A 43,827-nucleotide genomic window follows, 5' to 3' on the forward strand; every position below is an offset into this window, starting at 1 on the left:
AGCTCGCGGGTGGCGGCCATGGCCGGCCTGCGCCTGCCGATCGAGAGCCATGTGCTGCAGGCCTTCGTCTCGGAGGCGATCAAACCGCTCATTCCCGGCGTCATCACCTTCGGCGCCGGCCATTTCTACGTCAGCCAGTCGGACAAGGGCGGCCTGGTGTTCGGCGGCGACATCGACGGCTACAACTCCTACGCCCAGCGCGGCAACATGCCGGTCATGGAGGACGTCTGCGAGGGCGGCATGGCGCTGATGCCGATGATCGGCCGGGTGCGGCTGCTGCGCCAGTGGGGCGGCATCATGGACATGTCGATGGACGGCACGCCGATCATCGACCGGACGCCGGTCGACGGCCTCTACGTCAATGCCGGCTGGTGTTACGGCGGCTTCAAGGCGACGCCGGCCTCCGGCCTGGTCTTCGCCCATCTGCTCGCCCGCGACGAGCCGCACGAGGAGGCGAAACGCTTCCGGCTCGACCGCTTCCGGCGTGGCGCCATGATCGACGAGAAGGGCCAGGGCGCCCAACCCAATCTGCATTGAGAGAAGCGCCATGCGCATAGCCTGCCTGTTCTGCGGAGAGCGCGAGCTCGGCGAGTTCACCTATCTCGGCGACGCCGCGCCAAAACGGCCCGCCGGCTTTGCCGCCGACGGCGGCGAACTGCCCTCCGCGCAGGACGATTTTTTCGACTACGTCTACCTGCGCGACAATCTTGCCGGCGACATGACCGAGCACTGGTACCACGGCGGCGGCTGCCGCTCATGGCTGGCCGTCACCCGCAGCACGACGACGCATGAGATCAAGGCCGTCACGCCAGCCCCGGGTGCCGGAGCGTCGAGGGCGGGATGATGCAACCAACGAGCTTTGCCCCCCACCCCCACCCCCACCCTCTCCCCTCGATCCTTCGACAAGTTCGGGACGGGGAGAGGGAAGCGGCACCGTTGCGGCCGGCCCCCTTCTCTCCGCTCGCGGCAGGGCTATCGCATATGGGTTCACCCCCACCCCTAACCCCTCCCCACAAGGGGGAGGGGGACTGGCTGGCCTCTCCGCTAGGCGCCAATCGTCGACGGTTTCGTGCGACATGGCAGCCACAAAGTCCCTCTCCCCCTTGTGGGGAGGGGTTAGGAGTGGGGGCACGAAGCGGCGAAATTCATCGCTGTTTGCCATATGCGATTGCCCTGCCGCTGGCGGGGGGAAGGTCCCCGCAGGGGGATGAGGGACGGATACGGTCTTCGGTGCGCACGCCTCTTGTCGCCTCAAGCAGGGAGTTTCCCAATGGCTGAGGCCGTGCAAACCGACCGGCTGCGGCGCGTCGACGCCGCCGGCCAGGCCGCGTCGGCGGCGACCGCGCAGTCGCATCGCCTCGCATCGGGCGGGCTGGTCGACCGCGCAGAACCGCTGTCCTTCAGCTTCGACGGCAAGATCATGACCGGCTTCGCCGGCGACACGCTCGCCTCGGCGCTGGTGGCCAACGGCGTAAGACTGGTCGGCCGCTCGTTCAAGTACCACCGGCCGCGCGGCATCCTGACCGCCGGCGCGGAGGAGCCCAACGCGCTGGTCGAGCTGCGCACCGGCGCGCGGCGCGAGGCCAACACGCGGGCGACCACGATCGAGCTTTATGACGGGCTCAGCGCGCAGAGCCAGAACCGCTGGCCATCGCTGCGCCACGATGTCATGGCGGTGAACTCGCTGCTGTCGCCGATCTTCGTCGCCGGCTTCTACTACAAGACCTTCATGTGGCCGGCGAAGCTTTGGGAAAAGCTGTACGAGCCGGCGATCCGCCGCGCCGCCGGCCTCGGCAGGACGGCGGGCGTCGCCGATCCCGATCACTACGAGAAGGCGTGGGCGCATTGCGACGTGCTGGTGGTCGGCAGCGGCCCGGCCGGCCTGTCGGCAGCACTTGCCGCGGCCAGAGCCGGCGCGCGCGTCATCCTCGCCGAGGAGGACAGCCGCCTCGGCGGCCGCCTGCTCTCCGACGGCGGCGAGATCGACGGCAAGCCGGCGGCCGAGTGGCTGGCCGCGGCACTCGGCGAGCTTTCCGGCCTGCCCAACGTCCGCATCATGAGCCGCACCGCCGTGTTCGGCGTCTATGACGGCGGCACCTACGGCGCGCTCGAGCGCGTCAACGACCATGTCGCGGAGCCGCCCCAGCACCAGCCGCGCCAGCGGGTCTGGCGTATCGTCGCCAGGCGCGCCGTGGTGGCGGCCGGTGCGCTGGAGCGGCCGATCGTCTTTCCGGGCAACGATAAGCCCGGCGTGATGATGGCGTCGGCCGTGCGCACCTATCTCAACCGCTTCGCTGCCCTGCCGGGCAAACGCATCGCGCTGTTCACCAACAATGACGACGGCTGGCGCACCGTCGCGGCCCTGCGCCAGGCAGGCGTCCACGTCGCCGCGGTGGTCGACCCGCGCGGCGCTGCGCCTGACCGGTACAGGGAGGCGGCCGCGGGTGTGCCGCTGATCGCCGGCCAGGTCGTGGATGTGAAGGGCGGCGTCGACGGCGTCTCCAAGGTCGTGGTTGCGCCATTGAGCGGCGGCCGGCACGAGATCGAGGCGGACTGCCTGGCGATGTCCGGCGGCTGGAACCCCAACGTGGCGCTGTCCTCCTTCCATCGCGGCCGGCCCGTCTGGCGCGACGACATCGCCGCCTTCGGGCCCGGCCAGTGCCCGCCCGGCATGGCGATGGCCGGTGCCGCCAATGGCGATTTCTCGCTGGCCGCGTGCCTGCGCGACGGCCATGCCGCCGGAGCACAGGCCGCCGCGGACGCAGGCTTCTCGGGCGAAACCGGCGCTGCCGCGACGGCGGACGACGAGCCCTTCGCGATCAGGCCGCTCTGGCATGTCAAGGGCGGCAAGGCTTTCGTCGACTTCCAGCACGACGTGACAGCGTCCGACGTGACGCTGGCGCAGCGCGAGGGTTTCGAATCCGTCGAGCACCTGAAGCGCTACACCACGCTCGGCATGGCGACCGACCAGGGCAAGCTATCCAACGTCAACGGCCTCGCCATCATGGCCGAGGCGACCGGGCGCGCCATCGCCGACACCGGCACCACCATCTACCGGCCGCCTTATGCGCCGGTGGCGATCGGCGCGCTCGCCGGCCACCACCGCGACGAGAATTTCCACGCCTGGCGGCTGACCCCGTCGCATCACTGGGCGGCCGAGCGCGGCGCCGTCTTCGTCGACACCGGCCTGTGGAAGCGCGCGCAATGGTATCCGCTGCCAGGCGAGAAGGACTGGCTGGACTCGGTCAACCGCGAGGTGAAGGCGGTGCGGGGCGGCGTCGGCTTCTGCGACGTCTCCACGCTCGGCAAGGTCGACGTGCAGGGGCGCGACGCCGGCATCTTCCTCGACCGCGTCTACATCAATTCCTTCTCGACGCTTGCCGTCGGCAAGGCACGCTACGGCCTGATGCTGCGCGAGGATGGCCTCGTCATGGACGACGGCACCACCGCGCGGCTGGCCGAGGACCACTATTTCCTCACCACCACCACCGCCAAGGCCGGGCCGGTCATGCAGCATCTCGAATTCTGCCGGCAGGTGCTGTGGCCGGAGCTCGACGTGCAACTGACCTCGGTCACCGACCAGTGGGCGCAGTTCTCGATCGCCGGGCCGATGACCCGCGACCTGCTGCGCGAGCTGGTCGACCCTGCCGAAGACCTTTCCAACGAGGCTTTCCCGTTCATGGGCGCGCGCGCGGTGGTGCTGAGGGGCGGCATGCGGGCGCGGCTCTACCGCATCTCCTTCTCCGGCGAACTCGCCTTCGAGATCGGCGTGCCCGCGCAGTATGGCGAGGCGATGGCGCGCAATCTGATGCAGGCCGGCGAGCGATACGGCGTGACGCCCTACGGCACCGAGGCGCTCGGCGTCATGCGCATCGAGAAGGGCCATGTCGCCGGTCCCGAACTTAACGGCACGACGACGGCCGGTGATCTCGGCCTCGGCAAGATGGCCTCGAAGAAGAAGGATTTTATCGGCCGCGCCATGGCCGGGCGCGAGGCGCTGAACGCTCCCGACCGGCAGGTCGTGGTCGGCATCAAGCCTGTGAACCCGGCGAGCCGCCTGCGCTCCGGCGCGCACATTGTTCCGAAAGACGCCATTCCCGGCCCCGACACCGACCAGGGCTACGTCACATCCGTCTGCTTCTCGCCGATGCTCGGCCAGTGGATCGGCCTGGGGCTGGTCGAGCGCGGCCGCGAGCGTCTTGGCGAGATCGTGCGCGCCCACGACCCGCTGCGCGGCGAGGACATGGACGTCGAAATCTGCAGCCCGGTCTTCTACGATCCCGAGGGAGGGCGCCAGCGTGGCTGATTATCTCTGGAGCGCGGGCTCGCCGCTGCGGAAGGCTTTCGTGCCGGGCCGCCAAGGCGTTCTCTCCGGCGAGGCCGGCGTTCTTCTGGCCGAGCTGACCGGTTTCAGCCTGGTCCAGGTGATGGCGCGCCGCGGCCGCTGGGCCGACACGGCGAAAGCCGCCAAGGCGTATTACGGCGTCGCCGCGCCGGACCACCCGACCGCGCTGTTCGGTAAGCAGGCCACGCTGGTCTGGTCCGGTCCCGACCAGTTCTTCGCGTTGACACCCGCCGACGGCCTGGCCGATCCACTGGCTCCGTTGCGCGGCGTTTTTGCCGGAATAGCGTCGCTGTCCGACCAGTCGGGCGGCCGCTGCCTGATCCGGATATCAGGAGCGCGCGCCCGCGACGCGCTTGCCAAGGTCTCGTCGCTCGACTTCCACGACACGGCGTTTCCGGTGGGCACAGCGGCGGCGACATCGATCGACCACACCAATGTCGGCCTGTGGCGCGCCGCGGATGCGGCCGACGGCAGCCCGGTCTACCACCTGCTCGTCTTCACCAGCTTCGCCGACAGCCTTTGGCACACCATCCTGGATGCCGCCGCCGAATACGGCGTGGACGCGTCGCGGGCGGGCGTCTTCGCATAGACAGATCGTGCGTTCGCCGATGTGACGGCGCTTTGCGGGGGCGCCCGGTCGTGTCGCACCATATCGTCGGCGCCTTGCCGGCGGAAACGGGCGTCGGAGGCGCCCCGCCGGTCAAATCACGCATCTCCCGGCACATGCTCTGGCCCGCGCGTGCGGCGATGCTGGATGAAGCTGTAGATCTTCGGCGCGAGCAGGGCGAGCAGCGCAAGCAGCAGCAGCGTCAGCGACAGCGGGTGCGTGTAGAACACCGACCAGTCGCCGGCGGAGATCGTCATGGCGCGGCGGAACTGCTGCTCCGCCAGCGGCCCGAGGATCATGCCGATGATGACCGGTGCCGTCGGGAAGTCGAAGCGCCGCATCAGGAAACCCATGGCGCCGAGCACGTAGAGCAGCACCAGGTCGATCGGCGACTGCGAGATGCCGTAGGTGCCGACGGTGGCGAACACCAGGATGCCGGCATAGAGCTGCGGCGCCGGGATCCTGAGCAGCCTGACCCACAGCCCGATCAGCGGCAGGTTGAGGATGACCAGGATGACGTTGGCGATGAACAGGCTGGCGATCAGCCCCCAGACCAGGCTCGACTGCGTGGTGAGCAGCAGCGGTCCGGGGTTGATGCCGTAGCTCTGGAAGGCCGACAGCATGATCGCGGCGGTCGCCGAGGTCGGCAGGCCGAGGGTCAGCATCGGCACCAGCACGCCGGCTGCCGAGGCGTTGTTGGCGGCTTCCGGCCCGGCGACGCCCTCGATGGCACCGGTGGTGCCGAACTCCTCCTTGTGCTTCGACAGCTTCTTCTCGACGGCGTAGGACAGGAAGGTCGGGATCTCGGCGCCGCCGGCCGGCATGGCGCCGATGGGGAAGCCGATGAGAGCGCCGCGGAACCACGCCTTCCACGAGCGCGCCCATTCCTGGGCGGACATATAGAGCGAGCCCTTGAGCGGGATGATCTCGTCGCGGCCCGTGTAGCGCCGCGCCGCGACGTAGAGCGTCTCGCCGACGGCGAACAGGCCGACCGCTGCGATGATGACGTCGATGCCGTCCAGCAGCTCCGGCACGCCGAAGGTGAAGCGCGCCTGGCCGGTCTGCAGGTCGATGCCGACCATGCCGATGAAGAAGCCGACGAACAGGCTGGTCAGGCCGCGCACCGAAGACGAGCCGAGCACCGCCGAGACCATGACGAAGGCGAGCACCATCAGCGAAAAATACTCGGCCGGCCCGAAGGCGAGCGCGAGGCCGACCACCACCGGCGCCAGGAAGGCGATGCCGGCGGTGCCGATCGTACCCGCGACGAAGGAGCCGATCGCCGACGTCGCAAGCGCGGCCCCGGCGCGGCCGTTGCGGGCCATCCTGTTGCCCTCGAGCGCGGTGACGATGGTGGCGCTCTCGCCCGGCGTGTTGAGCAGGATCGATGTGGTCGAGCCGCCATACATGGCGCCGTAGTAGATGCCGGCGAACAGGATGAACGAGGCTTCGGCGGGGACCTGGAAGGTGATGGGCAGCAGCAGCGCGATGGTGAGCGCCGGCCCGAGGCCCGGCAGCACGCCGATCGCCGTGCCGAGCGTGGTGCCGAGCAGGCACCACAGCAGGTTCATCGGGGTGAAGGCGATGGCGAAGCCGTTTGCGAGTTGCGACAGCGTATCCATGCATCAGGCTCCGAGCAGCCGTTCGATGACGCCGGCGCCGATATTGACCCCGAGCGCCTTGGCGAAGCCGAAATAGGCGGCGAGCGAGAGAACCAGGCCGATCGCCGCGTTGTGGAGCGGCTTGCGGCTGCCGAAGCCGTGCGTCACCAGCACGAACAGTACGGTGGAGGCGAAGGTGAAACCGAGCGGCTTGATCAGGAGGACGTTGGCGAGCAGCCCGGCGGCGACGAAGCCGGTCGAGCGCCAGTCGACGGCGACCTCCTTCTCGTCGTCCGGCTGCCAGCCGCCGCGCCAGGCCTGCACGATCAGCAGCACGGCGAACAGCGCCAGCCCGAACGCGGTCATGTAGGGGAAGACGGTCGGCCCGACCTTCGAATACATGGGCGAGACCGGCATGGTCGCGGTCTGCCACAGCACCACGGCCGCCACCAGCAGCAGGCCGGCGCCGATCGTCGCTTCCGGCACGGCGAATGGCTGGCTGGCGGGCGGTTGTTCGATGGACATGCTGCTCTTCCCCTGGCGTTTCTGTTCTTCGGAGCCCGGCTTGCAACGTTGCAGTGGCTTGGCCAGTTAGCAACTCGGCGGCGGGCGCCGCAGCGTCCGGCATCTACGCCCTGTCGACAGCAGGGCAATCGTATGCGGGATTACCCCCAGGGGGATATTGCTGCGGCTCCGCCAGACGCCAATCGTCGGCAATTTCGCTCCGCACGGCGGCCGCAAAGTCCCCTCCCCCTTGTGGGGAGGGGTTAGGGGTGGGGGTGAGAAGTTGCGCAATCCCTCATTGCTCGTCATCTGCGATTGCCCTGCTGCTCATAGAGAGAAGATGCCGGCAGGCGGATGAGGCGCGGAACCTTCAGAATGGGTGTCCTCCATCCGCCCCTGCGGCACCTTCTTCCCGTCCTTCGACAAGCTCAGGACGGGAAGGGAGCGGGGCCGTCGCGCCGGCCGCTCCGCCTTTACGCCAGGCCGAGATCCTTCAGGATGCCTTCGACCCGCGCGGCATCCTCGGCGAGGAATTTTGCGAAGTCGTCGCCGGTGAGCAGGATCGGCGTCCAGTTGCGCTTGCCGAGCTGCTCCTTCCAGGAGGCGCTGTCGGCCATGGACTGGACCAGCTTGATCATCGCGTCCTTGTCCTCGGCCGAGACCTCGGGCGGGGCGAACACGCCGCGCCAGTTGAACAGCTCGACGTCGATGCCCTGTTCCTTGAGCGTCGGCGCGTCGATGCCCTGCTGGCGCTCGCCGGCGGAGATCGCCAGCAGCCTGAGCGTGCCCGCCGCCACCTGCTCGGAAAACTCGCCGTAGCCGGAGATGCCGGCCGCCACCTGGTTGCCGAGCAGGGCCGCCAGCGCCTCGCCGCCGCCGGCATAAGGCACGTAGGAGATCGTCGTCGGGTCGACGCCCGCGCCCTTGGCGATCAGGCCGAACATGATGTGGTCAGTGCCGCCGGCCGAGCCGCCGGCCACCGGCACTTTTCCGGGATCGGCCTTCAGCGCGGCGACGAAGTCCTGCGCGGTCTTGAACGGCGAGGCGGCGGGCACCACCAGCGCCTCGAACTCGCCGGTCAGGCGGGCGATCGGCGTGGTCTGGGCAAGCGTGACCGGCGCCTTGTTGGCGATGATGGCGCCGACCATCACCATGCCGCCGACCATCAGCGAATTGCCCTTGCCCTTCCATTGGTTGACGAATTGCGGCAGGCCGACCGTGCCGCCGGCGCCGCCGACATTGGTGATCTGCGAGCCGGAGATCAGGCCTTCCTTGCGCAGCACCTCGTCCATGGTGCGCGCCGTCTGGTCCCAGCCGCCACCGGGGGCGGCCGGCACGAAGATGTTCAGTTGCGGCGCCTGCGCGAAGGCGGGCGTCTGCCAGCCGGCGAGGCCGGCGGCGCCGATCGCCGCGCCGCTCAAAAGAAGGCTGCGTCTGCTCAGCATGTGTTCTCCTCCAAGGGCACGTCCTCCGGTGCCTCGGGCGAACTCTGCCACAGAAAGAACGGGCTCGCACCCGGTAAAGCGAAATAAGGAAATCCCGCCGCCGACGCCTGCGCGCCGGTCTCGGCGGGGACGTCCGCCAGGCGGCCGGATCGCGCGCAACTTGCTATAAGGCGCGGGAAACCGCCGATTCGCAAAACGACCGGGAAGAGGACCGATGGCGACGATCATCTACGGCATCAAGACCTGCGACACGATGAAGAAGGCGTGGACCTGGCTCGACGGCCGCGGACACGCCTATCGCTTCCACGACTATCGGGTGGACGGCCTCGACGCAAAGACGCTCGACCGCTGGATCGGGCAGGTCGGCTGGGAAAAGCTGCTCAACAAGGGCAGCACCACCTTCCGCGAGCTGCCGGCCGCGGAGAAGGAGAACCTCGATGCCGGAAAGGCGGCGGCGCTGATGCTCAGGCAGCCGACCATGGTCAAGCGTCCGGTGCTGGACGTCGACGGAAAGCTGACGGTCGGCTTCAAGCCGGAGGTGTATGCGCAGGCCCTGGCGGGCTGAGTCCAGAGCCCTGGCTATCCCAGGCTCCCGGCAAAGCGCTCGGCGAGGCGCTCGCTACGAAGCACTCGACACGGCTGGAGATATTGCCATCGCTGGCTTGATACACAATGTGTATGCGTGCATTATGGACAGGAAGGAGCACGATCATGGCCAAGTCCGCAGCCCACGCCCGCGCCGTCAACCTGCGCATGCGCGAGGACGTGCGCGCGGTGATCGACCGCGCTGCCAAAATCCGCGGCAAGACACGCTCGGATTTCATGATCGACGCGGCCTATCGTGCCGCCGAGGATACGCTGCTCGACCAGACGCTCGTCAAGGTCGATGCTGAGAGCTACAGCCGCTACCTGGAAATCCTGGACCAGCCGCCCGGCGGGGCAGGCTTTGCCCGGCTGATGAATGCGCCAAAACCCTGGAAAGCGTGATGCTGTCCGCGCCGTCGCTGCTGGCCGACGCGCACGACCTGGACTCCTTCGACAGCGGCAACGGCGCGCTCGACCAGTGGCTGCGGCGGCGGGCGCGCGCCAATCAGCTGAGCGGGGCTTCGCGCACCTATGTCGTGGCCGAAGACCAGCGCGTGGTCGGCTACTACTGCCTGTCGTCCGGCGCGCTCGCGCTGGCCGAAGCGACCGGCTCGCTGCGGCGGAACATGCCGGATCCGATTCCGATGGCCGTTCTCGGTCGGCTGGCCGTCGATGCGAACTGGCAGGGGAGGGGCATCGGCGTCGCCTTGTTGCAGGATGCGGTGGTGCGCGTCGCTCAGGCCGCGATGATCGTCGGCATTCGCGGCGTGCTGGTCCACGCGATTTCCGGCGAAGCCAAGGCGTTTTATGAGCGATACGGCTTCACTGCGTCACCGGCCAACCCGATGACCCTGGTCCTGTCGTTGAAGGGCATGACCGCAGCGCAGGATAAATAGGCTTACGCCCATTCGCCCCTGCGCATCACCGGCACCCTCGTGCCGTCGGTGCGCAGGCCGTCGATGTCGATCCGGTCGGAGCCGATCATCCAGTCGATGTGGATCAAGCTCCGATTGCCGCCCTGCGCGGCGATCTGGTCGGGCGAGAGCTTGTCGCCGTCGACGAAGCATTTCGCGTAGCACTGGCCGAGCGCGATGTGGCTGGCGGCGTTCTCGTCGAACAGTGTGTTGTAGAACAAAAGCCCGCTCTTCGAGATCGGCGAGGAATGCGGCACCAGCGCCACTTCGCCCAGCCGGCGGGCGCCCTCGTCGGTATCGAGCACCTTGCTCAGCACCTCCTCGCCGCGCGAGGCCTTCGCCTCGACGATCCGGCCCTGCTCGAAGCGCACCTGGATGTCGTCGATCAGCGTGCCCTGGTGCGACAGCGGTTTCGTGCTGGCGACAAAACCCTCGACGCGGCGCGCATGCGGCGTGGTGAACACCTCCTCCGTCGGGATGTTGGGATTGCAGGTGATGCCGTTCCTGGCAGTCGAGGCGCCGCCGTTCCACTCGTGCCCGTCGGCGAGCCCGATGGTGAGGTCGGTGCCGGGCCCGGTATAGTGCAGCGCGTCGAAGCGCTCGCCGTTCAGCCAGGCGGTGCGCTCGGCCAGCGTCGCATTGTGCTCGCGCCAGGCGGCGACGGGATCGTCGACGTCGACCCGCGACGCCGCGAAGATGGCGTCGGCCAGCTTGGCGACGGCGACGTCCTCTGCGTCGTCCGGGAACACCAGCTTCGCCCAGGACGGGCCGGGATAGGCGACGATGTTCCAGTTGATGTCGAAGCCGGCGATCTTCTCCAGCGCCGGCTTGTAGGCGAGCGAGTTCGCCTTGTTGGCGCGCGCCACCTTGGCCGGGTCCTCGCCGGACAGCAGCATCGGATTGTCGCCGACGATGGCGAGCCGCGCCGTGTTGGCGTCGAACGCCTTGGCGATGCCGTCGTAGAGCCAGCCGGGCGCCTTGTCGAAGCTGGCATCCGCGGCATGGCGATAGCGCGCCAGCGTGATCTCCTCGTCGGCGAAGATCGGCGTGACCAGCCCGGCGCCCGCCTGATAGGCATGCGCGGCGATGCGGCGCACCAGCGGCAGCGCCGCCATCGGCGCCGTCAGCACCAGATCCTGCCCCGCCTGAAGCTGCAGGCCGATCTTAACCGCCACCTCGGCCAGCCGGTCGAGTTTTTCTGGATCGATCGAGGCGGAAAGCGAGCCGGGATGCGAGGTCATGGAGAAAATACCTTCAGAATCGGGATCGGGCCTTCCTAGATAGGGCAGTGTCGGGCGCCATTCCACGCCAAAAGCCATGCTCACTGCGCGCAGACCAGCGGCCCGAACTGCCTGACGGTCTGCTCGATCTCCTCGCGGATCCAGGCCTTGAACTGCGTCACCTTGCGCTGCTCCCGCTCCGACTGCGAGGAGACCAGCCAGTAGCCGAGGCCGCTGGTGGCGCGCACGCCGAAGGGCGCGACCAGCCGGCCGTCCGCAAGCGCGTCGGCGGCGAGCAATTGCCAGGCCAGCGTCACGCCATGGCCGGCGATCGCCGATTCGAGGCAGAGCATCGGATCGGTGAAGCGGGCGCCGCGATGCATCGTCACCGGCTCGGCGCCGGCCGCGCGGAACCATTGCTCCCAGGTGAACATCGCATTCTCGTCGGTGATCTCCCAGGCCCCGGCGAGGTCGGCGGGCGTCTTCAGCGTCGCCGCGACTGCGGGAGCGCAGACGGGAAAGATCTCCTGCGCGATCAGCAGCTCGGAGCGCGCGCCGGGCCAGGTGCCGTCGCCCATGCGGATGGCGATGTCGATGTCGGAATGGTCGATGTCGACCAGTTTCGTCGAGGCGTCGATGCGCAGGATCACCTCGGGATAGCGGGTGAAGTGGCGCGACAGCCGCGGCAGCAGCCATTTCGAGGCGAAGGCGGGCGCCACCGACACGGCGAGCACGCAGGCCTTCGCCCGCTCGGCCATGGCGACGGCGCCTTCCAGCTCGCGGAAGCCGGCGGTCAGCCGCGCCGTGAATTCGCGGCCGAAGGCGGTCGGCTGCAGGCCGCTCGGCGAACGCTCGAACACCGCCTGGCCGATCCGCGCCTCGGTGCGGCCGATCTGCTGGCTCACCGCGCTCGCCGACACGCCGAGCTCCTCGGCCGCCTTCTGCAGCGATCCGCGCCGCGCCACCGCTTCGACGGCGCGAAGCCCGTTGAGATGCACGGAATTGAGCGGCATGGGTTTAGATTCTCTAATGACGCCTATCCGCATTCTGGATTGCGGAAATGCCATCCTGGATCAGAATGGTCAAACGTGAAAGGCTTCGCAGGAGAGCCGAGATGAAGTTTTTCTCAAGAATACCGGCGGTCGGCCGCATCCTCTTCGAGCCGGCGGAACCGGAATTCGCCGGGGATGAGGACTGGCGGCGCGATCCGATCGCCCACCCGGCATTGGCGGCGATGTCGCCGCGCGAGCTCGCCGACCTGCCGTTCGACCGCTGCTATCGGCTGCCCCGGGGATTCGCCGAGGGCTGATCCTGTCTGCATCCGGGCGGCGTCCGCTCGGCTCGTGCCCGACACGCACGATCGCTGCTCCGGATCGACGCGCATGGATCGGCGAATGCTGACCGGCCCGGTTTGACATGCCGCGACGCGACGGAGACGACATATCTCCCGGAGGACTGGCCCAATCGAAGCCTGTTGTGTTGCGGCGCAGCAAACCTATCCTGCCGGCCATGCTCGCACCGCTGCCACCGCTCCGACTTGCCCTTGCCGGCATGGTGGCGATGGCGGTCGCCATGGGCATCGGCCGCTTCGTCTACACGCCGATCCTGCCCGGCATGATGGAGGAGGTCGGGCTGTCGGCACGCTATGCAGGACTGATCGCCTCGGCCAACTTTCTCGGCTATCTCCTCGGTGCCGTGGCGGCGGGCGGGAATTGGGCGCAGGGACGGGAGCGGACGATCATGATCGCCGGCCTGGTCGCCAACGCGCTGCTGTCGGCTGCGATGGCGGTCGGCACCGGCGTCCTCGCCTTCATCGTGCTGCGCTTCCTCGCGGGTCTGGCCAGCGCCTTCGTCATGATCTTCACCACCGGCATCGTCTTCAGCCATCTGGCGGCGGGCGGTCGCGACGATCTGCAGGCCTTCCATTTCGCCGGCGTCGGTCTCGGTATCGCCGCCTCCTCGGTCATGATGGCGGGGCTGATCGGCGTCCATGCCGGCTGGCAGGCGGGCTGGCTCGGCGCGGCGGCGCTGTCGGCGGCCGGTATCGCGGTAGCTGCCCTCGTCATCGACCGCGGGCCCGTCGCCACAGGTGGCAGCATCCGCCGCGAGCCGCCGCTGCCGGGCGGGCGGCCGATCGTCTTCACCATCCTCGCCTACGGACTGTTCGGCTTCGGCTATATCGTGACGGCGACCTTCCTGATCGCCATCGTGCGGGACGGCGGCGGCGGGCGCCTGTTCGAGACCGGCGTCTGGCTGGTGACCGGGCTCGCCGCCCTGCCGTCGGTCTTCCTGTGGAACGCGGTGGCGCGCCGCATCGGTCTGGCCGCCGCCTTCGTGCTCGGCTGCCTGGTCGAGGCCCTGGGCGTGGCGGCCAGCGTCGGCCTCGGCGGCTGGACCGGCCCGCTGCTGGGCGGCGTTCTGCTCGGCGGCACCTTCGTCGGCCTCACCGCGCTCGGCCTGCAGGCCGGCCGCGAGCTGGCGCCGGCGTCGCCGCGCCGCGTGCTGGCGGTGATGACCGCCGCCTTCGGCATCGGCCAGATCCTCGGGCCGATCGCCGCCGGCTTCATCGCCGAGCGGACCGGCGACTTCGTCCTGGCCTCGGTTTTGGCGGCCGTGGCGCTGCTTGCGGCGGGGTTGGCGAGCCTGATGTCGCGTGGCACGGCAAAATCGCCATAATTTGCTTCTTCCTGCGCGGAAATGGCGACCGGCGCGCATTCTCTTTCGCGCCGAACTGTGACTTCATGCCGCCAGACGCCGCCGCTCGGGCGAAATGCCGGGTGACGGCGGCCGTCCAACCATGCGCTCCCGCGCCCCGCCCAAGGAAACCGCCAACGTGTTCGTATCCTTCTTCCCGCGGCCGAAGCTGTTCTTTCTCTCGGCCGTCCTGTGGAGCGCGGTTCTGATTGCTCTGTGGTATCTGGGCGGCGCGCGCCTTGGCGGGCTTTTCGGGCTGCCGCCGGCCGCGCCCGACGCGCCGCCGATCATCGGCATCAGCGTGTTCTGGTCGCCGCCTTTCATATGGTTTTATCTGTATTTTATCGCCGGCGCCCTGATTTTCTACGCCTTCTGGCGCTGGTTTTCGCCCCATCCCTGGCTGGAATGGTCCATCCTCGTCACCTCCGTCATCCTTTTCCTGCTCTACTTCAACGTCCAGGTCAGCGTGGCGGTGAACAACTGGTACGGGCCATTCTTCGACTATGTCCAGGGCCTGATGGCCGGGACGCGCCAGTCTACCAACGCGGAGTTCTACGCGGGTGCATCCAGTTTCGCCTGGCTGGCGCTGATCGGCATGAACGTCTCCGTCGTCAACGCCTTCGTCGTCCAGCATTGGATATTCCGTTGGCGCACGGCCATGAACGACTACTTCATGGAGAATTGGGGCAAGCTTCGCCACATCGAAGGCGCCTCGCAGCGTATCCAGGAAGACACGATGCGCTTTTCGCAGATCATGGAGGATCTGGGATCCAGCTTCGTGACGTCCATCATGACGCTGATCGCCTTCGTTCCGGTGATGCTCGAATTGGAGAAACACATCAGCGAACTGCCGATCATCGGGGCGGTGCCGCATCCGCTCCTCGTGGCTGCGCTTGGCTGGTGCCTGTTCGGGACGCTGTCCGTCATGCTCGCCGGCATCAAGCTGCCGGGCCTGCAGTTCCGCAACCAGCGTGTCGAGGCGGCGTACCGCAAGGAACTGGTCTATGGCGAGGATCACGCCGACCGTGCCCAGCCGGCGACCACCACCGAGCTGTTCGGCAATGTGCGCCGGAACTATTTCCGCCTCTATGCCCACTACGTCTACTTCAACGTCGTCCGCTACACCTATTTGCAGGCCGACAACATCTTCTCCTTCATCATCCTCGGGCCCTCGCTGGTCGCGCACAAGATCACGTTCGGACCGCTCAACCAGATATCGAACGCCTTCGGGCGCGTGACGTCGTCGCTGCAGTTCCTGCTCAATTCCTGGTCGACCATCGTCGAGCTGCAATCGGTGCACAAGCGCCTGCGTGCCTTCGAGGCAACGCTCCGCGGCGAGCCGCTGCCCGACATCGACCAGCTTTACCTCGAACACCGGGCCAAGCTCGGCCAGGAGGCGGCCGGCGCCGAATGAGGCGGCGGGCCGACCGGGATCACAAGCTTGAGATGCAGCGTAGGCGTCGTCAGCCGCCGACGCCGCCCGCCGGCTTGTCCTTCTCCGTCTGCCGCGCCACGAAGTCGGCATAGCTGATGCAGTCGACGTCCGGCCGCGTGCAGACGTCACGGGCAAAGCGTTCCAGCGCGCGCCAGTAGGCGCCGCCGTTCATCAGCGTGAAATGGAAGCCGACCTGCAACGGGGTGCGGTCGCCGCGATATTCCTTGTCGAAGGCGGCGAGCAGCGCCTTCACCGTGCGCTCCTCGAATGCGCCGGTCTCGTCGCCCCGCTCGAAGCCGCCGGAATGGCGGACATAGAGGTTGTAGTCCATGGCGATCACCTTGCGGCCGGCCGGGCCTTCCGGGATCTGCGGCAGGGCGAAGGCGAGCAGCCCGCCCTTGCGCACCGGCTCGGCCGGACCGCGGGAGACGCCCGACGCGTCGTAGGCGAAGCCGGCTTCGGCGAGCGCCTGGTCGAGGTGGCGGCCGGTCGACAGGTAAGGCGCGCGAAAACCCTTCACCTCGGTCTCGGCGAAGTGCCGCCACCCCTGCGGCTCGCCGGCGAGGCCGTTGATGCGCCAGGCGTCGCGCAGGATGGCGGTGAAGGCGGAGAATTCGCGTCGCCAGTCGGCGGCACTCCATTTGGCGCCGTCGAAATGGCCGCAGCCATGGCTGGCGATCTCGTGGCCTTCGTTGCGCGCCAGCCGGATCTGGTCGAGCCGCGCCACGACGTCGGAGGTCGACGGCGCGAAGCCGACATTGGAGCGTCCGGCCTTCTCGCCGGGCGCCTGGTAGAGGCCGCGCGTGTCGCGCGTCAGCAGGAAGACGCAGGAGAGGAAATAGGTGAAGCGGGCGCCGGTGACCGCGGCGAGCGAGCGGCTGCGCTGCCACTGGGCGATGTCGTTGGCGCCGTCGAAGGAGACGATCACCACCTGCCGCGGCTTTGCCGGGAGGTTTTCCGCGGCTGCCGGGAAGGCGATCAGGCAGGCTGTCAGGGCGGCGGCGACGCGCGGATAAAGGGACATCGGCACTCGTGGACAAGGTACAAAGATGCCAGCTATGCCATGATTGTGGCACGGTTGGGAATGCGTCGAGGGTCCCCAACCAACATGTGAACCCCGCCGCAGCGCGCAAAAGCCCGATTCTGGGGCGCGCCCCTTCCATGCCGACAAAATTCCGCTACAAGGCGGTTCCAGGTCGCCCCGGCGGCGAAAACGGTTTTTGGAACGATGTCGGACGACAGCTTTATCCGCGAAGTCAATCAGGAGATCCGCCAGGAGCAGGCGAAGGCGCTGTGGAACCGTTTTGGTCCCGCGGCGATCGTGGTCGCGGTTGTCGTCGTGCTTGGGACCGCCGCGTATGTCGGCTACCAATACTGGGTCGAGACCCGGGCGAACGCTTCCGGCGACCGGTTCTCGCAGGCGCTCACGCTCGCCGGCAGCGGCAAGCCGGACGAGGCGCTGACCGAATTGCGTGCGCTCGAGGCTGACGGCTACGGCGCCTATCCTCTGCTCGCCCGCATGCGCGCCGCCACCGTGCTCGCCGACAAGGGCGACCTTGCGGGCGCGGTGGCCGAGTTCGACAAGGTGGCGGCCGACACCTCGATCCCCCAGGTGATCCGCGACATGGCCAAGCTGCGCGCCGGCTACATCCTCGTCGACACCGGCTCCTACCAGGATGTCTCGACGCGCGTCGAGGTGCTCGCCGCCGACACCAACACGTTGCGCCATTCGGCGCGCGAGGCGCTAGGCCTGTCGGCCTGGAAGGAGGGCAGGGGCAAGGACGCGCTCGCCTTCTTCGAGCAGATCGTCAATGACGAGGCGGCGCCGCGCGGCCTGCGCGACCGCGCCTCGATGATGTCCGAGCTGATCCGCGGCTCCGGCGCTTCCTAGGGCCATGAGCTTCAAGGTAGCCATCATCGGCCGGCCGAATGTCGGCAAGTCGACCCTGTTCAACCGGCTGGCCGGCAAGAAGCTGGCGCTGGTCGACGACACGCCGGGCGTGACGCGCGACCGGCGCATCCATCCGGCGAAACTCTACGACCTTTCCTTCGACGTCATCGACACGGCCGGCTTCGAGACGGCGGCGCCGCACACCTTGCAGGGCCGCATGCGCGAGCAGACGGAGATCGCCATCCGCGAGGCCGACCTGGTGATCTTCATGGTCGACGCCCGCGCCGGCCTGCTGCCCGACGACAAGGCCTTCGCCGATATCGTGCGAAAATCCGGCAAGCCGGTGGTGCTGGCCGCCAACAAGTCGGAATCGCGTGCCTCCGAAGGCGGCACGCTGGAGGCGTGGGAGGCGGGCCTCGGCGAGCCGATCCCGATCTCGGCCGAGCACGGCCAGGGCATGCCCGACCTGCGCGACGCCATCGTCGAGGCGCTCGGCGAGGCGCGCTGCTTTCCGGACGACGAGGAAGACGACCTGCCGGCCGAGAGCGACGTGCTGGTCGGCGAGGACATTTCCGAGGCCGACGCGGATCACGAGCCTGCCTATGACGAGACGAAGCCGCTGCGGATCGCCGTGGTCGGCCGGCCCAACGCCGGAAAGTCGACGCTGATCAACACGCTGATCGGCGAGGAGCGGCTGTTGACCGGCCCTGAGGCCGGCATCACACGCGACTCGATCTCGGTCGACTGGGACTGGCGCGGCCGCAGGATAAAACTGTTCGACACGGCCGGCATGCGCCGCAAGGCCAAGGTGCAGGAGAAGCTGGAGAAGCTCTCGGTCGCCGACGGCCTGCGCGCCATCAAGTTCGCCGAAGTCGTGGTCATCGTCTTCGATGCCACCATCCCGTTCGAGAAGCAGGATCTGCAGATCGCCGACCTGATCATCCGCGAGGGCAGGGCGCTGGTGATCGCCTTCAACAAATGGGACCTGATCGACACGCCGCAGGCGACGCTCGCCGAACTGCGCGAGAAGACGGAGCGGCTCCTGCCGCAGGTGCGCGGGCTGCGCGCCGTGCCGATCTCGGCCGAGACCGGCCGCGGGCTGGACAAGCTGATGGAAGCGGTGGTCGAGACGCACCGCGTCTGGAACAGCCGCGTCTCCACCGGGCGGCTCAACCGCTGGCTGGAGGGCATCCTGGCGCACCACCCGCCACCCGCCGTGGCGGGGCGCCGGCTCAAGGTGAAATACATCACCCAGGTGAAGGCGCGCCCGCCGGGCTTCGTCGTCTCCTGCTCGCGGCCCGACGCGATGCCGCAGTCCTATGTGCGTTATCTGTCGAACAGCCTGCGCGAGTCCTTCGACATGCCGGGCGTGCCGATCCGCATCGCACTGCGCGCTTCGGACAACCCTTACGCCAGCAAGGCGAAGAAGCGGTGACTGCGGCGATCCCTCCCCCTTGAGGGGAGGGTGCCGAGCACAGCGAGGCGGGTGGGGTCGCCGCGGCCGTACTCCAACGTTGCTTTGCGCCGGGGCCGGCCGCGATGACCCCACCCGGCCGCTTCGCGGCCACCCTCCCCTCGAGGAGGAGGGATCGTTGCGGCTGGCAGCCGCCTCATTCCCGCCTCACCCCGCCTGTTAACCGTCCATCAAGGTTAATGCATCACTCTCGCTCTCCGGTGGGTTGCTGTTGCGTCCTGGAGAGTCAGTCTTGTTTCGACATCTTGTGTCGCGACGGTTTGCCGTTGCCTTGGTCGCGAAGACCCTTCTCATTGTCATTTCCTGTCTGGTCGCCGGCGCCAGCGCGGCACGGGCGCTGGCCGTCGCCGCGGGCGGCATGGCGCGGCGGGCGGCGCGGTCGCTGCCGCGCCTCGTGCCCCGGCTGACGGTGCTGCCTGCGCTGGTCGTGGGAACCGGCATCTGGCTCGGCTTCCCCACCAGCGTCGCCTACCAGGACATGGCCAGCATGGTCTCCGGCACCGAGGCCGGGTCGACGCGCTGGAGCGGCTATGTCGAGAAGGCGGTCGCCGGCTCGGTGCATGCCGCCGAGATGCCTTTCACCGATACGGACGTTACCGGAACGATCTCCGGCTCCGGCATGTCCGCGCCCGGCATCGGCGCGGTGGCTTTCCGCGGCAAGGTCGGTGCCGCCGCTGCGCTTCCGGACGAGGATCGCATCAACCGCGCCGACAAGAAGGGCCGCATCGTCAATGTCGCGCCGGTGGCCCCGCCGAAATTCTTCAATGCCGGCTCGATCCTCGAGCGCACCTCGATGCTGCTGAGGCCGACGATCGAGCCCGAGCTGAAGATGGCCTTCGCCAAGCCCGACATCAAAGGCAAGGAGATCCAGATCGCCACCGCCTTCTACGTCAAGGAGGCGAAGAAGCCGGACCCTGCGATTCCCGCCTATCTCGCCGACCTTGTCACCAGCGACAAGGCCGACGTCCTGGCCACCGCCTATGCGCCGCGCGAGCCCGACTACGCCAGCGCCTCGCCCTTCGAGGCGCTGCTGAACGACGATCCCAATGACGGGCGCTTCGTGCCGCCGCTCGCCGAGGGCGACCATGCGTGGATGCAGCAGCCGCTGCCGGCTTCGGTCTTCTCCGACAAGGAGCAGCAATGCCTCGCCAACGCCGTCTATTTCGAGGCGCGCGGCGAATCCCTGCGCGGGCAGGCGGCCGTCGCCCAGGTGGTGCTGAACCGGGTGCGCAACCCCACCTATCCGAAGACGATCTGCGGCGTCGTCTATCAGAACGATTCCTGGTTCAACCGCTGCCAGTTCTCCTTCGCCTGCGACGGCAAGAAGGACCGCATACTCAGCCCCGGCCACTACCGCCGCGCCCAGGAAGTGGCGATGGCGGTCACGGCTGGAAAGATATTCATTCCGGAGGTCGGCTCCGCGACGCATTATTACGCCGAATATGTGAGCCCGGGCTGGGCGCGCGCCATGCAGAAGATGACCAAGATTGGCCTGCACATCTTCTACCGCACCTATGGCGGCGGCTGGAGCTGACGACTCTCCAAGGGCGTGTCGACCGCGGCTTTTGCCCGATCCGGCGCCGAGACGGCTGCCGAAATCGCGGGTCAGGATGTCGCACCCGAGCAAGCCATTGAATCATATCAGGAAAATACAACTGCTGTGAAGTCCCGACGCGGCTTGACGGGGGCAGGGCCTCTAACTATGTTGCCGGCGACTTTGAAGCGGACGGACACGAGCTCCCGTCCGGGCGAGGGGGTTGCGGTGGCTGGCGAAAAAAAGCCAGGTAAAGCCGGAAGAACCGGACCCGGAAGCGGCGACCTGCAGCATGCTGCGGACGACGAGTTGGAGCGCCGAAGGCAAAGGCTCGAAGCATCGCTTGCGGCGCGCGGCCGCGGCGAGGGCGACACGGGGAATGCAGCCAGATCGTCTGGCGCGGTCGGCTACGGCCAGGCGCTAAGGCTGTCGAGCGAATTCATCGCCGGAGTGGCGGTTGGAGCCGGCCTTGGCTGGTTCATCGACCGGTTGGCCGGAACCTCGCCCTGGGGACTGATCGTGTTCCTGCTGCTCGGGTTTGCCGCCGGCGTGCTCAACGTGATGCGGTCGGCGGGAAAGATCGCCGATGCAGGCGCCAGGGTGCCAACCCCGGACCGCCGCGAGGATTGAATTTGACTGGCGCGCTGCGCCGCAAGCCGAGGGGGGCCGAATGGCCAACGATCCGATCCATCAGTTCCAGATCGCGAAGCTGATTCCGATCGAGATCGGCGGCATGGACTTCTCATTCACCAATTCCTCCGCCTTCATGGTGGCGACGGTCGCCGTCTCCGGCGCCTTCCTCTATCTGACGACGTCGAGCCGCGGCCTGGTGCCGAGCCGGCTGCAGTCGCTGTCGGAAATGTCCTACGAGTTCGTCGCCAACATGCTGCGCGACGCTGCCGGCTCGCACGGCATGAAGTTCTTCCCGATGGTGTTTTCGCTGTTCATGTTCGTGCTGGTCGCGAACCTGCTCGGCCTGTTCCCCTATTTCTTCACCGTCACCAGCCACATCATCGTCACCTTCGCCCTGGCGCTGCTGGTGATCGGCACGGTGATCGTCTACGGCTTCATGAAGCACGGTTTCGGCTTTCTGAAACTGTTCGTGCCGCAGGGCGTGCCGGGCATCCTCGTGCCGCTGGTCGTGCTGATCGAGGTGATCTCGTTCCTGTCGCGGCCGATCAGCCTCTCGGTCCGTCTGTTCGCCAACATGCTCGCCGGCCACATCACGCTGAAGGTCTTCGCGGGCTTCGTCACCTCGCTCAGCGCGTTCGGCGCGGTCGGCGTCTTCGGCGCCATCCTGCCGCTGATCATGACGGTCGCCATCACCGCCCTCGAATTCCTCGTGGCGTTCCTGCAGGCCTACGTCTTCGCCGTGCTGACCTGCATGTACCTGAACGACGCGCTGCACCCCAGCCACTAAGGACGAACCGGCGGCGCGCGCCGCTCTCGTAGATTTTCTCAACCGGATTACGATCCACAAGGAGTTTGACATGGAAGTAGATGCAGCAAAGGCGATCGGCGCGGGTATCGCCTGCCTCGGCATGGGCGGCGCCGGTATCGGCCTGGGCACCATTTTCGGCAATTATCTGGCGGGCGCGCTGCGCAATCCGTCGGCCGCCGACGGCCAGTTCGGCCGCCTGATCTTCGGCTTCGCCGTGACGGAAGCGCTGGGCATCTTCTCGCTGCTCGTCGCCCTCCTGCTCCTCTTCACCTGATCTTTTCGGGTGAAGATGTTGCCGGCCGCATGGCGCGGCCGGTTCCGGACAGGGGAAGAAGATGTTTGTGACACCTGGCTACGCTCAGGAAACCGCCCCGGCGGAAGGCGAAGCTCATACGCAAGGCGGGACGCACCCGGCGGGCGAGGCGCATCCGATCGGAGAAGCCCATCCCGAGGGCCAGGCGCATCCGGCGGGCGGGGCTCATACCGAAACCGGCGCCGACGCCCACGGCTCGGACCTGTTTCCGCCGTTCGATTCATCGACCTTCCCGTCGCAGCTCCTGTGGCTGGCGATCACCTTTGGGCTTTTCTACCTGTTCCTGAAGAAGGTCGTGCTGCCGCGCATCGGCGGCATACTCGAGGTGCGGAGCGACCGCATCGCCCAGGATCTCGACCAGGCTGCCCGCATGAAGGGCGAGGCCGACGCGGCCGTCGCCGCCTATGAGCAGGAACTGGCCGAGGCCAAGGCCAACGCCAACACGATCGGCCAACAGGCGCGCGACAAGGCGCGGGCCGACGCGGAGGCCGAGCGCAAGCGCGTCGAGGCCGATCTGGATCGCCGTCTCGGAGAGGCCGAGGCCAGCATCGCCGCGATCAAGGGCAAGGCCATGAACGAAGTCGGCACCATCGCCGAGGACACGGCAACCGCCATCGTGCGCGAGCTGGTCGGCGGGACCGTCGACAAGGCCGCGGTCGCCGCGGCCGTGAAGACGGCGCAAGGCTGAGGGAGCGGATCATGGACGCCACATTCTGGGCCACAGTAGCCCTCGTCCTCTTCCTGGCCCTCATCTTCTACATGAAGGTGCCGGGCACCGTCGGCAAGTCGCTCGACGCCCGCGCCGAGAAGATCAAGGCCGAGCTGGAGGAAGCCCGTCGCCTGCGCGAAGAGGCGCAGCAGCTCCTGGCCGAGTACCAGCGCAAGCGCAAGGAAGCCGAGAAGGAAGCGGCCGAGATCGTCGAGCACGCCAAGCGCGAGGCCGGCCAGCTCGTCGCCGAGGCCAAGCAGAAGACCGAGGATTATGTGACGCGCCGCGCCGCGCTGGCCGAGCAGAAGATCGGCCAGGCCGAGCGCGACGCTGTCAACGAGGTGCGCGCCAGGGCGGTCGATATCGCCGTCGAGGCGGCACGCACGGTGCTTGCCGGCAAGGTCGACCAGAAGGTCGGCGGCGAGTTGTTCAAATCCTCGCTCGACGCGTTGAAGACCCGCCTGAACTGATCGCTTTTTCGGTTAGCAGAAACAAAAAGCCGCCGGATTCCGGCGGCTTTTTGTTGTGATCCGGCGGTGATTTGCGTGTGACACCGCCGGTTCGGCCTCAGAACGGCGCGATGATCTCGTGCCCCTCGACCACCAGGCGCAGGCCGAGGTCGCCGGCCTTGCGGCGCACCAGGAAGCGCGGTCGCCGCGCCCGGGTGGCGCGCCCCTGGCGCCGCGCCTGCGGCGGCAGCGCCCTGATCGCGGCGCCGAGCGATTCCTCCAGCGTGCGGGCGACGCCGTCGGCCTCGACCAGCAGCATCGGCAGCCCGTAGGCGTCCGACCAGGCGCGCCAGTCGGCGGCCACGTCCTCGAGGTCGTCGGCGACCAGCAGCGGCACCGACAGCATGGGATCGCGGTGCAGGAGCTCGAGCGTCACCGTGACGGTGCCCGTCTCGTCCTCCATGGCGCGGGCCGCCACGCCGAGAAAGGCGCGCGCCGGCAGCGCCACCGTCACCGGCAGGCCGCTGCGGTCGAGCCGCCGGCGCAGCACGGCGCCGCGGCGGTCGATGGTGAAGGTGACGTCGCCGAGGTCGTCGCGGCTGGCGTAGCTCACCACCTGCGGCAAGCGGGAGGGGTCGAGGCGCATGTTGCGTCCCGCCCAGACTGGCATCAGTCCGGTGCTCGTGCTCATTTTGACTGCCTTCCTGTCGCTCTCGAGAGCCGGTGTTCCGGTCTCCCTGTCCCGGTTGGCCGGGTTCTTTATGAGCGAGACAATAGCGCGGCGGGTTTACCTGCCCGCTTAAGGAAATCGGTTAAATTTTCGCTGATCCGGCCGATGGTTAGCGGAATGCAACCCACCGCAAGGATTGGGAAATCCATCTCAACGGGAGGTTAAATGCGCGAGCAGAACGCCGCTCACGAGCGCATGCCATGGCATGCGCCTGAACACCGAAGCGACGGCAGCTGGTGCCGGCGCCGGATCAGGTCGGATCGAGCAAGGCCTCGTCGCAGAGGACTTCGGCCACCTCCCGGGCGGCATCTTCCTCGCGCAACCGGGCGCTGGGCGCCTTGGCGGGGACCGGTGCCTCGCCCTCTTCCGCGGCGTGCTGGAAGAACAGTCTCATGACGTGGCGCACGCCCTCCTCGGTCACGGAGCGCAGGTCCCGGTCGAAGTACCGCCCCTGGGCATGGTTGCCCGTGATGATCTCGTAGGACGGGAAATAGGCGACGTTGGCGATCTCGCGCGACAGCGTGTCGGCGGCGACGCGCAGCACGCTCTTCGACAGCGTCGTCGACACCAGGACATGGCGGTCCTCGGCCGTCGCCGCCAGCGGAACGGGCGAGACCGTGAGGATGATCTTGAGTTTCGGATTGAGGCGCCGCAGCGCCTGGATCGCCAATTTCATGTCCAGGAGGACTTCGGCGAGGGAGAAGTTGACGAATGCGTAGCGGTCCGGGCTGAACGTGCCGCCCTCGACCCCCGGGCAGATCGGGAAGACGGCCCCGTCCTCGCGGTCGACCCACGCCTCGGTCAGCCCGAGCGTGAAGACGAACACGCGAGCGGCCTTGAACGCGTGAAGCACCCGTTCCAGATGCTGCTTGCGGTCGCGGCGAAGCTCCTCCAGGGAATGGAAGCCGCCTGGATTGATCTGCGGACGAAACGGATCGAGATACCGCTCTCCCTTCAGCCAGTACTCCTCCTTCGGCACGAAGCGGCCATGCGCGCGCTGCAGAAGCTGCCGCAGCTGGCGGGCCGTATAGATGTTTCCGTACCGGGCCGAGAACATGCCGTAATTGTGTTCCCTCGCGACTTCCTCCTTCAGGACGGTGTGCGGCCGCTCGGCGATGTAATGGTTGAAGCCCTGCTCGGTGAGATAGCGGGCGATATGCTGGGCGAAGCAGCTCCCGGCGGTCACGACCCGCTCGGTCCTGCCGACCCTGAAAGGGAACGACACGACGGGATCGACGGCCTCGCCGGCAAGGCCTCCCATCGCGCGGCTCCAGCGGCGGTAGTCGGGCGCATTCCTGTAGGGATGTGTCACGCGTGCTGCCTCATCTGTTCGAGGACGAGCTTGCCGTAGGCGGCGTTGGCGTGCGTCGGGTCGCCCCAGTATTTCCGCTTCAGGAAGCCCGACCGCGTTATCGAGGCAGACGGCACGGGAACGAACTTGACCCCGAGCTCGGCGCACCTTTCTTCGAATATCTCCGAGTTGAGCCGCCACAGCTTGTACCGCAGGGCGGCGGGGGCGATGCCGAATTTTGCCAGCCCGGTCTTTCTGGCGTCCGTTCCCTTGTCCACGATACCCTGGCGAATGAAGGTCTCGTCCTCGATCTGCGGTGGCGACTGCAGGTGGACCACGCGTCCGGGATAGCGTTCCGCAAAGCCCTGCAGGAGCCGCAGGAATGTTCCGGCGGTCTGTTCGATGCTCTGCTTGACGGCCGAAAACGGCACCCAGGTCCTGTCATCGTCGGTCTTGGCCTTGGTCTTGATCCTGGGGTGGACGAAGTCGAAGGGAGCCCGGTGCTCGATCAAGCCCATGACGTTGTGGCTGTTGCCGCCCAGCGACGAGAAGATGGTGCCTTCGAGACCGTTGAACTCTGCCAGGAATTCCGGCTGGAACAGCTCTTTTCCGGATGGCCAGAGCGGGGAGTTGCGGTGAAAGACGTGGAAGTTCAGGTCGACACCCATCGACCGGGCCGCCTGACGTATCGCCGTTGCATGGCTGCCACCCACCAGGATCATACGGCCGCCTCTCTCGCGCTTGCGAAGGGATGCCTTCGCACCTGCGAGATGCTAGGCCGGCATCGGCGCGACAGTCAAGAGACAGGGCGGGCCGAGCGCCTCGAAAGCCTTAGCAGCAGGCAGTCGCAGTTTCGCTGCCGGTCCCGCGACGCTTCGGGCGGCCAAGCCGGATGGCGACTAATCTGCGCCGGGGAGGGGCGGAACCGGGGCGTGGGCAGGACGTTTGAGCGCAAAGGAGGTCCCGATGCAATCGAACCCGCCCAGACCGTTTCCCGATCCCGATCCTGCGCCCGACCCGACGCCGACACCGGTGCCGCCGACCGGGCCGATCCCGGTGCCGCCGGTGCGGTGAAATCTGCGCAAAGCCCCTTGTCAGAGCCCCGAGGGCACGGAAGCGGATCCCTCAGATCACCTTGCCCGGATTCATGATCCCTGCCGGGTCGAAAGCGGCCTTGACGCGCCGCATCAGGTCCAGTGCCACGGGCGGGGCGGTGAGGGCGAGTTCGGCCCGCTTCATCTGGCCGATGCCGTGCTCGGCCGAGATCGAGCCGCCGAGGTCGCGCACGACATCGTGCACGGCCTTGTTCATCGGCTTGTAGAGGGCGAGATATTCCTTCGGGTCGGCGCCCACCGGCTGCGACACATTGTAGTGCAGGTTGCCGTCGCCCATGTGGCCGAAGCAAACGACGCGCGCCTGCGGGCTGACCGAGGCGACGGCCTCGGCCGCGCGCGCGATGAAGGCGGGGATCGAGGCGACCGGCACCGAGATGTCGTGCTTGATCGAGGCGCCCTCGGGCTTCTGCGCGTCGGAAATGTCCTCGCGCAGCTTCCAGAACGCGGCGGCCTGCGCCAGGCTCGCGGCGATCACCGCGTCGCCGACCAGCTCAGCCTCCAGCGCCTCGCCGAGGATTTCCTCGATCGTCGCACGCGCTTCCTCGGCCGAGCGGCTGGAGGAGACCTCCATCAGCACGTACCAGGGCCATTGATCGGCGAGCGGAGCGACACCCCCGGACAGATGGCGCAGCGCGAACTCGATCGGGCGCGCGCCGATCAGCTCGAAAGCGGTGAGGCCCGAGCCGGCGCGCTCCTGCGCGCGGCCGAGCAGGTCGAGCGCCGCTTCCGGCGAGGCCAGCCCGGCAAAGGCCACCTCCTTGCTGCGCGGCTTCGGGAAAAGCTTCAGCACCGCCGCGGTGATCACGCCCAGCGTGCCTTCCGCGCCGACGAACAGGTTCTTCAGGTCGTAACCGGTATTGTCCTTCTTCAGCTTGCGCAGATCGTCGAAGATCTCGCCGGTGGGCAGCACCACCTCGACGCCGAGGCAGAGTTCGCGCGCATTGCCATAGGCCAGCACCGCCGTGCCGCCGGCATTGGTGGAGAGGTTGCCGCCGATCTCGCAGGAGCCTTGCGAGGCGAGCGACAGCGGGAACAGCCGGTCCACCGCCTCGGCCGCGTCATGCAGGCTCTGCAGGATCACGCCGGCCTCGGCGGTGATGGTGTTGGAGAGCGTGTCGACCTCGCGGATGCGGTTCAGCCTGGACAGCGACAGCACCACCTGCCGGCCGGAACGGTCGGGCACGCCGCCGCCCACCAGTCCGGTGTTGCCGCCCTGCGGCACGATGGCCGTCCCGGTCTCGCTGGCGAGCTTCAGGATGCGGCCGACCTCCTCGACGCTGCCCGGCTTCAGCACCAGCCGCGTCAGGCCGGGATAGAGGCCGCGATGCTCGGTGACGAAGGGCGCGATGTCGGCGGCGTCGGTCAGCGCATGCGCGGGGCCGACGATTTTCGCGAAGCGGTCGAGCACTGCCTGGAAGGACGCGTCGTCAAAGATCTCGGTTGTCATCTCTCACTCATTGTCGTCGTCTGCATCGCGCGGCGCCGCGGCGCGCGCCAGCCGGTCGTTGATCGCCTCGCCGAGGCCGGTGTCCGGCACCGGCTCGACGGCGATCATGGCCGCGCCGAGCCGGTCCAGTTCCTTCAGGTGGAAGAACAGGTTGGCAGCCGCCTCGCGCAGGTCGCCGCGCTCCGAAAGATTGCGGATGGCGAGCGCCTGCTCGGCGCCGCGGGCGCGCTGCGGTCCGAAGGCGAGCAGCGCCTCGCCTGCGAACGTCTCGACCGCGTTCAGCCGGACCGCCGCACCCGGCGCGTAGTGCGAGGTCATCATGCCCGGCGCCTCGATGTCGGCAGCGGCGCCGCTCCTTGCCAGCGCCATGCCGGCAACCGCCTCGATCTCCGCCGCCGCGACGCCGCCGGGGCGCAGCAGCCTCGGCCGCCCGTCCTCAACCTTGACGATGGTGGATTCGACCCCGACCGGCGTCGGGCCGTCGTCGACGACCAGCGGGATGCGCTCGCCCAGATCCTCGGCCACCGCCGCGGCCGTGGTGGCGCTGATGCGCCCCGATCGGTTGGCGCTGGGGGCGGCCAACGGCCGGCCCAGCCGCGCGATCAGCCCGGCGGCGAAGCCGCGCGGCATGCGCAGCGCCACCGTGTCGAGACCCGCGGTGACCAGCGGATGGATGGCCGATCCGGGTTTGAGCGGCAGGACGAGGGTCAACGGCCCCGGCCAGAATTTTTCGGCCAGCCGCCGCGACAGTGGGTCGAAGATCGCGAGTTCCTCGGCCATGGCGAGCGAGCCGACATGGGCGATCAGCGGGTTGAAGCGCGGCCGGCCCTTCGCCTCGAAGATGCGCGCCACCGCCTCGCCGCTGGTGGCGTCGCCGGCCAGCCCGTAGACGGTCTCGGTGGGCACGGCGACCACTTCGCCGGCCGAAAGCAGCGCCAGCGCGGCCGCCATCGCGCGCGTGGCGGCGATCACCTCAGCCAAGCGTTAACCCTCTCTCCAGATGGGCCCGCGCGATCATGCCTTTGCCCCGGTCTCGTGAAAACTTGATCAACCACTCAATGCGATTGTGGCACGGCATCGGCTTCGGCAGGCCGAAAGTCAATCGAAGCGTTTTTGGGGGACCCATGCGGCTGACAGGCGCGACCTTGGCGATTCTCGCGCTGGTTTCGGGCAGTGCGCAGGCTTCGTCGCTGGTCGAGGCGCCGCCGCACCAGGCAAGCGGGTCTTCTTCCATCACGGCTGTCGCCAAACCGCAATCCGCCGGCGCTGAGCGGGCAGCGGCGGATGCCGCCGCCCCGACGCGGCGGGCGGTGAGCCCGTCGATGGTTGCTTTCGGCCGGCCGGCGGCGGGGCAAGCGGCCGGGGCCCACGCCACCCCTGTGGTGATCCGCGGCGGCGTTGTCGACGAAGCCTCGGGCGGGGCGGCCGAGCCGGTCGAGCCGCCGCAATCGAAGTCTCGGAATGACCGCAAGGAAGGGAAAAAGGACAAGGCCGTCGCGTCCCGGCAGCCTGCTCCGCCAATGGCGGAACCGCAACCTGCCGCCTCCGGGCCGGCGCCTGTTTCCGCGCCTCGGCCCGAGTTGGCGCCGCCCGCGCCGCCAGCCGCGCCGGGACCGGCGATCCTGCCCATGTGACGCCGGAAACAGGCGGGCCGACGCATCCGGGCCGGCACCGGCTCGGGCGAAAGGATCATCCGGCGATTCTCGAGAAATCGGCGACCTGGCCGGTGGCGGCGCGGATGCGCGCCAGCAGCGCCAGCCGGTTGGCCCGCACCGCCACGTCCTCGTCGTTCACCAGCACCTTGTCGAAGAAGCTGTCGACCGGCACCCGCAGCGCCGCCAGCGCCCGCATGGCGGCCGAAAAATCCTCCTGCCGGATCGCCTCGCCGGCCTCCCGCTCGGCCTGGTTCACGGCCGCGAACAGTGCCTTCTCGGCATCCTCGCGGAACAGCACCGGCTCGACCGACGCGGCGATCACCGTACCCTTCTTCTCCTCGGCGACAAGAATGTTGGCGGCACGTTTCGTCCCGGCGAGCAGGTTCTTGCCGTCCTCGCTGTCGAGGAAGGAGCCCAGCGCCTCGACCCGGCGCACGATGGTGAGCAGGTCGTCGTTCGCCGACGCGCCCTCCCCCCTTGCGGGGGAGGTGCCGCCGAAGGCGGCGGTGGGGGTAGCTTCGGCCGTGCTCGACGTTCCTTTGGCGGTGCCTCCTGAGGTTACCCCCTCTGTCGGCTTCGCCGACATCTCCCCCGCAAGGGGGGAGAGTGGCGCCCGGCTCGCCAGCACCGCGTCGATCAGGTCATGCCGCGCGCCCTGGTCGCGGAGGTAGACTTTCAGGCGGTCGTGGAAGAAGGAGAGAAGGTCTATGATGAGCGGTTCCGAGTATCTTCTCAGTAGACGTTCTACACGCCGTTGCCTTTTCGCACCCCAATGCGAGGCAGCTATGCCTTTTCGAATATAAGATTCTTCAGCAAAATAGCCAAACAGCAACTCAGGTACAGAGAGTAATCGATGTTCCAGCTTCCACATCTCTGCAAGCGTAGTCGGACTAGGTGCGCGACCATTTTTGATCGATAAGTAACGTTCTCGTGAGCCTTCACAGCGAATAAAATAGTCAACTGCTCCAATCAGTTTCATTGATTGAAGCATGCGAACGATGTCCTCTTGGAAGTCGGCTTTGCGCTGTGCTAAAGCGTCACCGTAAATGTCACCAGCCACGACTATGCCGAAAAGCAAGTGATCCTCGAGTATTAGTCTAAGGGGCAATCGCACCCCATTCTCGACCACGATCCGGATCACCCCCAGCGCCGCTCGCCTCAGCGCATACGGGTCCTTCGATCCGGTGGGCTTCTCGTCGATCGCCCAGAAACCCACCAGCGTATCCAGTTTGTCGGCCAGCGCGACGGCGATCGACACGGGATCGGTCGGCACGCGGTCGGAGGGGCCCTGCGGCTTGTAGTGCTCCTCGATCGCGGCAGCGACGGACGGGTTCTCGCCCTGCAGCAGCGCGTATTTGCGGCCCATCACGCCTTCTAGCTCAGGAAACTCGCCGACCACCTCGGTCGTGAGGTCCGCCTTGGCGAGCAGCGCGGCGCGGCGGGCGAGCGCGCCAATCTCCCCCCTTGAGGGGGAGATGTCGCCGAAGGCGACAGAGGGGGGCGCTGCGGCAGCGCTCGACGCTTCCCTCCCCCTTGAGGGGAGGGTGGCCGCGAAGCGGCCGGGTGGGGTCGTTCCGGCAGTGCTCGACGTTCTGGCGGTGCCTTCTGAGGGTACCCCCTCTGGCCTGCCGGCCATCTCCCCCGCAAGGGGGGAGAAAGCTAGCGCGACCGTCGGCGCCAGCTCTTCGGCAAGTCTTGCGATGCGTTCGACACGCTGCCCTTGAGTGCCCAGCTTCGCATGAAAGGTCACGCCGAGATGGTCGAGACGGGCCATGCGCTGGTCGAGCGGCAGGAGTTTTCCGGCCGCATCGCGCTTCAGGCCGAACTTTTCAGCCGACGCTTCCAGCTTGTCGAGGTCGGGCAGGTCGGCCTGGTCGGTCTTCCAGAAATACAGCGCGTCGGAGAGCCGCGCCCGCACCACCTTGCCGTTGCCGTGGGCGATCTCACGCCCGCCGTCCCTGGCCTCGATGTTGGCGGTGAGGAGGAACCGCGGCGCCAGCCTTCCCTCCCCCCTTGAGGGGGAGGTGCCGCCGAAGGCGGCGGAGGGGGTCGTTGCGGCCGTGCTCGACGTTCCTTTGGCGGTGCCTTCTGAGGTTACCCCCTCTGTCGGCTTCGCCGACATCTCCCCCTCGAGGGGGGAGAGGGGCGCCGTCACGAAACACTTCTGGTTTGCCCGGATGGTCAGCCGGATCACCTCGGCCGGGATGGCGAGGAACGCCTCGTCGAACTCGCCCATCAGCACGACCGGCCATTCGACCAGCCCCGACACCTCCTCCAGCAGGCCCTCGTCCTCGATCAGGTCGAGCCCGTTGGCGAAAGCGAGATTTTTCGCGTCGCTGAGAATGATCTCCTTGCGCCGCTCGGCATCGACGATCACCTTGGCCGCCTCCAGCTTGGCCACGTAGTCGTCGAAACGGCGCACGGAAATCGCCTCCGGCGCGTGAAAACGGTGGCCGTAGGTGGTGTTGCCCGAGCGGATGCCGTCGACCGCGAAATCGACCACCACCGGCTCCTCGGTCTCCGGCCCGAAGGTGCAGACGATCGACTGCAGCGGCCGCACCCAGCGCAGCGCCTCGCCGCCGCGCCCGTCGATCTCGCCGTAGCGCAACCCTTTCGGTCCCGACGCGGCGCCCCAGCGCATCGATTTCGGCCACGGAAACGTCCTGATCACCTCCGGCAGCAGCGCGGCGATGATCTCCTCCGCCGCGCGGCCCGGCTTGACGACGCGGGCGACGTAGAAATCGCCTTTTTTCGGGTCCGTCTGGATTTCCGCCTGCGCGATGTCGGTAAGCCCGGCAGAGCGCAGAAAACCCTGGATCGCCTGGTCGGGCGCTTTTGTGCTCGGGCCCTTGCGCTCCTCGCGCACGTCCTTCGAGCGGGCAGTGAGCCCCCGCACATCGAGCACGAGCCGCCGCGGCGTCCAGTATTCGCGCGCCGCCTCGTAGGTCAGGCCGGCCTCGACAAGACCGTCCGTGACCATCTTGCGCAGGTCGCCCGCCGCCTTGCGCTGCATGCGGGCGGGGATTTCCTCGGAGCGGAGTTCAAGGAGAAGGTCGGGCATCGGCTAGAATTTTCCAAAAAGCGGATGATTCTTGTATGCGTCAGTATTATTGGGAGCATTATTGGGAGCGAATCCGCCCGCCTCGGTCTTAAGAAATGCAAGACCACATTGCTTCGCCAATTCTCTTACCCGGAAAATGTAGCTCTGCCGCTCGGTGACGGAGATGACGCCGCGGGCATCGAGCAGGTTGAAGACGTGGGAAGCCTTGATCGCCTGGTCATAGGCGGGGAAGACCATGCGGTGGCTCCCCTCCCCCTTCAGGGGAGGGTGGCCAGCCGAAGGCTGGTCGGGAGGGGTCGCTACGGCCGTGCTCGACGTTCTGGAGATGCCTTCTGAGGTTACCCCCTCTGGCCGCTTCGCGGCCATCTCCCCCTCGAGGGGGGAGAGGGGCGCGCCGGCCTTCAGCAGGGCCTGGCATTCCTTCTCGGCGTCGTCGAAGTGGCGCAGCAGCATGGCCGTGTCGGCATGCTCGAAATTGTGGCGCGAATATTCCTGCTCGGCCTGCAGGAAGACGTCGCCATAGGTGACCTTCTCGTCGCCGTCGCGGCCGTTGAAGTTCAAGTCGTAGACGTTGTCGACGCCCTGCACATACATGGCCAGCCGCTCAAGCCCGTAGGTGAGCTCGCCCGACACCGGCGCGCATTCGATGCCGCAGACCTGCTGGAAATAGGTGAATTGCGACACCTCCATGCCGTCGCACCAGCACTCCCAGCCGAGCCCCCAGGCGCCCAGCGTCGGGCTCTCCCAGTCGTCCTCGACGAAGCGGATGTCGTGCAAAAGCGGATCGACGCCGATCGCCTCCAGCGAGCCGAGATAGAGTTTTTGGAGGTCCGGCGGGTTCGGCTTCAGGATGACCTGGTACTGGTAGTAGTGCTGCAACCGGTTCGGGTTCTCGCCGTAGCGCCCGTCCTTCGGCCGCCGCGACGGCTGCACATAGGCGGCGTTCCAGCGTTTCGGCCCGAGCGCGCGAAGCGTCGTCGCCGGATGGAAGGTGCCGGCGCCGACCTCCATGTCGTAGGGCTGCAAAACCACGCAGCCATAGGCGGCCCAGTAGTTGTGCAGCGTCAGGATCAGCCCCTGGAACGAACGGCTGGGGTGCATATGGTCGGGCAGTCTGGCAGACAACGGAGCCTCGTCGCAGGCTGGAAAAGGTGGCCCCGTCCTAGTGTTCCGCGCCGGGAGCGTCAAGTTTGGCGGAGGCCGGCGGCAAGCCTACCAGCGACGGGTGACCCCGCGTCCGCACTGACGGAGCTTGCTTGTATTCCTTGGAGGGAATACTATTTATCGCATGGCATGGGAGGTCGAATACACCGACGAGTTCGCCGGTTGGTGGGACGGCTTGATCGAGTCCGAGCAGATCAGCATCAGCGCTCATGTGTTCAAGCTCGAGCAACGCGGCCCGCTCCTGCCGTTTCCGTTTTCGAGCGGCCTACAAGGATCGCGGCACGCTCATATGCGGGAACTGAGGGTCCAGAGCGGCGGAAAGCCGCTACGAATCTTCTATGCCTTCGATCCGCGGCGCACGGCGATCCTGCTGATCGGTGGAGACAAGACGGGCGATAAGCGGTTCTATGATCGGATGATTCCGCTGGCCGACGACCTTTATGACGAACATCTCGCCGAACTGAACAGGGAGAACGACAATGGCCGGTAGGCGCCCCTTTTCCGAACTGCGCGCCCGCATGACGCCGGAGGCGCAGTCTGCCGCTGAAGCGCAAGCGGTGACGCTCGACAAGGAAATGGGCCTCGCGGAGGTCCGCAGAGCCCTTCAACTGTCGCAGGAAGAAATTGCCCAGACCTTGCAAGTCGGACAGGGCTCCGTCGCCAAGATGGAGAAGCGGGCCGACATGTATGTCAGCACGTTACGCCGCTTCATCCAGGCGATGGGCGGCGAGTTGGAGATCGTCGCGCGGTTTCCCGAGCACGCTGTCAAGATCAAGAATTTCAGTGATCTTTCGGAGCGTTGACCGTCGCGCGGCTCGATGAATTCTCGCCCCACGGACCGTCCCTACCCCTTCTTGTCGGGGTCGACCACCTTCGGGGCGGGCGGGGCAGGGGCTTCGAGCGCCGTCTTGCCTTCCAGCGCCGGCAGGCCTTCCTTCAGCTTCTTCTGGACCGAGAGCAGCACGTCCGGATCGGGCTTCAGATCGCGCGCGTGGCGCCACTGGAACGTCGCCTCGAGCTTGCGGCCGACCCGCCAGTAGGCGTCGCCGAGATGGTCGTTGAGCACCGGGTCGTCGGGCTTCAGCGACACGGCGCGCTCCAGCTCGACCACCGCCTCGTCGAAGCGGTTGAGCCGGTAGTAGGCCCAGCCCAGCGAGTCGACAATGTAGCCGTCGCTCGGCCTGAGATCGACCGCCTTGCGGATCAGCTCCAGTCCCTCGCTGAGATTGACGTTCATGTCGACCCAGGAATAGCCGAGATAGTTCATCACCTGCGGCTGGTCGGGGTAGAGCTCCAGCGCCTTGCGGAAGTTCGGCTCCGCCTTCGGCCACTGCTTCAGCCGCTCATAGGCGATGCCGCGCTGGTAGAACACGTTCCAGTTGGCGTTGGTGGGCTCCTTCAGCCGCTCGACCGCGCGGTCGTACAGCTCGGCCGCCGACTTGTAGTCCTCCTTGGAGGCATAGACGCCGCCGAGCGCAAGATAGGCGCGCATGTCGGTCGGATCGGAATCGAGCAGCCGCGTCAGATGCTTGATCGCCTCGTCGTGACGCTTCAGGTCGGCGAGGTTGAGGCCGAGCTGCAGCTCGGCCGCGCGCTTCAGCGGCGAGGCGGCCGGGATCCGCTCGTAGAAGGAGATCGCCTCTTCCGAATCGCTCTGCTGCTCGGCCACCGAGGCGAGCTGCAGCAGCACCGCGTCGCTGTTCGGCCGCATCGCCAGCGCGAGCTGCAGGTAGAGTTTCACGAACGGCTCGCCGCCGCCACGGTTGAGCGCGGCGCCCAGGTCGAGCAGCACCTCGCTGGCGCCGTCCGCCGGCGTGGTGACGATCGCTTCCGGCGTCTCGCCCTTTTCGATCCGTTCGCGCAGCGCCACCAGCGACAGCCGCCCCGAGGCGAATTCCTCCGCCTTGCCGATGACGGCGAGCGCTTCGTTCCTGTCGCCGCGCCGCGCCAGGAAGCCGGCATAGGCTTCGGCCGCGCGCAGCCAGGTCTCGGGCGCGGCGCTGCCGGCCGCCGCATTGTCGAGCGTCGCCTGGTAGGAGGCTTCCGCCTCCTCGGTCAGCCCGGCCATGTCGGCGATGAGGGCGCGGTGGTAGGTGGCGAACAGCGCGAACCATTCGGGGCCGTCGAGCGCGTCGAGGTCGGCGAGCGCCTCCGAGCCCTCGTTGCGACCGGCCTTTGCCCAGGCGCCCATGAGACCGGTGACCAGCCGGTCGAGGTCGGATTCCAGCGCCAGTTGCAGCCAGTTGCCGGCTTCCCGGTAGTCCTTCTTGCGGAAGGCGTCGACCGCCAGCGCGACGCGCGAGAAACGCTCGACCTCCGGCACGGTCTTCAGCCGATCGGCCAGCGGCAATGCCTCGTCGAAGCGGCCCACGGAGATCAGCACCAGCATCAGGCTCTGCTGGAGCTGCTGGTTGTCGGGATCGAATTCGAGCGCGCGCCGGTAGTAATCGATCGCCGCGCCCATGTCGTTGTCGACCTCGGCGACGCGGGCGGCGAGATAGGCGCCGGTGAACGATCCGATCTGGACGGAGTCGGCCGCGCGCTTGGCAAGCGCCGGTGGTCCCATCAGGATCGCGGCCGTCAGGGCCGAGACGCTCGCAAGCCAAACCAGACGTTTCCGCATCACTGTCCTTTCCGGCATTGCCGCGCCAAGCGGATCAAGTCGCGACCCGGTGAAGCGCACAAGCATGGCCTTTTTGCGATCCCGGTTCAATCCGCCGCGGCGGCCGGCGAATCACGAGGGCGCGAGGCGCGTCATCAGACCACGCGACTTATGCAGAAATCGATAACGTCGAGCAGTGCCGCCTTCTGCGGCGTCGCCGGCAGCGGCGCCAGCGCGTCGCGGGCGATCTCGCCGAAATGGCGCGCCCGGCCGATCGTGTCGGCGATGGCGCCGTGCCGCGTCATCAGCGCGAGCGCCTTCTCAAGCGCCGCGTCGTCGGCGACATTGTCCTCGATCGCCTGCTTCCAGAAGGCGCGCTCCTCCGCGGTGCCGCGCCGGTAGCAGAGGATCACCGGCAGCGTCACCTTGCCCTCGCGGAAATCGTCGCCGACATTCTTGCCGAGTTTCTTGGAATCGCCGCCATAGTCGAGCGCATCGTCGATGAGCTGGAAGGCAAGCCCGAGATTCATGCCGTAGGAGCGCAATGCCGCGCGGTCGGTGCGGGTCGCGCCCGCGACCACCGGCCCGACCTCGGCGGCGGCCGAGAACAGCGCCGCCGTCTTGGCCTTGATGACGGCGAAATGCTCGTCCTCGGTGGTCTCCAGGTTCTTCGCCGCTGCAAGCTGCATCACTTCACCCTCGGCGATGATGGAGGCCGCAGTCGAGAGAATGTCGAGCGCCTCCAGCGAGCCGACGTCGACCATCATGCGGAAAGCCTGGCCGAGCAGGAAGTCGCCGACCAGCACGCTCGCCTGGTTGCCCCAGATCATGCGCGCCGTCTTCCTGCCGCGCCTGAGGTCGCTTTCGTCGACCACGTCGTCATGCAGCAGCGTCGCCGTATGCATGAACTCGACGCTGGTGGCGAGCTTGATGTGGCCGTCGCCGGAATAACCGAACATCTGCGCGGTGGCGAGCGTCACCATCGGCCTGAGCCGCTTGCCGCCCGAAGAGATCAGGTGGTTGGCGATCTCCGGGATCATCTCGACGTCCGATCCCGCCTTGGACAGGATCAGTTCGTTGACGCGGCCCATGTCGGCGGCCGTCAGCTCCAGCAGCCGGTTGATCGACGGGCGCTTGCCGTCTTCGATGTTGAGCACGACACCCAAGGCGAGACTCCTCGATTTCGAGCCGCACGAAATACCCATGATGCGGCGATACGCAAGCCCTTCCGGCCAAGCTAGGGCGCCCGGCAGGCCAACGAAAGGGGACGAATTGGCGCGGCTGGCGGCCGCCGGCGGCTCTGCCTCTAAAAATGCGCTTGACGGAAGGCGGGAAAATGTTCTCTTATGAGTAGATCATTCATATGTGAATGCACGATCGATCATGTCGGTCGGATAGGGAGGCTTATCTTGATACGTGTCGTCGCAGCCGCCGTAGCGGCCGTCATTTCCGTTTGCTCAGCCGCATCCGCTCAGGAATACAGCCTGCGCTTCTCCACCTCGCAGGTGAACCCGAACGAGCCGATCGTGCGGGCCATGAACACCTTCGCCGAGCGCGTCAGGGAGCGCTCGGACGGCCGCATCGCCATTACCGTGATGACCGGCGACCAGCTCGGGCCGCAGAAGAAGGTCAACGAAATGGTGATGAGCGGCGCCAGCCTGCTCAGCGCCACCGACTACGGCCAACTCGGCCAGTTCCTGCCCGATCTTTCCGTCCTCGCCGGTCCCTATGTCTATCCGAGCCTGGAGGCCAGCGACCGCTTGTTCGCCTCCGAGCTCTACAAGGAGCTCTCCGGCAAGCTGGAGGCCCAGGGCCTCAAGATCATCATGCCCAACGGCCTGTTCGGCTATCGCCACGTCATCTCCGACAAGGCGGTGCGCAAGCCGGCCGACCTCGAAGGCGTGACGATCCGCGTCCCGTCCTCGCCGATCATGCTGGCGACCTTCCGCGGCTTCGGCGCGCGGCCGACCGAATTGCCCTGGGGCGACGTCTACAACGCGCTGCAGACCGGCGTGGTCGATGCGGCGGAAGCGCCGTTCGGCTCGGTGGTCGGCGCCAAGCTCAACGAGGTGCGAAAAGTCATCTCCAAGACCAACCACCAGGCCATGTTCACCGCCTGGGTCACGTCGGCCAGCTTCTACAACAGCCTGCCGGAGGATCTGCAGACGATCTTCATCGAGGAAGGCCAGAAGATCGCCGGCGAGCTGACGAAGATGACGCTCGAAACCGATGACGGCTATGCCAAGCAGCTGGCCGACTCCGGCGTGGAGATCGTCGAGGACGTCGACGTGCCGGCCTTCATGGAAGCCTCGCGCGCCGCCTACGCGTCCGTTCCCAATCTGACGCCCGGCATCTACGACCGTGTCCAGGACGCGATGAAGTAGGCTTCTTTCCGGCAGGCCTGCCCCGTCCAGCCTGCCGGAAGAACCCGCAGAAGGGCTGGAAAGCCGTCCGCTGGCGGCAGCCGGCGCTATCGAACACAGGAAGGCTCATGGCTCTCCAGCCGGAATCCCGCAAGGAAAAACCCTTGCTCAGCCTGGCGCGCGCCGACGAGGCCGTCGGCGTCGTCGCGCTGCTCGCCATCGTCGGCTCCATCCTGTGGGGCGTGGTCAGCCGCTACGTCTTCCCGCAGCCGGCCGCCTGGACCTACGAGATAGCGGTCATCGCCTTCGCCTACCTCGTCTTCTTCGGCGCGGTGGCCGGCGTGCGGCTCGGCACGCACGCGGCGATCGACGGGCTCGTCGCAGCACTTCCCGACGGCTGGCAGAAGGCCATCGCCTGGTTCAACTACCTTTTGCTCGCGGCGTTCTTTCTCGCCATGGCGCTGCTTTTCGCCTGGCAGGCCTGGACGGCGCGCAACGTGCACACCATCGCGCTCGATCTGTCGCGCGGCCTGATCTATGCGCCGCTGACCGTCGCCTCGCTCGGCATGCTGGCCCAGCATCTCGCCGTCATGCGGCCCTGGGCGCCAAAACCGCTCCAGCACGCGGATTCGCTGATATGACCCTGCTGCATCTCGCCGGGCCTTCCGCCCTGGTCGTGCTCCTGTTCCTGCTGTCGGTTCCCATCACCTGGGCGATGGCGATCGGCGCGCTCTCCTTCTTCCTGCTCAACATGGACATGATTCCGCTGTCCAATTTCGCGCAGGAGTTCGCCGAAGGCAGCCAGTCCATCTCGCTCTTGGCGCTGCCGCTGTTCGTGCTCGCCGGCTGCATCATGAACGCTTCCGGCATCACCCGGCGGCTGCTCAATCTGGCCGACGTGCTGGTCGGCCACATGACCGGGGCGCTGGCGCAGATGTGCACCGTGCTCGGCACGCTGCTCGGCGGCCTTACCGCCTCCGCCAATGCCGATGCCGCCATGCTCGCCAAGACGCTGGGCATCCAGATGGCCGAGCGCGGCTACAGCCGCGCCTTCGCCGCCGTCATCACCTCGTCGGCCGCCATCATCACCAGCCTCATCCCGCCGTCGATCGGCCTCATCGTCTACGGTTTTCTCGCCGAGACCTCGATAGGAAGACTGTTCGCGGCAGGCGTGGTGCCGGGGCTGCTGCTTGCCGCCGGCCTGATGGTGACGACGTACTTCATCGCAAAGAAGCGCGGCTACAAGGCGCTGCGCGACAAGCGGGCGACACGCGCCGAGGGCTGGCAGGCGCTGGTCGACGGGCTGTGGGCGCTGTCCATTCCGATCGTCATCTTCGCCGGCACACGCTACGGCCTGTTCACCACGACGGAAGCCGGCGCCGTGGTGGTCGTCTACGTGCTGTTCGTCGCCGTCTTCGGTTATCGCGAGTTCACCATCCGTCAGATCCCGGAAGTACTCGCCGAAGCGGTGCGCGATTCCGCCACCGTGATGATCATGATCTGCGCGGCCGCCGCCTTCGGCTTCTATCTCGCCTGGGAACAGGTGCCGCAGGCCATGTCCGGCTGGCTCGGCGGCATCACCGACAACCCGCTGCTGATGCTGCTGCTCATCAATTTGGTGCTGATCATCATCGGCACCGCGATCGAGGGTTCCGCGGCGCTCATCATCCTGACGCCGATGCTGCTGCCGATCATCGACGGCGTCGGCATCGACCGCGTGCATTTCGGCATCGTCTTCATCGCCAATCTCACCATCGCCGGCATCACGCCGCCGGTCGGCGGCCTGATGTACATCTCCTCCATGGTGATGCGCGTGCCGATGATGGATTATGCGCGCGAGGTGCTGCCCTACCTCGCCATGATGGCGCTGCTGCTCGTCATCCTGAGCGCCGTGCCCGGCCTGTCGCTGTGGCTGCCGAATATGGTCTACGGGTCGGTGGCGGTCCAGTAGCGGCCGTTTACATCGGTCGCGCAAGCTGCCACTTTCCGCCGATGATCGAGCTCATCCGCACCAATGACGCCGTCGTCCTCTCCTTCGCGCAGTCGCTGCTGCGCGACGCCGGCATCGAATGCCTGGTCGCCGACCAGAACATGAGCGTGCTCGACGGCTCCATCGGCATCCTGCCGCGCCGCATCCTGGTGGCCGACGACGACGCCGAGGAGGCGCGCCGCCTGTTCGCCGACGCCGGCATCGGCAACGAGATGCGGGAGCGGTGAAGGCGAGTTTTCGCAGCTTGAAATTCCAATCGCAGCACTCCGGCTCGCCGCCTTGATCGCGCAAAGCCCGCACACGATCGACGCCTTCCATCGCGGCCGCTTCGTCCTCGTGCAGCCGGCGAAGGGCGGGCATCGCGCCGGCATGGACGCGCTGGTGCTGGCAGCGGCGGTGCCTTCCAATTTTTCCGGCCATGTCGCTGATTTCGGTGCCGGCGCCGGGGCCGCCGGCCTGGCGGTGATGTCGCGCTGTCCGCAAGCCTCGGTTCTGCTGGTCGAGCGCTCGCCGGAGATGGCCAGCTATGCCCGGCTGTCGCTGGACCACCCCGGCAATGGCGAGCTTGCCGCGCGCGCTTCCGTGCTGGTCGCCGACGTCGCGCTCGCCGGCAAGGCGCGCCAGGCCGCCGGGCTTGCCGACCGCTCCGCCGATTTCGTGCTGATGAACCCGCCCTTCAACGACGGCCGCGACCGCGCCACCCCCGACGCCCTGCGGCGCGAGGCGCATGTCGCGGAGGATGGCCTGTTCGAGACCTGGCTGCGCAGCGCCGCCGCCGTGCTCAGGCCGCGCGGAAAAGTGGCGCTGATCGCCCGCCCGGCGTCGCTTGCGCCGATCCTGGCCGCCCTGTCGGGCCGCTTCGGCTCGGCCGAGATTCTTCCCGTGCATCCCGGCGCCGCCGAGCCGGCGATCCGCATCGTGCTGCGGGCGGTCCGCGGCGGGCGCGGCGCCCCGTCTCTGCTGCCGCCGCTTTTCCTGCACGAAGGCGCGGAGCGCCGCTTCACCGCCCGCGCCGAGGCGATCGGCGCCGGCGAGGCTTCGCTTTTCGGGGACTGACCGCGACATCGGCATTGCGCCGCGCGCGGCAATGCCTACATGCGTTGCGACACGTTTGAAGATGGAGCCCCGCACCCGTGAAGTCCTTGCTGCGCCGCCTGCTGCCGAAATCGATGCGGCCGGAAGGCGTGACCATTCCCGTCGTGCGTCTCAGCGGCGCGATCATGGCCGGCGGCAGCCAGTTCCGCCAGAACCTGTCGCTCGCCTCGACCGCCGGGCTGCTGGAGAAGGCCTTCGCCGACAAGGAGGCGCCAGCCGTCGCCATCTCCATCAACTCGCCCGGCGGCTCGCCGGTGCAGTCGCGGCTGATCCACAAGCGCATCCGCGACCTCGCGGTCGAAAACAACAAGAAGGTGTTCGTCTTCGTCGAGGACGTCGCCGCCTCGGGCGGCTACATGATCGCCACCGCCGGCGACGAGATCATCGTCGATCCGTTCTCGATCGTCGGTTCGATCGGCGTCATCTCGGCCACCTTCGGCTTTCCGGAACTGCTCAAGAAGGTCGGCGTCGAGCGCCGCGTCTATACGGCCGGCGCCAACAAGTCGGTGCTCGATCCTTTCCAGCCCGAGAAGCCGGAGGACGTCGAGAGGCTGAAGGCACTGCAGCTCGACATGCATGAAAGCTTCATCGAGCTTGTCAGGCAGCGGCGCGGCGCGCGGCTCGCCGACAATCCGGACCTGTTCACCGGCCTTTTCTGGGTGGGCAGGAAGGGCGTGGAACTGGGGCTGGCCGACGGCATCGGCGACATGCGCGGCTTCCTGAAGGCCCGCTTCGGCGCCAAGACGCGGCTGAAGCTGATCGCGCCGCCGCGCGGGCTGTTCGGCCGCCGGCTCGGTCTCTTCAGCGTGCGCGGGAGCTCGCCGGCGGCCGACATCGCGTCCGCAGCCGCGGACGGGCTCATCGACGCCGCGGCCGAGCGGGCGCTGTGGAGCCGCTTCGGGCTTTGATGGCAGGGCAGTTGACGCTATGATGGGGCTTGCCTCGACCTGAACGGTCATGCAGTCCGCTCGACGCAGGGAGGAATGGACATGCCGCAGCTCATCTTCTTCGCGATCATCGGCATCGTTGCCTATTTCGGCTACCGCCACTTCGTGCGCGAGGCGGAGCGGGTGACGGCGAAGATCCGGCGGCACGAGCAGCAGGCGCGCAACCACGCCGACGGTACGCTGGTCTTCGATCCCAAGACCGGCGAATACCGGCCCGCCAAGGACTGACGGGTTTTCCATGCAGCTTGCCGTCGCGGCGGTCGCCGAGGCCGCGCCCGCCAAGATCAACTTGGCGCTGCACGTCGTCGGCCGGCGCGCCGACGGCTATCATCTGATCGAGAGCCTGTCCGTCTTCACCGCCTTCGGCGACCGGATTGCCGTCGAGCCGGCCGCGCGGGATGTCGTTTCGGTCCGGGGGCCGTTCGCCGCAGAGGTTCCAGACGGCCCGGAAAACCTTGTCGTTCGGGCGCGCGACGCGCTGCGCGCCGTCGCCGGCCGGAGAGCCGGCGATCCCGTCCTGATCGCGCTCGAGAAGAACATCCCCGCCATGTCGGGCGTCGGCGGCGGGTCGAGCGACGCGGCCGCCGTGTTGCGGGCGCTTGCGCGCCACTGGGATCTCGATATCGGCGCCGCCCGCCTCGCGGAAATCGGGCTCTCCCTCGGTGCCGACGTGCCGATGTGCCTGCGCTCCAGTCCGCTGATGGCACGCGGCGTCGGCGAGGACATCGAGGATATCGATGGCTTTCCGCCGCTTTTTCTGGTGCTGGTCAATCCGCGCGTGGCAGTTGCCACGCCGCGTGTCTTCGCCGCCTTGGCGAGCCGCGACAACCCACCACTGCCGCCGCTGCCGGAGCGGATCGCCGCTGCCCCGCTGCTCGACTGGCTCGCCGCCACCCGCAACGACCTGATGACGCCGGCGCTGTCGCTCGAACCGGCGATCGGCGGGACGCTCGACGTTCTGGCCGGGGAGGGGGCGCTGTTCTCTCGCATGTCTGGCTCCGGCGCCACCTGCTTTGGCGTGTTCGCCGACGGCGCGGCCGCCCGGGACGCGGCGGCCGCGATCGCCGCGGCGCGGCCCGACTGGTTCGTCACGGCGACCGGGACGGGTGGTTCCGGTTCGTTTGGACAAGAGGACTGACCATGGCGCTCCTTCGCACCCCCCTCTGTCCTGCCGGACATCTCCCCCGCAAGGGGGGAGATTGGCCG

The 43,827-nt window shown here is 67.5% G+C and carries 44 protein-coding genes (1 of these 44 cut by a window edge); 29 read left to right on the forward strand and 15 right to left on the reverse strand.

Annotated features, from left to right (window positions below; genetic code table 11):
- The 4 genes from AC5JDC_RS09480 to AC5JDC_RS09495 form a co-directional block, all read left to right on the forward strand.
- Positions 1 to 537 carry the end of a sarcosine oxidase subunit beta family protein gene (locus AC5JDC_RS09480; RefSeq protein ID WP_495841148.1) on the forward strand. The gene continues 717 nt to the left of window position 1, outside the view, so the window shows 537 of its 1,254 coding nt (coding positions 718-1,254); the start codon falls outside the window, past its left edge; its stop codon occupies positions 535 to 537.
- Positions 538 to 547: 10 nt separating this feature from the next.
- Positions 548 to 844 (forward strand): sarcosine oxidase subunit delta, encoded by a 297-nt coding sequence (locus AC5JDC_RS09485; protein WP_495841149.1) that lies wholly within the window; start codon positions 548 to 550, stop codon positions 842 to 844.
- Positions 845 to 1,270: 426 nt separating this feature from the next.
- Positions 1,271 to 4,306 (forward strand): sarcosine oxidase subunit alpha family protein, encoded by a 3,036-nt coding sequence (locus AC5JDC_RS09490; protein ID WP_495841150.1) that lies wholly within the window; start codon positions 1,271 to 1,273, stop codon positions 4,304 to 4,306.
- Complete coding sequence (locus AC5JDC_RS09495; RefSeq protein ID WP_495841151.1) at positions 4,299 to 4,934, forward strand: sarcosine oxidase subunit gamma; 636 nt, start codon at positions 4,299 to 4,301, stop codon at positions 4,932 to 4,934. Before AC5JDC_RS09490 ends, AC5JDC_RS09495 begins: the two co-directional genes overlap by 8 nt.
- A gap of 116 nt (positions 4,935 to 5,050) precedes the next feature.
- Here AC5JDC_RS09495 and AC5JDC_RS09500 read toward each other — a convergent pair whose 3' ends face one another.
- The 3 genes from AC5JDC_RS09500 to AC5JDC_RS09510 form a co-directional block, all read right to left on the reverse strand.
- Positions 5,051 to 6,574, reverse strand: a complete 1,524-nt coding sequence (locus AC5JDC_RS09500; protein ID WP_495841152.1) for a tripartite tricarboxylate transporter permease — start codon at positions 6,572 to 6,574, stop codon at positions 5,051 to 5,053.
- Between the two features lie 3 nt (positions 6,575 to 6,577).
- Entirely contained in the window at positions 6,578 to 7,078 is a 501-nt protein-coding gene (locus AC5JDC_RS09505) for a tripartite tricarboxylate transporter TctB family protein (RefSeq protein WP_495841153.1), read from the reverse strand.
- Between the two features lie 452 nt (positions 7,079 to 7,530).
- Complete coding sequence (locus AC5JDC_RS09510) at positions 7,531 to 8,502, reverse strand: Bug family tripartite tricarboxylate transporter substrate binding protein (RefSeq protein WP_495841154.1); 972 nt, start codon at positions 8,500 to 8,502, stop codon at positions 7,531 to 7,533.
- 214 nt (positions 8,503 to 8,716) lie between these two features.
- Between AC5JDC_RS09510 and AC5JDC_RS09515 the strand changes: the two genes are divergently transcribed.
- The 3 genes from AC5JDC_RS09515 (at position 8,717) to AC5JDC_RS09525 (ending at position 9,983) form a co-directional block, all read left to right on the forward strand.
- Positions 8,717 to 9,067 (forward strand): ArsC family reductase, encoded by a 351-nt coding sequence (locus AC5JDC_RS09515; protein ID WP_495841155.1) that lies wholly within the window; start codon positions 8,717 to 8,719, stop codon positions 9,065 to 9,067.
- 143 nt (positions 9,068 to 9,210) lie between these two features.
- A complete protein-coding gene (locus AC5JDC_RS09520; protein ID WP_495841181.1) occupies positions 9,211 to 9,489 on the forward strand; it encodes a type II toxin-antitoxin system TacA family antitoxin in 279 nt (92 codons plus the stop codon).
- Positions 9,489 to 9,983, forward strand: coding sequence for a GNAT family N-acetyltransferase (locus AC5JDC_RS09525; protein WP_106771688.1), 495 nt, complete (start codon positions 9,489 to 9,491; stop codon positions 9,981 to 9,983). Before AC5JDC_RS09520 ends, AC5JDC_RS09525 begins: the two co-directional genes overlap by 1 nt.
- A gap of 2 nt (positions 9,984 to 9,985) precedes the next feature.
- Here AC5JDC_RS09525 and AC5JDC_RS09530 read toward each other — a convergent pair whose 3' ends face one another.
- Entirely contained in the window at positions 9,986 to 11,242 is a 1,257-nt protein-coding gene (locus AC5JDC_RS09530) for an aminopeptidase (RefSeq protein WP_495841156.1), read from the reverse strand.
- Positions 11,243 to 11,322: 80 nt separating this feature from the next.
- The gene (locus AC5JDC_RS09535; RefSeq protein ID WP_495841157.1) at positions 11,323 to 12,234 is read right to left on the reverse strand and encodes a LysR substrate-binding domain-containing protein; all 912 of its coding nucleotides are present in this window, start codon (positions 12,232 to 12,234) and stop codon (positions 11,323 to 11,325) included.
- A 101-nt stretch (positions 12,235 to 12,335) separates the two neighbouring features.
- On the opposite strand from AC5JDC_RS09535, the gene AC5JDC_RS09540 reads away from it, so the two are divergent.
- From AC5JDC_RS09540 to sbmA, 3 genes are all read left to right on the forward strand, one after another.
- Positions 12,336 to 12,530, forward strand: coding sequence for a hypothetical protein (locus tag AC5JDC_RS09540; RefSeq protein ID WP_495841158.1), 195 nt, complete (start codon positions 12,336 to 12,338; stop codon positions 12,528 to 12,530).
- Between the two features lie 200 nt (positions 12,531 to 12,730).
- Positions 12,731 to 13,897, forward strand: coding sequence for a YbfB/YjiJ family MFS transporter (locus AC5JDC_RS09545; RefSeq protein ID WP_495841182.1), 1,167 nt, complete (start codon positions 12,731 to 12,733; stop codon positions 13,895 to 13,897).
- A 157-nt stretch (positions 13,898 to 14,054) separates the two neighbouring features.
- Positions 14,055 to 15,329, forward strand: coding sequence for a peptide antibiotic transporter SbmA (gene sbmA, locus AC5JDC_RS09550; RefSeq protein ID WP_495841159.1), 1,275 nt, complete (start codon positions 14,055 to 14,057; stop codon positions 15,327 to 15,329).
- Positions 15,330 to 15,378: 49 nt separating this feature from the next.
- Here the strand turns inward: sbmA and AC5JDC_RS09555 are convergent, their stop codons facing one another.
- Positions 15,379 to 16,374 carry a polysaccharide deacetylase family protein gene (locus tag AC5JDC_RS09555; protein ID WP_495841160.1) on the reverse strand — a complete coding sequence of 332 codons (996 nt, stop codon included), beginning with the start codon at positions 16,372 to 16,374 and terminating at the stop codon, positions 15,379 to 15,381.
- A gap of 204 nt (positions 16,375 to 16,578) precedes the next feature.
- Here AC5JDC_RS09555 and AC5JDC_RS09560 point away from each other — a divergent pair, with 204 nt between their 5' ends.
- The 8 genes from AC5JDC_RS09560 (at position 16,579) to AC5JDC_RS09595 (ending at position 23,182) form a co-directional block, all read left to right on the forward strand.
- Complete coding sequence (locus AC5JDC_RS09560; protein ID WP_495841161.1) at positions 16,579 to 17,241, forward strand: tetratricopeptide repeat protein; 663 nt, start codon at positions 16,579 to 16,581, stop codon at positions 17,239 to 17,241.
- Positions 17,242 to 17,245: 4 nt separating this feature from the next.
- Entirely contained in the window at positions 17,246 to 18,676 is a 1,431-nt protein-coding gene (gene der, locus AC5JDC_RS09565) for a ribosome biogenesis GTPase Der (RefSeq protein WP_495841162.1), read from the forward strand.
- Positions 18,677 to 19,073: 397 nt separating this feature from the next.
- The gene (locus AC5JDC_RS09570; RefSeq protein WP_495841183.1) at positions 19,074 to 20,249 is read left to right on the forward strand and encodes a cell wall hydrolase; all 1,176 of its coding nucleotides are present in this window, start codon (positions 19,074 to 19,076) and stop codon (positions 20,247 to 20,249) included.
- 228 nt (positions 20,250 to 20,477) lie between these two features.
- Positions 20,478 to 20,879, forward strand: a complete 402-nt coding sequence (locus AC5JDC_RS09575) for an AtpZ/AtpI family protein (RefSeq protein ID WP_495841163.1) — start codon at positions 20,478 to 20,480, stop codon at positions 20,877 to 20,879.
- Between the two features lie 40 nt (positions 20,880 to 20,919).
- Positions 20,920 to 21,669: a F0F1 ATP synthase subunit A gene (locus AC5JDC_RS09580; protein WP_106771680.1), complete on the forward strand. Its 750-nt coding sequence runs from the start codon at positions 20,920 to 20,922 to the stop codon at positions 21,667 to 21,669.
- A 70-nt stretch (positions 21,670 to 21,739) separates the two neighbouring features.
- On the forward strand, positions 21,740 to 21,964 hold the full coding sequence (locus tag AC5JDC_RS09585) for a F0F1 ATP synthase subunit C (protein ID WP_091918644.1): 225 nt from the start codon (positions 21,740 to 21,742) through the stop codon (positions 21,962 to 21,964).
- 61 nt (positions 21,965 to 22,025) lie between these two features.
- Positions 22,026 to 22,691 (forward strand): F0F1 ATP synthase subunit B, encoded by a 666-nt coding sequence (locus AC5JDC_RS09590; RefSeq protein WP_495841164.1) that lies wholly within the window; start codon positions 22,026 to 22,028, stop codon positions 22,689 to 22,691.
- A gap of 11 nt (positions 22,692 to 22,702) precedes the next feature.
- A complete protein-coding gene (locus AC5JDC_RS09595) occupies positions 22,703 to 23,182 on the forward strand; it encodes a F0F1 ATP synthase subunit B (RefSeq protein WP_106771678.1) in 480 nt (159 codons plus the stop codon).
- Between the two features lie 97 nt (positions 23,183 to 23,279).
- Here AC5JDC_RS09595 and AC5JDC_RS09600 read toward each other — a convergent pair whose 3' ends face one another.
- The 5 genes from AC5JDC_RS09600 to AC5JDC_RS09620 form a co-directional block, all read right to left on the reverse strand.
- Positions 23,280 to 23,852, reverse strand: coding sequence for a DUF6101 family protein (locus AC5JDC_RS09600; protein WP_495841165.1), 573 nt, complete (start codon positions 23,850 to 23,852; stop codon positions 23,280 to 23,282).
- A gap of 289 nt (positions 23,853 to 24,141) precedes the next feature.
- Positions 24,142 to 25,203 carry a GSCFA domain-containing protein gene (locus AC5JDC_RS09605; protein WP_495841166.1) on the reverse strand — a complete coding sequence of 354 codons (1,062 nt, stop codon included), beginning with the start codon at positions 25,201 to 25,203 and terminating at the stop codon, positions 24,142 to 24,144.
- On the reverse strand, positions 25,200 to 25,904 hold the full coding sequence (locus AC5JDC_RS09610) for a hypothetical protein (RefSeq protein ID WP_133170074.1): 705 nt from the start codon (positions 25,902 to 25,904) through the stop codon (positions 25,200 to 25,202). The genes AC5JDC_RS09605 and AC5JDC_RS09610 overlap by 4 nt, the downstream gene beginning before the upstream one ends.
- Before the next feature lie 403 nt (positions 25,905 to 26,307).
- The gene (locus AC5JDC_RS09615) at positions 26,308 to 27,744 is read right to left on the reverse strand and encodes an FAD-binding oxidoreductase (protein WP_495841167.1); all 1,437 of its coding nucleotides are present in this window, start codon (positions 27,742 to 27,744) and stop codon (positions 26,308 to 26,310) included.
- 3 nt (positions 27,745 to 27,747) lie between these two features.
- Positions 27,748 to 28,695 carry an L-threonylcarbamoyladenylate synthase gene (locus AC5JDC_RS09620; RefSeq protein WP_495841184.1) on the reverse strand — a complete coding sequence of 316 codons (948 nt, stop codon included), beginning with the start codon at positions 28,693 to 28,695 and terminating at the stop codon, positions 27,748 to 27,750.
- 173 nt (positions 28,696 to 28,868) lie between these two features.
- Between AC5JDC_RS09620 and AC5JDC_RS09625 the strand changes: the two genes are divergently transcribed.
- The gene (locus AC5JDC_RS09625) at positions 28,869 to 29,378 is read left to right on the forward strand and encodes a hypothetical protein (RefSeq protein ID WP_495841168.1); all 510 of its coding nucleotides are present in this window, start codon (positions 28,869 to 28,871) and stop codon (positions 29,376 to 29,378) included.
- A gap of 55 nt (positions 29,379 to 29,433) precedes the next feature.
- Here AC5JDC_RS09625 and AC5JDC_RS09630 read toward each other — a convergent pair whose 3' ends face one another.
- Together AC5JDC_RS09630 and AC5JDC_RS09635 are read right to left on the reverse strand one after the other, a co-directional pair.
- On the reverse strand, positions 29,434 to 32,460 hold the full coding sequence (locus AC5JDC_RS09630) for a glycine--tRNA ligase subunit beta (protein ID WP_495841169.1): 3,027 nt from the start codon (positions 32,458 to 32,460) through the stop codon (positions 29,434 to 29,436).
- 3 nt (positions 32,461 to 32,463) lie between these two features.
- On the reverse strand, positions 32,464 to 33,561 hold the full coding sequence (locus tag AC5JDC_RS09635; protein ID WP_495841185.1) for a glycine--tRNA ligase subunit alpha: 1,098 nt from the start codon (positions 33,559 to 33,561) through the stop codon (positions 32,464 to 32,466).
- Between the two features lie 187 nt (positions 33,562 to 33,748).
- On the opposite strand from AC5JDC_RS09635, the gene AC5JDC_RS09640 reads away from it, so the two are divergent.
- Both AC5JDC_RS09640 and AC5JDC_RS09645 read left to right on the forward strand, forming a co-directional pair.
- Complete coding sequence (locus AC5JDC_RS09640) at positions 33,749 to 34,114, forward strand: type II toxin-antitoxin system RelE/ParE family toxin (protein WP_495841170.1); 366 nt, start codon at positions 33,749 to 33,751, stop codon at positions 34,112 to 34,114.
- The gene (locus AC5JDC_RS09645; RefSeq protein ID WP_495841171.1) at positions 34,104 to 34,427 is read left to right on the forward strand and encodes an XRE family transcriptional regulator; all 324 of its coding nucleotides are present in this window, start codon (positions 34,104 to 34,106) and stop codon (positions 34,425 to 34,427) included. Before AC5JDC_RS09640 ends, AC5JDC_RS09645 begins: the two co-directional genes overlap by 11 nt.
- 41 nt (positions 34,428 to 34,468) lie before the next feature.
- On the opposite strand, the gene AC5JDC_RS09650 is transcribed toward AC5JDC_RS09645, so the two are convergent.
- Both AC5JDC_RS09650 and AC5JDC_RS09655 read right to left on the reverse strand, forming a co-directional pair.
- Positions 34,469 to 36,247: a tetratricopeptide repeat protein gene (locus AC5JDC_RS09650; protein ID WP_495841172.1), complete on the reverse strand. Its 1,779-nt coding sequence runs from the start codon at positions 36,245 to 36,247 to the stop codon at positions 34,469 to 34,471.
- Between the two features lie 134 nt (positions 36,248 to 36,381).
- Positions 36,382 to 37,392 (reverse strand): polyprenyl synthetase family protein, encoded by a 1,011-nt coding sequence (locus AC5JDC_RS09655; protein WP_106771666.1) that lies wholly within the window; start codon positions 37,390 to 37,392, stop codon positions 36,382 to 36,384.
- A 243-nt stretch (positions 37,393 to 37,635) separates the two neighbouring features.
- Here AC5JDC_RS09655 and AC5JDC_RS09660 point away from each other — a divergent pair, with 243 nt between their 5' ends.
- From AC5JDC_RS09660 to AC5JDC_RS09695, 8 genes are all read left to right on the forward strand, one after another.
- Complete coding sequence (locus AC5JDC_RS09660) at positions 37,636 to 38,610, forward strand: C4-dicarboxylate TRAP transporter substrate-binding protein (protein WP_495841173.1); 975 nt, start codon at positions 37,636 to 37,638, stop codon at positions 38,608 to 38,610.
- A 107-nt stretch (positions 38,611 to 38,717) separates the two neighbouring features.
- Positions 38,718 to 39,230 carry a TRAP transporter small permease gene (locus AC5JDC_RS09665; protein WP_495841174.1) on the forward strand — a complete coding sequence of 171 codons (513 nt, stop codon included), beginning with the start codon at positions 38,718 to 38,720 and terminating at the stop codon, positions 39,228 to 39,230.
- Entirely contained in the window at positions 39,227 to 40,540 is a 1,314-nt protein-coding gene (locus AC5JDC_RS09670) for a TRAP transporter large permease (protein WP_495841175.1), read from the forward strand. The genes AC5JDC_RS09665 and AC5JDC_RS09670 overlap by 4 nt, the downstream gene beginning before the upstream one ends.
- A gap of 41 nt (positions 40,541 to 40,581) precedes the next feature.
- Positions 40,582 to 40,806 (forward strand): putative signal transducing protein, encoded by a 225-nt coding sequence (locus AC5JDC_RS09675; protein WP_106771662.1) that lies wholly within the window; start codon positions 40,582 to 40,584, stop codon positions 40,804 to 40,806.
- Positions 40,807 to 40,858: 52 nt separating this feature from the next.
- Entirely contained in the window at positions 40,859 to 41,635 is a 777-nt protein-coding gene (locus tag AC5JDC_RS09680) for a tRNA1(Val) (adenine(37)-N6)-methyltransferase (protein ID WP_495841176.1), read from the forward strand.
- Positions 41,636 to 41,712: 77 nt separating this feature from the next.
- Positions 41,713 to 42,582 carry a S49 family peptidase gene (locus AC5JDC_RS09685; protein ID WP_495841177.1) on the forward strand — a complete coding sequence of 290 codons (870 nt, stop codon included), beginning with the start codon at positions 41,713 to 41,715 and terminating at the stop codon, positions 42,580 to 42,582.
- Positions 42,583 to 42,663: 81 nt separating this feature from the next.
- Positions 42,664 to 42,849, forward strand: a complete 186-nt coding sequence (locus tag AC5JDC_RS09690; RefSeq protein ID WP_106771787.1) for a hypothetical protein — start codon at positions 42,664 to 42,666, stop codon at positions 42,847 to 42,849.
- Between the two features lie 10 nt (positions 42,850 to 42,859).
- A complete protein-coding gene (locus AC5JDC_RS09695) occupies positions 42,860 to 43,759 on the forward strand; it encodes a 4-(cytidine 5'-diphospho)-2-C-methyl-D-erythritol kinase (RefSeq protein ID WP_495841178.1) in 900 nt (299 codons plus the stop codon).
- Positions 43,760 to 43,827 lie beyond the last annotated feature (68 nt).

The sequence above is a fragment of the Kumtagia sp. genome, assembly GCF_059502445.1.

What these genes read in the sequence shown, in the direction of transcription:
- AC5JDC_RS09485 (WP_495841149.1), top strand. Translation starts at nt 548, where the DNA reads ATGCGCATAGCCTGCCTGTTCTGCGGAGAGCGCGAGCTCGGCGAGTTC.
- AC5JDC_RS09490 (WP_495841150.1), top strand. Translation starts at nt 1,271, where the DNA reads ATGGCTGAGGCCGTGCAAACCGACCGGCTGCGGCGCGTCGACGCCGCC.
- AC5JDC_RS09500 (WP_495841152.1), bottom strand. Translation starts at nt 6,574, where the DNA reads ATGGATACGCTGTCGCAACTCGCAAACGGCTTCGCCATCGCCTTCACC.
- AC5JDC_RS09505 (WP_495841153.1), bottom strand. Translation starts at nt 7,078, where the DNA reads ATGTCCATCGAACAACCGCCCGCCAGCCAGCCATTCGCCGTGCCGGAA.
- AC5JDC_RS09510 (WP_495841154.1), bottom strand. Translation starts at nt 8,502, where the DNA reads ATGCTGAGCAGACGCAGCCTTCTTTTGAGCGGCGCGGCGATCGGCGCC.
- AC5JDC_RS09515 (WP_495841155.1), top strand. Translation starts at nt 8,717, where the DNA reads ATGGCGACGATCATCTACGGCATCAAGACCTGCGACACGATGAAGAAG.
- AC5JDC_RS09525 (WP_106771688.1), top strand. Translation starts at nt 9,489, where the DNA reads ATGCTGTCCGCGCCGTCGCTGCTGGCCGACGCGCACGACCTGGACTCC.
- AC5JDC_RS09530 (WP_495841156.1), bottom strand. Translation starts at nt 11,242, where the DNA reads ATGACCTCGCATCCCGGCTCGCTTTCCGCCTCGATCGATCCAGAAAAA.
- AC5JDC_RS09535 (WP_495841157.1), bottom strand. Translation starts at nt 12,234, where the DNA reads ATGCCGCTCAATTCCGTGCATCTCAACGGGCTTCGCGCCGTCGAAGCG.
- AC5JDC_RS09540 (WP_495841158.1), top strand. Translation starts at nt 12,336, where the DNA reads ATGAAGTTTTTCTCAAGAATACCGGCGGTCGGCCGCATCCTCTTCGAG.
- AC5JDC_RS09545 (WP_495841182.1), top strand. Translation starts at nt 12,731, where the DNA reads ATGCTCGCACCGCTGCCACCGCTCCGACTTGCCCTTGCCGGCATGGTG.
- AC5JDC_RS09555 (WP_495841160.1), bottom strand. Translation starts at nt 16,374, where the DNA reads ATGTCCCTTTATCCGCGCGTCGCCGCCGCCCTGACAGCCTGCCTGATC.
- AC5JDC_RS09560 (WP_495841161.1), top strand. Translation starts at nt 16,579, where the DNA reads ATGTCGGACGACAGCTTTATCCGCGAAGTCAATCAGGAGATCCGCCAG.
- der (WP_495841162.1), top strand. Translation starts at nt 17,246, where the DNA reads ATGAGCTTCAAGGTAGCCATCATCGGCCGGCCGAATGTCGGCAAGTCG.
- AC5JDC_RS09570 (WP_495841183.1), top strand. Translation starts at nt 19,074, where the DNA reads ATGGCGCGGCGGGCGGCGCGGTCGCTGCCGCGCCTCGTGCCCCGGCTG.
- AC5JDC_RS09580 (WP_106771680.1), top strand. Translation starts at nt 20,920, where the DNA reads ATGGCCAACGATCCGATCCATCAGTTCCAGATCGCGAAGCTGATTCCG.
- AC5JDC_RS09585 (WP_091918644.1), top strand. Translation starts at nt 21,740, where the DNA reads ATGGAAGTAGATGCAGCAAAGGCGATCGGCGCGGGTATCGCCTGCCTC.
- AC5JDC_RS09590 (WP_495841164.1), top strand. Translation starts at nt 22,026, where the DNA reads ATGTTTGTGACACCTGGCTACGCTCAGGAAACCGCCCCGGCGGAAGGC.
- AC5JDC_RS09595 (WP_106771678.1), top strand. Translation starts at nt 22,703, where the DNA reads ATGGACGCCACATTCTGGGCCACAGTAGCCCTCGTCCTCTTCCTGGCC.
- AC5JDC_RS09600 (WP_495841165.1), bottom strand. Translation starts at nt 23,852, where the DNA reads ATGAGCACGAGCACCGGACTGATGCCAGTCTGGGCGGGACGCAACATG.
- AC5JDC_RS09610 (WP_133170074.1), bottom strand. Translation starts at nt 25,904, where the DNA reads ATGATCCTGGTGGGTGGCAGCCATGCAACGGCGATACGTCAGGCGGCC.
- AC5JDC_RS09615 (WP_495841167.1), bottom strand. Translation starts at nt 27,744, where the DNA reads ATGACAACCGAGATCTTTGACGACGCGTCCTTCCAGGCAGTGCTCGAC.
- AC5JDC_RS09620 (WP_495841184.1), bottom strand. Translation starts at nt 28,695, where the DNA reads ATGGCGGCCGCGCTGGCGCTGCTTTCGGCCGGCGAAGTGGTCGCCGTG.
- AC5JDC_RS09625 (WP_495841168.1), top strand. Translation starts at nt 28,869, where the DNA reads ATGCGGCTGACAGGCGCGACCTTGGCGATTCTCGCGCTGGTTTCGGGC.
- AC5JDC_RS09630 (WP_495841169.1), bottom strand. Translation starts at nt 32,460, where the DNA reads ATGCCCGACCTTCTCCTTGAACTCCGCTCCGAGGAAATCCCCGCCCGC.
- AC5JDC_RS09635 (WP_495841185.1), bottom strand. Translation starts at nt 33,561, where the DNA reads ATGCACCCCAGCCGTTCGTTCCAGGGGCTGATCCTGACGCTGCACAAC.
- AC5JDC_RS09640 (WP_495841170.1), top strand. Translation starts at nt 33,749, where the DNA reads ATGGCATGGGAGGTCGAATACACCGACGAGTTCGCCGGTTGGTGGGAC.
- AC5JDC_RS09645 (WP_495841171.1), top strand. Translation starts at nt 34,104, where the DNA reads ATGGCCGGTAGGCGCCCCTTTTCCGAACTGCGCGCCCGCATGACGCCG.
- AC5JDC_RS09650 (WP_495841172.1), bottom strand. Translation starts at nt 36,247, where the DNA reads ATGCGGAAACGTCTGGTTTGGCTTGCGAGCGTCTCGGCCCTGACGGCC.
- AC5JDC_RS09665 (WP_495841174.1), top strand. Translation starts at nt 38,718, where the DNA reads ATGGCTCTCCAGCCGGAATCCCGCAAGGAAAAACCCTTGCTCAGCCTG.
- AC5JDC_RS09670 (WP_495841175.1), top strand. Translation starts at nt 39,227, where the DNA reads ATGACCCTGCTGCATCTCGCCGGGCCTTCCGCCCTGGTCGTGCTCCTG.
- AC5JDC_RS09675 (WP_106771662.1), top strand. Translation starts at nt 40,582, where the DNA reads ATGATCGAGCTCATCCGCACCAATGACGCCGTCGTCCTCTCCTTCGCG.
- AC5JDC_RS09690 (WP_106771787.1), top strand. Translation starts at nt 42,664, where the DNA reads ATGCCGCAGCTCATCTTCTTCGCGATCATCGGCATCGTTGCCTATTTC.
- AC5JDC_RS09695 (WP_495841178.1), top strand. Translation starts at nt 42,860, where the DNA reads ATGCAGCTTGCCGTCGCGGCGGTCGCCGAGGCCGCGCCCGCCAAGATC.